The sequence below is a fragment of the Microbispora sp. H11081 genome, from assembly GCF_012999535.1.
GTDB lineage: Bacteria > Actinomycetota > Actinomycetes > Streptosporangiales > Streptosporangiaceae > Microbispora.
The window spans coordinates 397584-452976 of sequence record NZ_JABBWV010000005.1 but is presented as its reverse complement, the minus strand read 5'-3'; the positions used below and the strand labels follow the sequence as shown (position 1 = coordinate 452976).

At 71.5% G+C, this 55393-nt stretch carries 54 protein-coding genes, 1 tRNA gene, 1 pseudogene and 1 riboswitch (2 of these 57 only partly in view); of the genes and pseudogenes, 30 read left to right on the top strand and 26 right to left on the bottom strand.

Features of this window, described 5'->3' with window-relative positions; all coding sequences use genetic code 11:
* Both HHX31_RS17025 and HHX31_RS17020 read right to left on the bottom strand, forming a co-directional pair.
* Positions 1-995: the 5' portion of a cell wall metabolism sensor histidine kinase WalK gene (locus HHX31_RS17025; RefSeq protein ID WP_169949234.1), read on the bottom strand. The gene continues 151 nt to the left of window position 1, outside the view; 995 of the gene's 1146 nt are visible here — the first part of the coding sequence; the start codon lies at positions 993-995; its stop codon lies beyond the left edge, outside the window.
* Positions 992-1666, bottom strand: coding sequence for a response regulator transcription factor (locus tag HHX31_RS17020; RefSeq protein WP_169949299.1), 675 nt, complete (start codon positions 1664-1666; stop codon positions 992-994). The genes HHX31_RS17025 and HHX31_RS17020 overlap by 4 nt, the downstream gene beginning before the upstream one ends.
* A 229-nt stretch (positions 1667-1895) precedes the next feature.
* On the opposite strand from HHX31_RS17020, the gene HHX31_RS17015 reads away from it, so the two are divergent.
* The 3 genes from HHX31_RS17015 to HHX31_RS17005 all read left to right on the top strand — a co-directional run bounded on the left by HHX31_RS17015 (position 1896) and on the right by HHX31_RS17005 (position 3083).
* Entirely contained in the window at positions 1896-2063 is a 168-nt protein-coding gene (locus HHX31_RS17015; RefSeq protein ID WP_169949233.1) for a hypothetical protein, read from the top strand.
* Position 2064: 1 nt separating this feature from the next.
* Positions 2065-2346 carry a DUF6412 domain-containing protein gene (locus HHX31_RS17010; protein ID WP_169949232.1) on the top strand — a complete coding sequence of 94 codons (282 nt, stop codon included), beginning with the start codon at positions 2065-2067 and terminating at the stop codon, positions 2344-2346.
* A gap of 74 nt (positions 2347-2420) precedes the next feature.
* Complete coding sequence (locus HHX31_RS17005; protein WP_169949231.1) at positions 2421-3083, top strand: membrane protein insertase YidC; 663 nt, start codon at positions 2421-2423, stop codon at positions 3081-3083.
* A 179-nt stretch (positions 3084-3262) separates the two neighbouring features.
* On the opposite strand, the gene HHX31_RS17000 is transcribed toward HHX31_RS17005, so the two are convergent.
* Both HHX31_RS17000 and HHX31_RS16995 read right to left on the bottom strand, forming a co-directional pair.
* On the bottom strand, positions 3263-3715 hold the full coding sequence (locus HHX31_RS17000; RefSeq protein ID WP_311931853.1) for an ATP-binding protein: 453 nt from the start codon (positions 3713-3715) through the stop codon (positions 3263-3265).
* 119 nt (positions 3716-3834) lie between these two features.
* A complete protein-coding gene (locus HHX31_RS16995; protein WP_211589848.1) occupies positions 3835-5679 on the bottom strand; it encodes a PAS domain-containing sensor histidine kinase in 1845 nt (614 codons plus the stop codon).
* Between the two features lie 416 nt (positions 5680-6095).
* Here HHX31_RS16995 and HHX31_RS16990 point away from each other — a divergent pair, with 416 nt between their 5' ends.
* The 4 genes from HHX31_RS16990 (at position 6096) to HHX31_RS16975 (ending at position 9352) form a co-directional block, all read left to right on the top strand.
* Positions 6096-6656 carry a methylated-DNA--[protein]-cysteine S-methyltransferase gene (locus HHX31_RS16990; RefSeq protein WP_169949230.1) on the top strand — a complete coding sequence of 187 codons (561 nt, stop codon included), beginning with the start codon at positions 6096-6098 and terminating at the stop codon, positions 6654-6656.
* Positions 6657-6869: 213 nt separating this feature from the next.
* Complete coding sequence (locus HHX31_RS16985) at positions 6870-8012, top strand: FtsX-like permease family protein (protein ID WP_169949229.1); 1143 nt, start codon at positions 6870-6872, stop codon at positions 8010-8012.
* A complete protein-coding gene (locus HHX31_RS16980) occupies positions 8009-8737 on the top strand; it encodes an ABC transporter ATP-binding protein (RefSeq protein WP_249346037.1) in 729 nt (242 codons plus the stop codon). The genes HHX31_RS16985 and HHX31_RS16980 overlap by 4 nt, the downstream gene beginning before the upstream one ends.
* A 24-nt stretch (positions 8738-8761) precedes the next feature.
* Positions 8762-9352, top strand: coding sequence for a TetR/AcrR family transcriptional regulator (locus HHX31_RS16975; protein WP_169949228.1), 591 nt, complete (start codon positions 8762-8764; stop codon positions 9350-9352).
* Positions 9353-9363: 11 nt separating this feature from the next.
* Here the strand turns inward: HHX31_RS16975 and HHX31_RS16970 are convergent, their stop codons facing one another.
* The 4 genes from HHX31_RS16970 to HHX31_RS16955 form a co-directional block, all read right to left on the bottom strand.
* Positions 9364-10704, bottom strand: coding sequence for a cytosine permease (locus HHX31_RS16970; protein ID WP_169949227.1), 1341 nt, complete (start codon positions 10702-10704; stop codon positions 9364-9366).
* A riboswitch (TPP riboswitch) is annotated at positions 10695-10811 on the bottom strand. It overlaps the preceding gene by 10 nt.
* A 38-nt stretch (positions 10812-10849) precedes the next feature.
* Positions 10850-11173, bottom strand: coding sequence for a rhodanese-like domain-containing protein (locus HHX31_RS16965; protein ID WP_169949226.1), 324 nt, complete (start codon positions 11171-11173; stop codon positions 10850-10852).
* 74 nt (positions 11174-11247) lie between these two features.
* Positions 11248-12126 carry an Fpg/Nei family DNA glycosylase gene (locus HHX31_RS16960; RefSeq protein ID WP_169949225.1) on the bottom strand — a complete coding sequence of 293 codons (879 nt, stop codon included), beginning with the start codon at positions 12124-12126 and terminating at the stop codon, positions 11248-11250.
* Positions 12127-12148: 22 nt separating this feature from the next.
* Positions 12149-12754 carry a TenA family protein gene (locus tag HHX31_RS16955; RefSeq protein WP_169949224.1) on the bottom strand — a complete coding sequence of 202 codons (606 nt, stop codon included), beginning with the start codon at positions 12752-12754 and terminating at the stop codon, positions 12149-12151.
* Positions 12755-12806: 52 nt separating this feature from the next.
* Between HHX31_RS16955 and HHX31_RS16950 the strand changes: the two genes are divergently transcribed.
* Positions 12807-13448 (top strand): GPP34 family phosphoprotein, encoded by a 642-nt coding sequence (locus tag HHX31_RS16950; protein WP_249346097.1) that lies wholly within the window; start codon positions 12807-12809, stop codon positions 13446-13448.
* Positions 13449-13513: 65 nt separating this feature from the next.
* Here HHX31_RS16950 and HHX31_RS35705 read toward each other — a convergent pair whose 3' ends face one another.
* Complete coding sequence (locus tag HHX31_RS35705) at positions 13514-14749, bottom strand: LCP family protein (RefSeq protein ID WP_311931847.1); 1236 nt, start codon at positions 14747-14749, stop codon at positions 13514-13516.
* A gap of 255 nt (positions 14750-15004) precedes the next feature.
* Between HHX31_RS35705 and HHX31_RS16940 the strand changes: the two genes are divergently transcribed.
* Both HHX31_RS16940 and HHX31_RS16935 read left to right on the top strand, forming a co-directional pair.
* Positions 15005-16477, top strand: coding sequence for a hemolysin family protein (locus tag HHX31_RS16940; protein ID WP_169949222.1), 1473 nt, complete (start codon positions 15005-15007; stop codon positions 16475-16477).
* Positions 16474-17478 carry a hemolysin family protein gene (locus HHX31_RS16935; protein ID WP_169949221.1) on the top strand — a complete coding sequence of 335 codons (1005 nt, stop codon included), beginning with the start codon at positions 16474-16476 and terminating at the stop codon, positions 17476-17478. Before HHX31_RS16940 ends, HHX31_RS16935 begins: the two co-directional genes overlap by 4 nt.
* A gap of 319 nt (positions 17479-17797) precedes the next feature.
* On the opposite strand, the gene HHX31_RS35700 is transcribed toward HHX31_RS16935, so the two are convergent.
* Positions 17798-18475 (bottom strand): TetR family transcriptional regulator, encoded by a 678-nt coding sequence (locus HHX31_RS35700; protein WP_169949220.1) that lies wholly within the window; start codon positions 18473-18475, stop codon positions 17798-17800.
* An 80-nt stretch (positions 18476-18555) separates the two neighbouring features.
* Here HHX31_RS35700 and HHX31_RS16925 point away from each other — a divergent pair, with 80 nt between their 5' ends.
* On the top strand, positions 18556-19422 hold the full coding sequence (locus HHX31_RS16925) for an SDR family NAD(P)-dependent oxidoreductase (RefSeq protein ID WP_169949219.1): 867 nt from the start codon (positions 18556-18558) through the stop codon (positions 19420-19422).
* A gap of 40 nt (positions 19423-19462) precedes the next feature.
* Complete coding sequence (locus tag HHX31_RS16920; RefSeq protein ID WP_169949218.1) at positions 19463-20209, top strand: SDR family NAD(P)-dependent oxidoreductase; 747 nt, start codon at positions 19463-19465, stop codon at positions 20207-20209.
* 633 nt (positions 20210-20842) lie between these two features.
* Here HHX31_RS16920 and HHX31_RS16915 read toward each other — a convergent pair.
* Positions 20843-20928 (bottom strand) — tRNA-Leu (locus HHX31_RS16915).
* Positions 20929-21086: 158 nt separating this feature from the next.
* On the opposite strand from HHX31_RS16915, the gene HHX31_RS16910 reads away from it, so the two are divergent.
* From HHX31_RS16910 to pknB, 7 genes are all read left to right on the top strand, one after another.
* Positions 21087-21827, top strand: coding sequence for a DUF3662 and FHA domain-containing protein (locus HHX31_RS16910; RefSeq protein ID WP_169949217.1), 741 nt, complete (start codon positions 21087-21089; stop codon positions 21825-21827).
* Between the two features lie 17 nt (positions 21828-21844).
* Positions 21845-22309: an FHA domain-containing protein gene (locus tag HHX31_RS16905; protein WP_169949216.1), complete on the top strand. Its 465-nt coding sequence runs from the start codon at positions 21845-21847 to the stop codon at positions 22307-22309.
* Positions 22306-23580, top strand: a complete 1275-nt coding sequence (locus HHX31_RS16900; protein ID WP_169949215.1) for a Stp1/IreP family PP2C-type Ser/Thr phosphatase — start codon at positions 22306-22308, stop codon at positions 23578-23580. The genes HHX31_RS16905 and HHX31_RS16900 overlap by 4 nt, the downstream gene beginning before the upstream one ends.
* A 26-nt stretch (positions 23581-23606) precedes the next feature.
* On the top strand, positions 23607-24953 hold the full coding sequence (locus HHX31_RS16895; RefSeq protein WP_169949294.1) for an FtsW/RodA/SpoVE family cell cycle protein: 1347 nt from the start codon (positions 23607-23609) through the stop codon (positions 24951-24953).
* Complete coding sequence (locus HHX31_RS16890; protein ID WP_169949214.1) at positions 24950-26404, top strand: penicillin-binding protein 2; 1455 nt, start codon at positions 24950-24952, stop codon at positions 26402-26404. The genes HHX31_RS16895 and HHX31_RS16890 overlap by 4 nt, the downstream gene beginning before the upstream one ends.
* 7 nt (positions 26405-26411) lie before the next feature.
* Complete coding sequence (locus HHX31_RS16885; RefSeq protein ID WP_169949213.1) at positions 26412-27899, top strand: serine/threonine-protein kinase; 1488 nt, start codon at positions 26412-26414, stop codon at positions 27897-27899.
* A 67-nt stretch (positions 27900-27966) separates the two neighbouring features.
* Complete coding sequence (gene pknB, locus HHX31_RS16880) at positions 27967-29865, top strand: Stk1 family PASTA domain-containing Ser/Thr kinase (protein WP_169949212.1); 1899 nt, start codon at positions 27967-27969, stop codon at positions 29863-29865.
* Positions 29866-30029: 164 nt separating this feature from the next.
* Here the strand turns inward: pknB and HHX31_RS16875 are convergent, their stop codons facing one another.
* Positions 30030-30608 carry an aminodeoxychorismate/anthranilate synthase component II gene (locus HHX31_RS16875; protein ID WP_169949211.1) on the bottom strand — a complete coding sequence of 193 codons (579 nt, stop codon included), beginning with the start codon at positions 30606-30608 and terminating at the stop codon, positions 30030-30032.
* A gap of 194 nt (positions 30609-30802) precedes the next feature.
* On the opposite strand from HHX31_RS16875, the gene HHX31_RS16870 reads away from it, so the two are divergent.
* A complete protein-coding gene (locus HHX31_RS16870) occupies positions 30803-31048 on the top strand; it encodes a cell division protein CrgA (protein ID WP_169949210.1) in 246 nt (81 codons plus the stop codon).
* 171 nt (positions 31049-31219) lie between these two features.
* Entirely contained in the window at positions 31220-31387 is a 168-nt protein-coding gene (locus tag HHX31_RS16860; RefSeq protein ID WP_169948886.1) for a hypothetical protein, read from the top strand.
* Here the strand turns inward: HHX31_RS16860 and HHX31_RS16855 are convergent.
* Together HHX31_RS16855 and HHX31_RS16850 are read right to left on the bottom strand one after the other, a co-directional pair.
* Positions 31380-32246: a rhomboid family intramembrane serine protease gene (locus tag HHX31_RS16855; RefSeq protein ID WP_169949209.1), complete on the bottom strand. Its 867-nt coding sequence runs from the start codon at positions 32244-32246 to the stop codon at positions 31380-31382. The genes HHX31_RS16860 and HHX31_RS16855 overlap by 8 nt on opposite strands.
* A gap of 123 nt (positions 32247-32369) precedes the next feature.
* A complete protein-coding gene (locus HHX31_RS16850; RefSeq protein WP_311931838.1) occupies positions 32370-32903 on the bottom strand; it encodes a peptidylprolyl isomerase in 534 nt (177 codons plus the stop codon).
* A 239-nt stretch (positions 32904-33142) separates the two neighbouring features.
* Here HHX31_RS16850 and HHX31_RS16845 point away from each other — a divergent pair, with 239 nt between their 5' ends.
* Positions 33143-33544 carry a hypothetical protein gene (locus HHX31_RS16845; protein ID WP_169949207.1) on the top strand — a complete coding sequence of 134 codons (402 nt, stop codon included), beginning with the start codon at positions 33143-33145 and terminating at the stop codon, positions 33542-33544.
* Between the two features lie 336 nt (positions 33545-33880).
* Here the strand turns inward: HHX31_RS16845 and HHX31_RS16840 are convergent, their stop codons facing one another.
* The 5 genes from HHX31_RS16840 to HHX31_RS16820 form a co-directional block, all read right to left on the bottom strand.
* Complete coding sequence (locus HHX31_RS16840; RefSeq protein ID WP_169949206.1) at positions 33881-36142, bottom strand: ATP-binding domain-containing protein; 2262 nt, start codon at positions 36140-36142, stop codon at positions 33881-33883.
* Between the two features lie 438 nt (positions 36143-36580).
* Positions 36581-37732 (bottom strand): zinc-dependent alcohol dehydrogenase, encoded by a 1152-nt coding sequence (locus tag HHX31_RS16835; protein WP_396711135.1) that lies wholly within the window; start codon positions 37730-37732, stop codon positions 36581-36583.
* Between the two features lie 20 nt (positions 37733-37752).
* Positions 37753-38229: a hypothetical protein gene (locus tag HHX31_RS16830; RefSeq protein WP_169949204.1), complete on the bottom strand. Its 477-nt coding sequence runs from the start codon at positions 38227-38229 to the stop codon at positions 37753-37755.
* A 110-nt stretch (positions 38230-38339) separates the two neighbouring features.
* Positions 38340-38723 (bottom strand): STAS domain-containing protein, encoded by a 384-nt coding sequence (locus HHX31_RS16825; RefSeq protein WP_169949203.1) that lies wholly within the window; start codon positions 38721-38723, stop codon positions 38340-38342.
* Positions 38723-40267 (bottom strand): PP2C family protein-serine/threonine phosphatase, encoded by a 1545-nt coding sequence (locus tag HHX31_RS16820; RefSeq protein ID WP_169949202.1) that lies wholly within the window; start codon positions 40265-40267, stop codon positions 38723-38725. Before HHX31_RS16820 ends, HHX31_RS16825 begins: the two co-directional genes overlap by 1 nt.
* Before the next feature lie 315 nt (positions 40268-40582).
* Between HHX31_RS16820 and HHX31_RS16815 the strand changes: the two genes are divergently transcribed.
* The 3 genes from HHX31_RS16815 (at position 40583) to HHX31_RS16805 (ending at position 43374) form a co-directional block, all read left to right on the top strand.
* Positions 40583-41443: a glycerophosphodiester phosphodiesterase family protein gene (locus HHX31_RS16815; RefSeq protein WP_169949201.1), complete on the top strand. Its 861-nt coding sequence runs from the start codon at positions 40583-40585 to the stop codon at positions 41441-41443.
* Positions 41444-41521: 78 nt separating this feature from the next.
* Entirely contained in the window at positions 41522-42769 is a 1248-nt protein-coding gene (locus HHX31_RS16810) for an MFS transporter (RefSeq protein ID WP_169949200.1), read from the top strand.
* Between the two features lie 92 nt (positions 42770-42861).
* Positions 42862-43374, top strand: a complete 513-nt coding sequence (locus HHX31_RS16805; RefSeq protein WP_169949199.1) for an SRPBCC family protein — start codon at positions 42862-42864, stop codon at positions 43372-43374.
* Between the two features lie 79 nt (positions 43375-43453).
* Here HHX31_RS16805 and thrS read toward each other — a convergent pair.
* Positions 43454-44692, bottom strand: a pseudogene (gene thrS / locus HHX31_RS16800) (threonine--tRNA ligase); the annotation flags it as partial.
* Between the two features lie 220 nt (positions 44693-44912).
* Between thrS and HHX31_RS16795 the strand changes: the two are divergent.
* Positions 44913-46091 carry a methyltransferase gene (locus HHX31_RS16795; RefSeq protein ID WP_169949197.1) on the top strand — a complete coding sequence of 393 codons (1179 nt, stop codon included), beginning with the start codon at positions 44913-44915 and terminating at the stop codon, positions 46089-46091.
* Between the two features lie 17 nt (positions 46092-46108).
* On the opposite strand, the gene HHX31_RS16790 is transcribed toward HHX31_RS16795, so the two are convergent.
* The 6 genes from HHX31_RS16790 to HHX31_RS16765 are packed head-to-tail and all read right to left on the bottom strand — an operon-like array spanning position 46109 to position 52588.
* Positions 46109-46972, bottom strand: a complete 864-nt coding sequence (locus HHX31_RS16790; RefSeq protein ID WP_169949196.1) for a DUF72 domain-containing protein — start codon at positions 46970-46972, stop codon at positions 46109-46111.
* 24 nt (positions 46973-46996) lie between these two features.
* The gene (locus tag HHX31_RS16785; protein ID WP_169949195.1) at positions 46997-47950 is read right to left on the bottom strand and encodes a DUF4380 domain-containing protein; all 954 of its coding nucleotides are present in this window, start codon (positions 47948-47950) and stop codon (positions 46997-46999) included.
* A complete protein-coding gene (locus tag HHX31_RS16780) occupies positions 47947-49014 on the bottom strand; it encodes a zinc-binding dehydrogenase (protein ID WP_211589796.1) in 1068 nt (355 codons plus the stop codon). Before HHX31_RS16780 ends, HHX31_RS16785 begins: the two co-directional genes overlap by 4 nt.
* Positions 49011-50024, bottom strand: coding sequence for an ABC transporter permease (locus HHX31_RS16775; protein WP_169949194.1), 1014 nt, complete (start codon positions 50022-50024; stop codon positions 49011-49013). The genes HHX31_RS16780 and HHX31_RS16775 overlap by 4 nt, the downstream gene beginning before the upstream one ends.
* An 8-nt stretch (positions 50025-50032) precedes the next feature.
* A complete protein-coding gene (locus HHX31_RS16770; RefSeq protein ID WP_169949193.1) occupies positions 50033-51526 on the bottom strand; it encodes a sugar ABC transporter ATP-binding protein in 1494 nt (497 codons plus the stop codon).
* Positions 51527-51574: 48 nt separating this feature from the next.
* Complete coding sequence (locus HHX31_RS16765) at positions 51575-52588, bottom strand: substrate-binding domain-containing protein (RefSeq protein ID WP_211589795.1); 1014 nt, start codon at positions 52586-52588, stop codon at positions 51575-51577.
* A 139-nt stretch (positions 52589-52727) separates the two neighbouring features.
* On the opposite strand from HHX31_RS16765, the gene HHX31_RS16760 reads away from it, so the two are divergent.
* The 4 genes in view from HHX31_RS16760 to HHX31_RS16745 are tightly spaced (at most 18 nt apart) and all read left to right on the top strand, a layout consistent with a single transcriptional unit that may run on beyond the window.
* Positions 52728-53492: an SDR family NAD(P)-dependent oxidoreductase gene (locus HHX31_RS16760; RefSeq protein WP_169949192.1), complete on the top strand. Its 765-nt coding sequence runs from the start codon at positions 52728-52730 to the stop codon at positions 53490-53492.
* Positions 53493-53510: 18 nt separating this feature from the next.
* The gene (locus HHX31_RS16755) at positions 53511-54215 is read left to right on the top strand and encodes a FadR/GntR family transcriptional regulator (RefSeq protein WP_169949191.1); all 705 of its coding nucleotides are present in this window, start codon (positions 53511-53513) and stop codon (positions 54213-54215) included.
* The gene (dgoD, locus tag HHX31_RS16750; protein ID WP_169949190.1) at positions 54212-55357 is read left to right on the top strand and encodes a galactonate dehydratase; all 1146 of its coding nucleotides are present in this window, start codon (positions 54212-54214) and stop codon (positions 55355-55357) included. Before HHX31_RS16755 ends, dgoD begins: the two co-directional genes overlap by 4 nt.
* Positions 55358-55362: 5 nt before the next feature.
* Positions 55363-55393 carry the beginning of a bifunctional 4-hydroxy-2-oxoglutarate aldolase/2-dehydro-3-deoxy-phosphogluconate aldolase gene (locus tag HHX31_RS16745; protein WP_211589794.1) on the top strand. It continues 602 nt past the right edge of the window, so the window shows 31 of its 633 coding nt (coding positions 1-31); its start codon is at positions 55363-55365; its stop codon lies beyond the right edge, outside the window.

The window sequence follows — 55393 nt, the reverse complement described above, 5'->3', positions numbered from 1 at the left end:
CGGAACGCGACGTCGAAGACCCGGGGAAGGTCCTCCTCCGGGATGCCGCCGCAGCCGTCGAGCACGGACAGGCGGGCGGTCGCGCCCTCCGTGACCGCCCGCCCGACGACCGCCCGCCCGACGACCGCCCGTACGACGACCGTCCCGCCGGCGGGCGTGTGCCGGATGGCGTTCACCACCAGGTTGCGTACGGCCCGGCCGAGCTGTCCCGCGTCGGCGTGCACCGGGACGCGCGGGTCCGCCTCGCCGGTCAGGCGCACGCCCTGGGCGCGGGCCAGCGGTTCGACGGCGGCGAGGGTGTCCGCGAGGAGGTCGCCGAGCCCCGTACGGGTGAGCGTGAGCCGCAGCGCGCCCGCGTGGATCCGCGACAGCTCGAACAGGTCCTCGACCATCCCGGCGAGCCGGTCGACCTCCACCCTGATCTGGCCGTGATAGCGCTTGACGGTCTCGGGGTCGTCGGCCACCCCGTCCTCCAGGGCCTCCACCATCGCCCGCACCCCGGCCAGGGGAGTGCGCAGGTCGTGGCTGACCCACGCGACCAGTTCGCGCCGCGCGCTCTCCAGCGTCCGCTCGCGCTCGCGGCCCAGCCGCACCCGCTCGTACGCCTGCTCCAGGGCGGCGCCGATGGTCCGCAGTTCGGCCGGGAGCGGCGTGGGCGGCGGGACGAACCGGCCGGAGGGCGGCACGCTCTCCAGCGCGGCGACGAGGCTCCTGCTGGCGCGCACCACCGTCCTGGCGTTCACCAGGGCGACGCCGAGCCCTACCAGGCCGCCGATGCCGACGACGGTGAGCACGATGTTCTTCGGCCGCCCGTCGATGACCATGGCGAGCGTGATGGCGACCACCCCGGCCAGCGTCGCGGAGACCGTCACCGCCGCGACGACCGCGAGCATCACGCCGATCGACCGGTGCCGCAGCACCCGCAGCAGCGCCAGGCCGAGGGCCGCGATGACGAGACCAAGCCCGGCGGCGACGGCGACGATCTGGACGATCATGGCAGCGGCTCGTAGCGGTAGCCGACGCCCCAGACCGTCACGATGCGGCGCGGGTCGGTCGGATCGTCCTCGATCTTCTCCCGCAGCCTGCGCACGTGGACCGTCACGGTGGAGGAGTCGCCGAACGACCAGCCCCAGACCTGGTCGAGCAGGGCCGCGCGGCTGAACGCCTGACGGGGGTTGCGCAGCAGGTAGACGAGCAGGTCGAACTCGCGGACGGTCAGGGTGATCTCCTTTCCGCCGAGGCGCACCTCGTGCGCGCCGACGTCGACCACCAGGTCGCCGTCGCGCAGGACGCCGGTGCCGGTGGGCACCAGCGCGCCCCTGGCCCGCCGCAGCACTGACCGTACGCGCAGGGCCAGCTCGCGCGGGCTGAACGGCTTGGTCACGTAGTCGTCCGCGCCGGTCTCCAGGCCGACCACCCGGTCCATCTCCTCACCGAGGGCGGTCAGCATGATCACCGGGACGGGACGGCGCTCCCGCAGCTTCCGGCAGACCTGCAGGCCGTCGAGCTTGGGCAGCATCAGGTCGAGCACCATCAGGTCGGGCGGATCGGCCAGGGCCCGGCGCAGCGCCTCGGCGCCGTCGCCCACACACTCGACCTCGTGCCCGTCGCGTTCCAGGTAGCGGGCCACCACTTCGGCGACGGTCGGGTCGTCGTCCACCACCATGACGCGGGTGGCCTTCTGGGGAGTTCTCGAGGAGGGCACGCCCTCACGGTAAGTCCGCCGGGCCGGGCATCGTCACCGTCCCAGGAGAACCGGCCCAAGATCGGTGACCGTCCGTTGATCGATTGTTTGCCGAACGCGTTGATTCACGTGAAACCTCATACATCGCGGGTATGGGGACCGATTCTCGATCAAGCTCGCGGTTGTCGGGGCCGCCGCGTACCTTTGGGCTATGGCCCGTACCGTGCTGACCGTGGTGGGAATCCTCCTGGCCCTCTGGCTGGTGTTCGGATTCGTGATTCCCGCTCTGTTCGCGACGCTCAAGTTCCTGCTGATCATCGGCGTCATCGCCCTCGTGGCCGTGGTCGCGATCACCGTCGTCGGGAAGCTGTCCCGCTGACGTGAACGCTCTCCAGGCCGCCGTCGGATCGCTCCTCTGGCTGCTGGCCGAGGTCACCGCCGGGTCTTCGGGCCCAGGCGTGCTGACCGCGGCCGGCCTGGCCGGCGTGGCCGTCCTCGTGTTCGCCTGGATGCTCTGCCGGCTGGCCGGCCTCCCCGTCCTGCGTCAGGGGCCGGGCAGGCCGTCGTACAACGGTGAGACGGCGATGGTCAGGCTGCGCGATCCCGGCGCGCCAGGCCGTCCACGTCCCCGCGCTCCATCAGGAAGTCCCGCGCTCGTCTGACCAGCCCATCCGGTCACGAGCGCTTTCGTCATGCCCTCATCCATCGGCAGAAGGCCACAGACGAAAGGCTTCCCATGTTCGACTTCGTGCTCGACCCCGCCTATCGGCTCATCGAGGCGCTAAGCCAGATCACCGGCGGCGGACTCGCGATCGTCCTCGTCACCCTCGCCGTACGGCTGTCGCTGCTGCCGCTGAGCATCCGCGTCGCCCGTGCCCAGCGGATCAGGACGCGGCTCGCTCCGCAGGTGGACAGGCTCCGCACGCGGTGGAAGAACGACCCGCAGCGACTCCTGCGCGAGGTGAACGCGGTGTACGCCAAGGAGGGCGTCGGCCAGTTCACCGGTTACCTTCCGGCGTTCGCGCAGTCACCGTTCTTCATGGTGACCTATCGGCTGTTCACGGCCGCCGTGATCGCGGGGCACCCGAACCTGCTGCTGGCGCAGAGCGTGCTCGGCGTGCCGCTGGGGGAGCACCTCGCGGCCGCGGTCGCCGGGGCGGGCCTGGTCAGCCCGCCGGTCGCGGTGTTCGCGGGGCTGCTCGCGTTGCTCGTCGCCGTGGCCGTGATCGCCGCCCGCAGGGTCGAGCCCACGGCTCCGATGCGGCGCCTCCAGGTCCTGATGCCGTTCTGGACCGTGATCGCCGCGGCCTTCCTCCCGCTCGCCGCGGGCGTCTACCTGCTGGTGAGCAGCGCCTGGACGACGGCCGAGCGTGCCGTGCTCTATCCGCGCCCGGCATGATCCCCCGGGATGCGCCGGTCACGCGCGCAGCGTGAGCGCCAAGGGCGGGCGCGACAAGAGCGGGCGTGAGCGTGCCAAGCGTGAGCGTGCCAAGCGTGAGCGCGCCAAGCGTGAGCGCGCCAAGCGTGAGCGCGCCAAGCGTGAGCGCGCGAAGAGTGAGCGGGAGGCGGGAGCGCGGGTCAGCCGACCTCGCGCAGCACCGGGATTTCGGACAGCTCGGTGTCCTCGTTTCGGTCGGGCGATGAGGCGGGGATGACGGCCCAGACGGTCGTCGCCTCCTCCTCGTGCCTGACCCCCCAGCGCTCGGCCAGGTATTCCACGATGCCGAGCCCGCGACCACCGAGCGACGACAGCGTCGGGCGGCCCGCACGGGGTTCCGTGCACGCGCCGCCGTCGCTGACGGCCACCTCCACCTGCTCATCGGAGCAGTTCCAGGTCACCTTGAGCCGGCCGCACGGGAGAGGATGGGCGTGACGCAGCGCGTTGCTCAGCAGTTCGCTCATGATCAGGACGACGTCGTCGACGGCGGACGCGAGCAGGCCCGCGGTCGAGAGTTCGGCACTGAGACGCTGACGTGCGACGGCGACGCTCGACGGTGCGTAGGGCAGCATCACGACGCTCGACGCACTCACCTCCCCCGTACCCCCCGTTTCCCGCTGCACGAGCAACTACGACCGAAATGCCCCGCTTGCTCGGCCGGGAAACCGTGCCCCACATCACAGCTTGTGCACATTGGACAATAGTTCAGTGCTTAAGTGGTGACGCCACGCTCCGATTCCTCGCACCGGGATGAAGATTCCGCCGAGTTCAGCACCAGTCTCATCCTGGTGCCCCCGCCGGATCGGGGCAAAGCGGCGACGTCACCGCCCTGGGCCCGCGCGAGGTTGCGCACGATGTAGAGCCCGAGCCCGACCCCGCCGAACCTGCGCCGGTTGCCGCTGTCGGCCTGGACGAACCGCTCGAAGATCCGCTCCCGGTCGCCCGGCGCGATACCCACTCCCTCGTCGTCCACCACCAGCACGACCTGGTCGCCCTCCGGCCACGCCTCGACCCGGATCAGTCCGCCGTCGGGGGAGTACTTGAAGGCGTTCTCCAGCAACTGGGCCAGGAGGATGTCCGTGGCCAGCGCGTCCCCGTACACGAGGGGGAGATCGGGCGGGATGTCCACCTCGAACCGGTGCCGGTCCGACAGGACCGGCAGTCCGAGCGTCGCGATCTCCACCTGGCTGGCCAGGTCGAAAGGCTCGACCCGGACCTTCAGCTCCTCCGCGCCCGCCCGCGCGCCGAGCAGGAGGTGGTCCATGAGCTGCCCGAGCGAGCGGGCGCGTTCGGCGATCGTGTGGACCGCCGATCTCCGCTCCGCGTCCGCCAGGTCGTCCCAGCGGGAGTCGAGCGTGCTGGCGAAGCCGTGCACGATCGTGATCGGCGTACGCAGCTCGTGGCTGGTGGTGGCGAGGAACAGGTCCTTGGCCTCCTCCAGTTCCTTGGCCCTGGTCACGTCGCGGAAGTCGACGACGGTCTCCCCCGTCTCCCGGATCTCCGCGCACAGCACGTCGAGCCACCGCCCGGACGGGAGCTGGAAGGTGAGCTTCTCCCCCGGCGCCGGCAGCGGGAAGGGCGGCGGCCCCCCGATCACCTGGTCCGCCGGATGGCCGGTCAGCTCGGCCGCGGCGGGATTCCATCGCACGACCGCCCCGGCGCCGTCCAGCACCGCGATGCCGTCGGCGCTGGCGTCGAAGACCGCCCGCTCGTGGGCGCGCTGCCGCACCGCGTCCTGGTACGCCATCGCGTTGGCGACCGCGATGCCGGCGTGCCCGGCGAGCAGTTCGAGCAGTTCGAGCTCCAGATGGCTCGCCTTGCGCCGGGCGAACAACGCGTAGAGCGCTCCATAGGGACGCCCGCCGACGACGGCGATGCCGACGGCGATCGTGTGCAGGCCGGGCACGCGCGCCCAGATCAGGTCGGGGAAGCCCTCTGGGCCGGTCTCCAGCAGCACGGTCTTGCCGGTGCGCAGCAGCTTGGCGACCAGGCTCGTGTGCAGGTCGGCGGTCGCCCCGCGGAGCGTCTCTGGCAGGTGGTGGACGCCGACCAGGCGCAGCCGCTCCCCCTCGATGGACACGAAACCGCCGGCGTCGGCCCCGGTCAGCTCGGTCAGGCTCTCGGCGATCCGGTCGAGCACCACGGGCAGGTCGAGCTCGGCGTTGATGTCGCCGACCACGTCGGTCAGCCGCCGCACCAGCCGGGCGCGGCGCACCATCCTGCCGTGCGCGGCGTCGTCGTCCTCGGCGGCGTGGTAGACGTTCACGTACCCGAGCAGGGCGCCGCCCGGCGAGCACAGCGCGCTCGTGTCCACCCGCAGGTCCAGCAGCCGCCCGTCGCGGTGGAGGCGCTTGGTGGTCAGCGACACCCGGCCGCCCGCGCGTACGCGTTCGAGCACGGCGTTGTGCTCGGCCATCAGCTCGTCGGGCACGATCGGCGCCCGCATGCCGAGCAGGTCGGCGGCGGGCCAGCCGAAGAGCCGCTCGGCCGCCGGGTTCCAGCTCAGCACGGCGAGGTCGCGGTCGAGCGCGACGATCGCGTCGGGGGAGCCGGCCAGGACCGCTCGCGCGAGGCCCTCCTCGACACCGCCGAAGACGGCGCCGCCCGAGACCGCGCCACCCGAGACGGCGCCACCCGAGGCCGCACCAACCGAGCCCGTGCCAACCGAGCCCGCCTCGTCGGAGACCACACCGAAGGCCGCGTCGCCGAAGGGTCCGGCAGGAGTCCCGTTCACCGGCACGGCGGCGTTCCCGTGCAACCCTGCGGCTCCACCGGGTTCGACGCCGAACCTGCCCACGAGCGGGTCCACCGCCTTTGCGACCGCGGGCGCGATGTCCGCCGTCCGGCCGTCCACGCTGCTGTCACCCACGTCCCCATCGTGCCTTCTTTCACCTTTTGATCTTGGGCTTTTCCAGCACCTCGCGACCGCTCCGATACGCTGCCTGCACGCAGTGAAGAGAAAGTGGGGCGCCCATGTCCACCGAGGACCTCGAAGCCCTGCTCCGCGTGACCTCGCCGGGCTACGTCGGCGTGGCCCCGCCCGAGGTCGCCTTCGGCACCACCGACACGCCGGTGGGCCGCCTCGTCCTCGCGGTGACCGCGCGCGGCGTGCTGGCCTGCACCTACGACGACGAGCACAAGGTCTTCGCCCGGATCTCCCAGGCCGTCGGCTCGTTCATCGGGCCCGACCCGCGCCGTACCGATCCCCTGCGCAGGGAGTTGGACGCCTACTTCACGGGCAGGCTGCGCACCTTCTCCCTCTCCGTGGACCCGCGTCTGGTCACCGGCTTCAGCCGTACGGTGATCCACCTCATGCCGGCCGTGCCGTACGGCGGCGTCACCACCTACCAGGAGATCGCCGAGCGGATCGGACGGCCGCAGGCGCCCCGCGCGGTGGCCAACGCGCTGAGCGGCAACCCGGTCTGTCTGCTCCTGCCGTGCCACCGGGCCGTGGAGGGGCCGGGCTCGCTCGGCGGGTACGCGGGAGGCCAGGCGGCCAAGGAGCACCTGCTCCGCCTGGAAGGCGCCCTCTAGTCGTCCCCGCGAGATTCCATCCGGGGAGTGGCCTGCGACCTCGGGCTCCGGCGCTGCTCCGCGGCGGCGTCCGGGCGTCGGCCCTGGCCATGACCATCCCAGCACTCTCCACGAAGTACGGCGAAGACAAGTTCCCAACGCAGTGTTGGTATGTTACCAACGGTGCGTCGGCAAGGCGCTCCTCGTCTCCCGAACCCTTCCGCAAGGAGTGCCATGTTCCTGGCCTGGCGCGAGCTGGTCTTCGCCCGCGCACGCTTCGGCCTGATGGGTGGAGTCGTCGCCCTCATCGCGATCCTCGTCGTGCTGCTGTCGGGCCTGTCCACCGGGCTTGTCAACGACGGCGTCTCGGGGCTGCAGCGGTTGCCCGTCACCGCGTTCGCCTTCGCCGAGGGCACCAAGACCGACTCCGCCTTCTCCCGCAGCACCGTCAACGTCGATCAGGCCGAGGCGTGGAAGGAACGGCAGGACGTCGGCGACGCCGCGCCGTTCGGCAACATGCTGATCAACGCCAAGGCCACGACCTCCGCCGGCACCCAGGTGCCGATCGACCTGGCCCTGTTCGGCGTCGAGCCCGGCTCCTTCCTCGCCCCCGCCGTCTCCGACGGCGCGAGACTCGGCGACCCCGACGGGCTCGTGGTCAGCCAGACCGTCCTCGACGGGGGCGTGAGCATCGGTGACACCATCGTCGTCGACCGCCTGGGCACCCGGTTCAAGGTCGTCGGCACCACGGGCGACCAGCGCACCTTCGGCCACGTCGACGTCGCGTACCTGCCGTTGCGCACCTGGCAGCAGGTGCACGCGGGCGCCGGGCCGGGGGACGAGGTGCGTGACGGCGCGTACGAGGAGGCCACGGCCATCGCCCTGCGCGCCAAGGACGGCGACCGGATCGACCTGTCCGGCGGCGACGCCGCGGCGGGCACCACGAGCATGACGCTGGAGGACTCCTTCAGCGCCTCTCCCGGCTACTCCGCCGAGACCTCCACGCTCATGCTGATCCAGGTCTTCCTGTACGCCATCTCCGCGCTCGTCGTCGGGACGTTCTTCACGGTGTGGACGATCCAGCGCAAGCACGAACTCGCCGTCATCCGGGCCATGGGCGCCTCCACCGGCTATCTCATGCGGGACACGATGATCCAGGCGACCGTCATCCTGACCGTCTCCACGGCCGTGGGCTTCCTGCTGGGGCTGGGGGGCGGCACGCTGCTCACCACGACCCCCATGCCGTTCGCGCTGGAGGTGGCCCCGCTCGTCTTCGCCGCCCTGCTTCTCGTCGGCCTCGGCCTCGCCGGCGCCGCCGCGGCCGTGGGCCGCATCGTACGCGTCGACCCGCTCGCAGCCCTGGGAGGGCAACGATGACCACCGGCAGCTCCACCTCCCCCCGTCCTGTCGCCCGCCGGGCCGACGCCAAGGAACGCGGCGGCCTGCTGGTGGAGGGCGTCACGCTGACCCTCGGCGACGGCGACGCCACGGTCACCGCGCTAGACGACGTGCACCTCGACGTGGCGCCGGGCGAGTTCGTGGCCATCGTCGGGCCCTCCGGCTCGGGCAAGTCGAGCCTGCTCGCCGTCGCGGGCGCGCTCACCACGCCCGACTCCGGGCGGGTCCTGCTCGACGGCGTCGACATCTCCGCGGCGAGCCCTCGTGAGAAGGCGCGCCACCGCCGCGAACGGATCGGGTTCGTCTTCCAGTCCGGCAACCTCATCCCCGCCCTCACCTCGCTCGACCAGCTCCGCTTCGCGCTCGACGTGGCGGGCAAGCGCCCTGGTGACGGCCACGACCCGCGGAAGCTGCTCGAACGGGTGGGCATGGGGCACCGCGCGGGGCACCGCCCCCACCAGCTGTCCGGCGGCGAGCGACAGCGCGTCGGCATCGCCCGCGCCCTCGTCACCCGTCCGGCCGTGCTGCTGGTGGACGAGCCGACCGCCGCCCTCGACCGCGCCCGCAGCGACGACATCGTCACGTTGCTCGCGCACGAGACGCACGAGTCCGCCGTCGCGACGGTCATGGTCACCCACGACCACGACGTTCTCGGCCACTGTGATCGCGTGCTGTCGATGGTGGATGGGAGACTGACCGAGTAATCGGACCATGGTGGAGGAGGTCACTTGCCACGCATTCGGGAGTCGACCGTCGCCGAGCATCGGGCCGCCCAGCACCGGGCTCTGCTCGACGCCGCGAGGGAGATCCTCGCGGAGACCGGCAAGCCGCCGACGCTGACCCTGGTCGCGGCGCGCGCCGGGCTGGCCCGGCCCAGCCTCTACCAGTACTTCCGGTCCTCGGAGGACCTGCTCAACGCGCTGGTCAAGGACGTCTTCCCCCGCTGGTCCGCCGGGGTCGCCGCCGCCATGGACGCCGCCGCGACCCCGGCCGACCGCGTGCTCGCCTACGTGCTCACCAACTTCGAGCTGATCGCCGAGGGTGAGCACGCGCTGGCCACCGTCCTCGCCGAGGTCGCGCCGGACGAGACGGTCGCCGAGCAGAGCCGCGCCATGCACCGGCAGCTTCTGGAGCCGCTCGTGCAGGCGCTCGACCACCTCGGCGTCACCGCGGTGGCCGAGACCGCCGAGATGATCAACGCCATCGTGTTCGCCGGGTCCCGGCTGATCGAGTCCGGCACGGACCTGCAGACCACCTGGGAGTCCGCGCGGGCCCTCCTGGAGCCGTTCGTACGCACCGCGGGCACGACGGCCTCCTAAAAGAGCCCCTTTCAGCGGCGGGACCGCAGGCGGCGGGCCGGGACGGACAGCACCACGGTCGCCAGCACGGCGACGAGGAACGCGGCGAGCGCGGCGTTCATCCAGGGCTGGTGGACGAACCCGATCGCGAGGCGGACGTCGGTCCAGAGCCCGTCCCACCAGCCGACCGTCGGGGTCGAGGTCACGATCCAGTACGCCGCGAAGCCGAGGACCCACGGCACGACCATGAGCCACCGGGAGGGCGCGTCCTCGGCGGTGTTCCACCCGGCGGCGCCGCCGAGCAGGAAGTAGTCGACCACCAGGACGGCGAACATCGGCACGAAGACCGCCCCGATCACGCTCAGGAACGCGCCGTACGAGTTCACGTCGGCGAACAGCGCGATCAGGATCGTGAGCACGCCGATCACGACCGAGATCGCCCGGCGGTCCCAGCGCGGCGCGAGGTTCTGGATCGACACGGTCGTCGAGTAGACGTTCGCGAACGACTGGTCGGCCTCGCGCAGCACCAGGATGCCGAAGAACAGCGCACCGAGAGGCGCGGCCACGAACGGGTCCCACACCTTGTCGGGGTCGTTGCCGACGAGGGCGAGCGCGGCGATACCGAGCGCCAGGCAGGCCACCTGGGCGATCGTGTATCCCCCCACCACGCCGGTGAACGCCGCGCCGCTCGACCGCGAGTGCCTGGCGTAGTCGGCGGCCAGCGGCACCCACGACACCGAGAGCGCGATCACGTAGTCGACGGCGGGGGCGAAGGCGTCCCAGGAGCCGCCCCCCACCGACGGGCCCTGCCGGAACAGGGCCACCGACAGCCAGAGCATCGCGACCACCACGCCCACGGTGACGTAGCGGCGCAGCAGCCGCAGCGCGCCGAGCGGCCGGATCGTCAGCCCGATGGTCAGCGCCCCCGCCGCGAGCACCCACACCGCGTACGGCACCGCCGTGCCGAACAGCGCCTGCGCGCCGCTGGCGATGACCCACAGCTCGAAGGCGCCCCAGCCGAGCATCTGCACGATGTTCAGCACGGTCGGGATGTACGAGAGCCTGGCCCCGAACAGGCCGCGCAGCAGCACCATCGCGGGCCGGCCTGTGCGTACGCCGGGGATCGCGGCCAGGCCGACCATGGCCGTCCCCAGCAGGCTGCCGACGATGGCGGCGAGCACCGCCGCCGTGAACGTGAGCGGCTTGCCGCCCAGCGGGTCGAGCAGGAACAGCGCCCCGGAGAAGCCGAGGAGGCTGACCCCGAGGTTGGCCCAGAACGCCCCCTGGTCGAGCAGCCCCAGGGTCTTGGGGACCTCCTCGTCGAGGGTGAGCGGAACCTCCGCTTTCGCGTCGTCGACGACGGCAGAAGTCATCACACGCTCCCTACGCCGGCATTATCCGGACAGGTTCATGCGGTCGGCGGCACGACTTCGATCCGCCCTCTCAGCCCGGTCACGCCCGAGCTCCCGCGGGTATTGATGATGTCTTGGGGATTATGACACTTCTTTTCCCATTTTCCTACGCGACGTAGGGCGTCTCGCCGGTCTCGCTGACCATCGGACGTCCGGTGACGGCCCACGACTGCATGCCGCCGTCCACGTTGACGGCGTCCCTGCCGATGTGGTTGAGCCACATCGCGGCGTGCGCGGAACGGCCGCCGACGCGGCAGACCACGAACACCTGCCGGTCGTGCGGCACCTCTTCCACCCGCGCCTGCAACTCGCCGAGCGGGATATGAACGGCGCCGGGCGCGTGGCCCGCCACCCACTCCTCGTTCTCACGGACGTCGAGCAGGTAGGCGTCGTCGGGCAGGGCGTCGGGGGTGATTTCCGGCAATGTCATGCGCCCATTGTGGCGGCCCCGCGCCGATGCCCGTGCCCGCCCCGGAAGCTGTGACCCACGGTGATCCGCGGGCGCTACTTCAGGAGACGGGACAGCCTGCGGTCGGCCAGCGGCTTGCCGCCGGTCTGGCAGGTCGGGCAGTACTGCAGCGACGAGTCGGCGAACGACACCTCCCTGATCGTGTCGCCGCACACCTCGCACGCCTCGCCCGTACGGCCGTGCACGCGCAGGCCCGACTTCTTCTCCGACTTGAGGTCCTTGGCGGCCAGCCCTCTGGCCCGGCCGACCGCGTCGCGCAGCGTGCTCACGATCGCGTCGTGCAGGTCGGCGATCTGGGTGTCCGTCAACGTCCCGGCGATCTTGTAGGGCGACATCCTCGCGACGTGCAGCACCTCGTCCGAGTAGGCGTTGCCGATGCCCGCGATCACCTTCTGGTCCCGCAGCAGGCCCTTGATCTGCGTCCGGCTGCCGCCCACGATCGTCTTGAGCGCGTCCGGCGTGAAGTCGGCCGCCAGCGGGTCGGGCCCGAGGCCGGCGATGCCGGGGACGTCCTGCGGATCGCGCACCACGTACACCGCCAGGCGCTTCTGCGTGCCCGCCTCGGTCAGCTCGAAGCCGGGGGCGCGGCCGTCCTCGCCGGGCGACAGCCGTACGCGGACCGCGAGCGGGCCCTTGCCGGGCCGCACCGGCCGCGCACCCGTGAGGTCGTCGCGCCAGCGCAGCCAGCCGCCTCGGGCCAGATGGGTGACGAAGTGCAGGCCGTCGCAGTCGACATCGAGGAACTTGCCGTGCCGCGCCACGCCGGTGACGAGCAGCCCGGCGAGCGCGGTGACGGGCGGGTCGACGGTCTTCAGCGCCTGGAAGGCGGTCACGTCGACGCCGACGACGGCATGGCCGACGGCGTGCTCGCGGAGGAACTCGGCGAGCGCCTCCACCTCGGGCAGCTCCGGCATGCCTTCACAGTAACCCGGCGGGTCAGGGCACGTCCCAGAACGCGAGCTCGTGTTCCATTCCCCGGACGAACAGCTCCTTGGCACGCGTGGGATCGGGAGCCGCCTCGTCGATCATGACGGCGATCCGCTCGGCGAGGGCGGCGAACGCGGGGTCGGCGTACGTGTCCACCCACGCCTTGTACCGGGGCTCGGCGGGCGGGTTCTCGGCCAGGATCCGGCCGAGCGTCGAGTAACCCCACATGCAGGGGTACAACGCGGCCAGGCCCTCCGCGTAGTCGCCCGCCGCCTCCAGCAGGAACGAGGTGTACGCCACGCAGGCCGGGCCCTTCACCGCGCCGTCGAGGTCGGCGCCGAACCCGGCCGACAGCGACCGGTGCAGGTCCAGCTCGTCGTGCCAGGTCGCGTACGCGAGGTCGACCAGGTCGCCGAGGTGGCCGTCCGGAGCCTGCCACGCCAGCCGGCTGAATACCCGGACGTAGTCGAGCAGGTACAGGTAGTCCTGCTCAAGCCATGATCGGAAGACCGGATCCGGCAGGTCGCCCGCCGCGATGCCGCGTACGGTCGGGTGCGCGAGCTGGGCATCCAGCATCGGCCGCCCGATGGCGTGCAGCTCATCAGATATTCCCATAAAGGCACATTCTGGCCTGGATGACCGGGTTATGCTCGACGACGTGACACTGATGATCGCCGAGGAAGTGCTGCTGCTGGCCTACCGCGAGGACACCGGCAAGCCCGTCATCGGATCGGTGGAGCTCGACTGCGCCGTGGCTGGCGCCCTCCTCGCGGAGCTCGCCGTACGCGGCCGCGTCGGCTTCGACGGCAAGAAGCTGCGGGTCGAGGACGACGCCCGGCTGGGCGACGAGATCCTGGACGGTGCGCTCCAGCGGGTCGCCGAGGAGACCCGGCCGCGCGACGCGAGCTGGTGGGTGGGCAAGCTGCGCGCCGGCGGGCTGCGCAAGCGGCTGCTGACCCGCCTGGCCGCGCGCGGGGTGCTGAGCGAGCAGGCCGACCGGATCCTGGGCGTCTTCCCCACCACGCGCTATCCGGAGCTCGACCCGCGCCACGAGCGGGACGTGCGCGAACGCGTCCACAACGTGCTGGCGGGAGCCGAGCCCGACGAGCGCACCGCGGTGCTGTTCGCGGTCATGCACGCGGCCAAGCTCGACCGCAAGGCCTTCCCCGAGGCGCCGAAGGACCGGGTCAAGGAGATCGCCCAGGGCCAGTGGACCGGCGAGGCGGTCCGCAAGACGATCGCGTCCGTGCACGCCGCCGTCCTCGCGGCCACGTCCGCCGCGGCGGTCGCCGCCGCCGCGGGAAGCTGAGCCCCGGCCGCTGAACCCGGCCGCCTCGGGGAGCCGAGCCCCGGCCGGGAGCGCCGCCCGCACGGCTACTTGGTGATCACGTCCTTGGGGACCGGCTTGTCGGCGGCGAGCGCGTCGAACAGGCGCAGCGCCTTCTGGGTGTCCCACTTGACCACCGCCTGGCCGCCGATCGTCGGCAGCGAGCCGACCGGCACGGCGGTGGCGACGGGCCCCTCGCGCATCGCGAGACCGACGGACAGCAGGTCGAACAGGCCCGTGCCGGGGTCGACGGCGACCGAGTCCGCCGCGCTCAGTGCCAGCGGGATCGAGGTGAACGGGTTGATCAGCGTGCCGGGGCTCGCGGCCTTCTGCACGACCGCGGAGAAGAACTGACGCTGCCGCTGGGTGCGCTCGAAGTCCGGGATGGCGCCGGTGGCCCTGGTGCGGACGTAGCCGAGCGCGGTGCCGCCGTCCATGTCCTGGCAGCCCTTCTTCAGGTTGATCCCGGCCTTCGGGTCCTTGATGTCCTGCTTGACGCAGATGTTGACCCCGCCGACCGCGTCCACGATGCCGACGAACCCGCCGAAACCGATCTCCATGTAGTGGTCGATCCGGATGCCGGTCACCCGCTCGACCGTCTTGGTCAGGAGCTTCGGCCCGCCGAAGGCGTACGCCGCGTTCAGCTTGCCGCTGCCGTGCCCCTCGATCGGCACGTACGAGTCCCTGGGGAGGCTGACCAGGGTCGGCCGGCCGCTCTCGGGGATGTGCAGCAGCATCATCGTGTCGGTGCGCTTGCCGACGGCCTTGCCGGTGGCGAGCTTCCTGCGCTGCGCCGCGGTCAGCCCCGCCCGGCTGTCGGACCCGACCAGCAGCCAGTCCTGACCCGGCGTCTCGGCGGGCCGCCCGTCGTAGTCGGTGAGCGACTCGACCGGCTTCAGCCGGGACCCGATCCAGAAATATCCGGCGACGGCGGCCACCAGCAGGAGCACGACCAGCACCACGACGACCCGCAGAACGGTCCTGCCGGTCCGCCGCGGCCCGCGGCCACCGCCGCGCACGGCCCTGTCGCGACCCCTCGGCCCGCCGCCGCCACCGTCCGGCGCGGCGTCCGTGACCCCGGCCGCGCGCCCGCCCCCGCCCAGCGGGCGGATCGGCGCGCTGCCGGAACGCGGCTTGCCGTACACCTTGGAACGGGCCCGGGGGACCGTGTCCTCCCTGCCCGACGCCGCCGGAGCGGCCGGAGCCGCCACCCGTGGCTGCGCCTCCGGACCGGGCCGGGCCGTACGGCGGTACGCGCGGGTCGCCTCGTCGTCGTCGGCCACCTGAACCCCCAGCCTTAAGCGTCTTTGCGCCTGCTTTGACCGCAGCGGCCGAAGTCTTTGCCGGTGCGCCCCCTTCTTCACGGTACCCAGACGCCTTCTAAGCAGCTAGTAAAGGCGGTTGGGAAACACAGGAGAGATTCCAGCCGTTACGGTGGTATACCACCACGCAGAAAGGATCGTCGTGTCCGTTTCGGACCCCTGGAGTACCCGCCCGTGCCAAGGCACGGGATCTCATGATCGCATGGCGGGCGCACTATGAGCGTCGCCCTCGGCCTTCTGGCCGTTCTTGTTCTGACCCTGGCCACCGGATTCTTCGTGGCCCAGGAGTTCGCCTACGTCGCCGCCGACCGGGGCACCCTGCGTGAGCAGGCCGCCGCCGGGGACAGCGCGGCACGCCGGGCCCTCGACATCACCGCGCGCCTGTCGTTCATGCTCTCCGGCGCGCAACTCGGAATCACCGTCACCACCCTGCTGGTGGGCTTCATCGCCGAGCCCGCGATCGCCGACGTGCTGCGCGATCCCCTCGTGGCCGCCGGGCTGCCCGCCTCCGCCGTCCCCGGTGTCGCCGTGGCCCTCGGCGTGGCGATCGCCACGGTCGTGCAGATGATCCTCGGCGAGCTCGCCCCCAAGAACCTCGGCATCGCGCGGCCCGAGGAGGTCGCGAAGTTCCTCTCCCGCCCGACTGCCGTCTACCTCGCGGTCGCCGGGCCCGTCATCCGCATGTTCGACGCCTCGGCGATCAAGCTCGTGCGCCTGTTCGGCATCGAGCCCGTCGAGGAGCTCGAACACGGCGCCACCCCCGAGGAGCTGTCGCGCATCGTGACGGAGTCGGCCGCCGCGGGCGAGCTGCCGCCCCGGCTGGCCGACACGCTGGAGCGTGCGCTGGAGTTCGGCGACCGCACCGCAGAGGACGTCATGGTGCCCCGCCCCCGCGTGGTCTCGCTGCGCGCCGAGTGGCCGGTCGCCGAGTTCCTCGACGCCCTCCGCGCGCACGGCCACTCCCGCTACCCGGTGCTCGGCACCGACGCGGACGACGTCGTAGGCGTGGCCGGGCTGCCCGAGTATCTGAGGGCAGGCACGCCGTCCGACGGGCTCGTCGGCGGCATCACCCGCGCGCCGCTGCTCGTTCCCGCGACGCTGCCGCTGCCCGAGCTGCTGCGGCGGATGACCGCCGCGGGCGAGACGTTCGCCTGCGTCATCGACGAGTACGGCGGGCTGGCCGGCGTGGTGACGCTGGAGGACCTGGCCGAGGAGCTGGTCGGCGAGCTGGTGGACGAGAACGACCCAGAGCCGCTCGGCGTGAAGCCGCAGGGCGACGACGTGTGGGACGTGCCCGGCACCCTCCGCCTCGACGAGGTCGAGCGCGCGACCCGCGTACGGCTGCCCGAGAGCGAGGACTACGAGACCGTGGCCGGGCTCGTCCTCGCGCTCCTCGGCCGGATGGCCGAGCCGGGCGACCGGGTCGTCACCCGCCTCATGCCCGAGCCCCATCTCTTCGACGACGAGGGCGAGAGCGCCGAGCGGGCCGTGCTCACGGTCCTGACCGTGCGCCGCCGCGTGCCCGAATGGGTGCGGGTGTCGACGGAGAGGGCCGCCGTGGAGTCGGCGCGGGCGCCGGAGGAGGAACGGCCCGAGCGGGAGAAAGCCCGCACGGCCGCCCGTGACCATGGCGGCGCCGACTACGCGACCGAGCTGTTCTCCGCGCTGTTCCAGGGCAGGCCGGCATGAGTGCTCTCACCGGTGTCCTGCTCGGCATCGTGCTGCTGGTCCTCAACGGGTTCTTCGTGGCGGCCGAGTTCGCCTTCGTCTCGGCCCGCAGGCACCGGCTGGAGGAGATCGCCTCCGGTGGCGGGCGGCTGGCCAAGATCGCGGCCCGCTCCGCGGTCAGGGGCGGGCGCGAGCTGTCGCTCATGCTCGCCGGGGCGCAGCTCGGCATCACCCTGGCCTCCCTGGGCCTCGGCATGGTCGCCGAGCCCTCCATCGAGCACCTGATGGAGCCCGTGCTCACGCTGCTGCCCGAGTCGCTGCGCACGCCCGTGGCGTTCGTCGTGGCGCTCGCCCTGGTGACGTTCCTGCACATGGTCGTGGGCGAGATGGCCCCCAAGTCGCTCGCGCTCACGCATCCCGAGCGGGCGGCCATGGGCCTGGCGCTGCCGTTCCGCGGCTTCGCCTGGATCGTCCGCCCGGTCCTGGCCGTGCTCAACGGGATGACCAACGCCGCGCTGCGGCTGGCCGGCGTACGGCCACGCGACGAGCTGGCCACCACGCGCACGCCCCGTCAGCTCGCCATGCTGGTCGCCGAGTCCGGCCGGATGGGCATGCTCGACCGCGACGAGCACGACCTGCTCACCCGCGCGCTACGGGTGCACTCCCAGCCGGTCGAACGGCTGATGGTGCCCGTGGGCGAGGCGACCTCGGTGCCCGCGAACGCCGACGCGCCGCTCGTGCGCCGTACGGCGGCGCGCGACGGCAGCCTGCGCATGCTGGTCGTCACCCCCGACGACGTGGCCGGGGTGCTCCACGTGCGCGACGCGGTGCTCCAGCCGGACCGCCTGGCCGGCGAGCTGGCGACCCCGGTCCCCCGTGTGGCGAAGAGCACCACGATCTCCGACGCCGTCTCCCTGATGCAGGAGGCGCGCGCCCAGCTCGGGCTCGTCACCGACGGCGACGGCACACCGGTCGGTGTGATCGATCTCACGACGCTGGTCGGCGAGCTGCTCGCCGCCTGACGGAGGGTGGTGTCTTCTCTACCGTGTCGGTAGAGAAGGCGGTGCCGGATGGTCGGCGCAGCCACGGGATCAAGCGCCTCGCGGTCCGCGAGTCGATCCGTGGCTCGTTCGCACAGGCCGTCGAGACGATTGGTGGCCGGTGCGGGCCCTGGGGCCCGCACCGGCACGGCGCTCGGCACAGTGGTTCAGGTGCAGAAGGTGACGGCCGACGTGAACCCGCTCCGTGTTCGGCGACCGGCCCTTGCTCCGCAACCCGGCCAGAAACGGGCACGCCTCCGCATGCAACTCGTACGTGCACGCGTCAGCCACCGCCCACTGATCACGAGGTGGCGAGGTATCCGGTGATCAGGGCGGTGAGGATGTCGGTGAGGCGGGGCTCGACGTCCACCAGGGCGTGAGTGAGGTCGGGGTCGGACGCGTAGAGGTGCCGAAGGGCGGGAGTGTGAGGGGCGGCGATCTGGTGGAGTGCGCCGGCCATGGTTGTGGCGGCGGTGATGACGTTGCGGGCCTGTGCTTCCTCCAGGCCGAGGCAGGTGGCGAGGGCCCGTGAGGCCGCCGCGGACTGGGCGAGTGCGCTGAGTTTGAAGGTGCGGACGGTCTCCAGGGAGACGTTGCGTTCGAGGTTGAGGGGGGCGTGCGCGAGGAGGTCGCAGAACAGAGGCCGACTGACGAGGGAGCGAGTCAGGGCCTGGGCCGCGGCGGGGACGCGTTCCCGGGGGGCGCCCGCCGTCCGCCGGCCGACATCGTCGAGCTGCGCCCGCAGGGCGGCGACCCACTCGGTCCAACCTCGTGCGGTGAGGCGGAGGTAGATCTCTTCACGGGTTTCGAAGTAGCGGAGCATCGCGGACTTGTGCATGCCGACGGCGTCGGCGATGTCCGTGAGGGTGACCTCGCGGACGCCGCGCTCTCCCGCGAGTTGCGTCGCGGCGTCGAGGATCGCCTCTTCCCGCTCACGTTTGGCTTCGGGGCTGCGTGCTCGCTGGAACCGGCTGGTCACAGCTCCAGCCTAACGCACTCGCGTTGCCTTAATAGCGCAACAGGGTTGCCTTAATAGCGCAACCGTGTTTCACTAAAACCATGACAGTCCAGACATGGTTCATCACCGGTTCTTCGCGCGGCTTCGGCCGCGCCCTCACCATCGCGGCGCTCGAAGCAGGCGACCAGGTCGTCGCCACGGCCCGGAAGCCCGAGCAACTCGACGACCTCGCCACCGCATACGGCGACCGGCTTCTTCCCGTGGCCCTCGACGTGACGGACGCCGCCGCCGCGTCCGCCGCCCTCGACGCCGGCCGCGAGCGCTTCGGACGTATCGACGTGGTCGTCAACAACGCCGGCTACGCCAACATCGCCCCGGTCGAGACCGCCCCGGAGGAGGACTTCCGGCGCCAGTTCGAGACGAACTTCTTCGGCGTGTACAACGTCTCCAAGGCGGCGCTGCCGCTCCTACGGGCCCAAGGCGGCGGCATCGTCATCCAGTTCTCCTCGGTGGGCGGCCGAGTCGGCGGCACCCCGGGCCTGGGGTCCTACCAGGCCGCGAAGTTCGCCGTCGACGGCCTGACCCGCACGCTGGCCACGGAGAGTGCCCCCTTCAACATCCGCTACCTGGTGGTCGAGCCCGCGGGCTTCGCCACCGACTGGGCCGGCGCGTCAATGGAGGTCCACTCCATCCCCGAGTACTACCGGGGCACCGTCGGCGCCTTCGCCGAGCGGCTCCGCGGCAACGACGCCGCGGGCGACCCAGAGAGGGCGGCCACGATCCTGGTGCGCGTCGCCAAGCGCGAGCACCTGCCCAGCCACCTGCTCCTCGGCGCCGTCGGCGCACGCATGGCACTGGACTACTCCCGCACGCAAATCGCGGAGGCCCACGCCTGGCAGGCCGTCTCCGCCTCGGCGGACTTCGGCGCCCCCTACCCTGTCGACCTCCCCGCGGACACGGAGAAGTAGGCACGGCGCTGCGGAAAGAAACACCAGAAGGACAAAAGACATGATCCCCTTCCACGACAAGGTCGCCCTCGTAACCGGTGCCGGCACCGGTATGGGCGCGGCCACTGCCATCCTGCTGGCCGAGCGCGGTGCCAGGGTGACCCTGGTGGGCCGCCGTGAGGAGCCGCTGCGCGAAGTCGCGGCCCAGATCACCAAGGCGGGGGGCGAAGCCCTCGTCCTACCCGCCGACGTCTCCGATACCAGGGCTGTGCAGCGCGTGGTCACCACCATGGTGGAGCGTTTCGGCTCCCTGCACTACGCCGTCAACAACGCCGGCGTCAGCAGCGAGAACCATGATCTGCCCGACCTGCCCGAAGAGACGTGGGAGCGGACGCTCGCCATCAACCTGTCGTCGATCTACTACGGCATGAAGGCCCAACTGCCCGTCATCCACGCCTCCGGGGGCGGGGCCATCGTGAACGTCTCCAGCGTGTTCGCCGATCGTGGCCTGCCGCTTCGGGCAGCCTACTCGGCGTCCAAACACGGCATCCGCGGCATCACCCGCTCGGCCGCCCAGGACTGGGCCGCCCGCGGAGTACGTATCAACGAGTTGCAGCCCGGGGTCATCGCCACCCCGATGCTCGACTCCGCGAACGAGGGGGAAGCGGAGGGCATCGCGGCCGCCATCGCAGCCCGGCGCGTGGGTGAGCCCAGGGAGATCGCCACCGCGGTCGCCTTCCTCCTGTCCGATGACGCCTCATACATCACTGGCGCCCACCTCGCCGTCGATGGAGGCTTCCTCACCTGATTCACCTGCGCACCAACAGCCGACGATCTCCCGACCGCTGCGGTGTGTCATCCGCCCAGAGCCCTCCATGCCGTTCCCGCCCGGCACGACGGGCTCTGGCCCTCCAGCCCCGCCCGCACACGATGTGAGCCTGCACCGTCGCACGGCCCATACGGCGACGGGTGTGGATCCATCCGCACGTACCAGCGCCCGCCCTTCCGCTCGTCGCCGATCTGGGCCCCCCGGCGGGAGCTGAGCGGCCGCCTCGATCAGGCGAGCGCGGGACCTGAGGGACCTCGTGCGATGCGGGATGTCTCATCAGGCGAGACACCTGTGCCCACCAAGTGGGACAGCGCATGAAAGGGCCGTCACCTGCAACCATGCGGAAAGTGGTTTGAAAGGCGGCCTGCGGAGAATGTGCAGTGCGAACGGAGGGGCCCCGATTCTTCGGGGCCCCTGCCGTGACACGCACACGAGGCCCGAGCCGTACGGGCCGGGAGGGAAGGCCGGACGTGGAAGCTTCGCTCGCTCCCAGGCGAGGCGCGCCGTCCGGCCGGGGAGCCCTCGTGGCCGCCCTCCTGGGCCGTGAAAGCTGTGAAAAGAGAAAGCCCTGTGGGAAGGAGACCTCGTCTCCGACCCCACAGGGCTACCATCTGGTGGGCAAGGGGGGAGTTGAACCCCCACGTCCTTTCGGACACACGGACCTGAACCGTGCGCGTCTGCCATTCCGCCACTTGCCCCTGCGGTTGGCCCCCATCTCTGGGTGCCTGGAAAGGTTAGCACGTATCCGCCGGTGCTTACGAACCCGGATACGATCCTTCTAAACGACGATGCGAAGGAGCTCAGCGCAGCACCGGAGCGGTCGCGACCGTAGTGGCAATGGGAAGGGAGGGATCTGGTGGGAGTCCTTCAGCGCTTCGAGCGCAGGCTCGAAGGGATGGTTGAAGGGGCCTTCGCGCGGGCGTTCAAGTCCGAACTCCAGCCGGTCGAGGTTGCCAGCGCCGTGCAGAGGGAGATGGACGAGCGCGCCGCGATAGTCGCTCAGGGTCGCACGCTCGTGCCGAACGACTTCGTGGTGGAGCTGTCGACGACCGACAGCGAGCGGTTGGAGGTGTACGCCGACAGCATCAGCCATGAGCTCGCCACGCTCGCGAGGGAGTACGCCAAGGAGCAGGGCTACTCGTTCGTCGGGCCGGTGCGGGTGCGGTTCGAGACGGCCGACGATCTCGCGGTCGGGCTTTTCCGCATCCGTTCGGGAGTGATCCGCGGCGCGACGGTGGAGCAGGACGAGATCCGCCAGCCTCCGACCGACGTGCCCGCCGGCCGCCCCAGCGCGTTCAACGGCCGTCCCCGGCTGCTCGTCTCGACCCAGGACGACCCCCAGGGTCAGCGGTCGTACGAGCTGACCACGCCGGTGACGCTGCTGGGCCGCGGAACCGATTGTGATCTTCGGCTGGTGGATCCCGGCGTATCACGGCATCATGCCGAGCTAAGAGTGGAAGGGCCGCAGGTCGTGCTCGTTGACCTGGGGTCGACCAACGGCACATTCGTCAACGGCCAGCCCGTCCGCAGGGTAGAGATGCAGGACGGGACCCGGGTGACGCTGGGCCGAACGACACTGGTGTTCAGGCGCGACTAGAGGTAGACACACGGTCCATGTCCGAGCTAACGCTGCTGCTGATCCGGCTCGCCTTCCTGGCGGTGCTGTGGTTCTTCGTGATCGCCGCGGTCGGCGTCATCCGGACGGACCTGTTCGGTCCGCGTACGGCACCCGCGCCCGCACGCAAGCCGGTCAAGCAGCCCCGACCGGTTTCCAAGCCCAAAAAGGGCGAACCCCGCCAGCTGATCGTCACCGGTGGTCCCCTGCAAGGGACCATCATCAACCTCACGGAGACGCCAATCACCATCGGCCGGGCGAACGACGCCACGCTGGTTCTCAGCGACGACTACGCTTCGAGCCGGCACGCCCGGCTCTTTCCTCAGGACGGCCAGTGGATCGTGGAGGATCTCGGCTCCACGAACGGCACGTTCCTCGAACGCTCGAAAGTGACCCGCCCGACCCCGGTGCCTCTCGGAGTTCCGATCCGCATCGGCAAGACCGTCATCGAATTGCGCAAATGACCATCGCACTCCGCTACGCCGCTCGCTCCGACGTCGGGCTCCTCCGTGAAGGCAACGAGGACTCGGCGTACGCCAGCGGCCGCCTGCTTGCCGTCGCCGACGGCATGGGCGGGCATGCTCACGGCGAGGTGGCCAGCTCGGTCGCCATCGCCGCACTGTCGTCCCTCGACAGGGACGCCTTCGGCGGTGACCTGCTCAGCGCCATCGAGGCGGCCGTACGGGACGCCAACCACCAGTTGCACGCGATGGTGGCCCGCGACCCGAGCCTCAAGGGCATGGGCACCACACTCACCGCGATGCTCTGGAGCGGTTCACGCTTCGCGCTGGTCCACGTGGGCGACTCCCGCGCGTACCTGCTCAGGAACGGCGAGCTGTACCAGATCACCCATGACCACACGCTGGTGCAGTCCCTCGTGGACGACGGGCGGATCACGCAGGAGGAGGCCGCCAACCACCCCCAGCGCTCGATCCTGCTCCGCGCGCTGGACGGGAGCGGCGAGGTCGACCCCGACCTGCAGGACCGGGAGGCCCAGGTGGGCGACCGTTACCTGCTGTGCTCGGACGGCCTGTCCACGGTGGTCAGCGCCGAGACCCTGCACCACACCCTGAGCACGATCGACGACCCAGAGGACGTCGTCCGGCAGCTCATCGACCTGGCGAACCGGGGCGGCGGGCCGGACAACATCACCTGTGTGGTCGCCGACGTGATCGAGGTGGACGACGTCCAGCCGCCGCTGGGCGCGGCGGCGGTCGTGGGCGCGGCCGGCACGGGCCGGGTGCGCTCCGCGCCGCCGGACACCCCCGCGGGCCGGGCCACCACCGTGACCGCGCCGCAACCGGTGATCACGGACGACGACCTGGACGACGAACCCGCGCGCGAGGCCCAGGCCTCCGCGCGGCGTTCGCGCAAACGCCGGTCGGGCCCGAAAGTGGCCGCCGGGGTGCTGGTCGTCGCCGCCGCACTCGGGGCCGGCGGCTATTTCGGCTACGAGTGGACCCAGAGCCAGTTCTACGTGGGCGCCAAGGGGGACGAACTCGTCGTCTTCCAGGGCGTCGACGCGGAGGTCGGGCCGGTGTCCTTCAAGAAGGTCGCCTACACCGACGAGTTGCGCGTCTCGTCGCTGCCGGCCGTGCAGCAGGACCAGGTCCGCACCGGCATCCCGGTCGACGACCTGCAGGCCGGCATCACCAGGATCAAGAGTTTCGGCGCCTCGGCGACCCCCACACCGGACGCCGAGGCGACACCGACCCCCACGAGGTCCACTAAGTGACTGCTGTCGAAGCCACGCCCGTACCGATGACCGCGAAGAGGCGGGGAGCCCAGCTGGGCATGCTCGCCTTCGCCGTGCTGATCGTGATGGGCGCGTACGCCAGCGTAGGGCTCGGGATCAACGGCAAGGTCCCGTCCGGCATGCTCGGCTACGGCCTCGGCCTCGGCGGCCTGATGCTCGCGGCCTATCTGGTTTTGGCCAGGTGGGCGCCATGGGCCGACCCTCTGCTGCTTCCCCTCGTGACGCTGGTCAACGGCATCGGCCTGGTGATGATCTACCGGATCGAGCTGGCCGGTGAGCGACTCGCGTCCGCGGCCAGCCAGCTCATGTGGACGGCGCTCGGCGTGGTGATGTTCTCCGCGACCCTGATCGCGTTGAGGGACCACCGCGTCTTGCAGCGCCTCACCTACACCGCCGGCTTCGCCGGGCTGGGCCTGCTCGTGCTGCCGATGCTGCCCTTCATCGGCAGAGAGATCAACGGCGCGCGCATCTGGGTCGGCGTCGGCCCCTTCAGCATCCAGCCCGCCGAGTTCGCCAAGCTGGCCCTGGTCGTCTTCTTCGCGGGCTACCTGGTCGCCAAACGCGACGTGCTGGCCCTCGCGGGCCGCCGCCTGCTGTTCATCGACCTGCCCAGGGCACGCGACCTCGGTCCCATCGTCATCACCTGGGTGATCAGCCTCGGCGTCCTCGTCCTGCAGAAGGACCTCGGCAGCTCGCTGCTGCTGTTCGGCGCGTTCATCGTGATGCTGTACATCGCCACCCAGCGCACCTCCTGGGTGCTCATCGGCATCCTGCTGTTCATCGGCGGCGCCTTCGTCGCCGGGCAGATCTTCAGCCACGTCGAGGCCCGCTTCGACGTCTGGCTGCACGCGGAGGACCAGAGGCTCTACACCGCCGTGGGCGGCAGCGAACAGCTCATGCAGGGCCAGTTCGCGATGGGCTCCGGCGGCATCCTCGGCACCGGGCTCGGGCAGGGCTACCCGTACCGGATCCCGCTGTCGTTCTCCGACTTCATCTTCCCCGCCGTGGGCGAGGAGCTGGGCCTGACCGGCCTGATGGCCATCCTCATGGTCTACGCGCTGATCGTCGAGCGGGGACTGCGCACCGCGCTGGCGGCCCGCGACCCGTTCACCAAGCTGCTCGCGGGCGGCCTGTCGTTCATCCTGGCCTGGCAGGTGTTCATCATCGTGGGCGGCGTGACCCGGCTGATCCCGCTGACCGGTCTCGTGACGCCGTTCATGTCCGCGGGAGGCTCGGCGCTGCTGGCCAACTGGATGCTCATCGCCCTGCTCGTACGGATGTCCGACGCGGCCCGCCGGCCGCCGCCGCAGGCGATCCAGGACGAGGGGATGACCCAGGTGATGCAGCGATGAACAGCCCGCTGAAGCGGGTCGCCGTGGCCTGCCTGCTCATGTTCGGCCTGCTCATGGCCAACGTGACGTACCTCGGCGCGGTGCGCGCCGAAGGGCTGCGCGAGGACTCCCGCAACGTGCGCATGCTGTACGCCCGCTACAACATCGACCGCGGCTGGATCACGGCCGACAACGGCAAGACCACCCTCGCCAAGACGGTGGACACCGGGGACAAGCAGTTCAGGTTCGAGCGCGAGTATCCGCTCGGCAAGCCGTTCACGCACGTGGTCGGCTGGTTCGCGCCGGAGAGCGCCGCGGGCATCGAGGCCGCGATGAGCCGCTACCTCGACGGCACCCACCCCGACCTGGTCGTCCGCCGGGCCATCGACATGGTCAGCGGCAAGCCCGCCAAGGGCGCGAGCGTCGACCTCACGCTGAACACCAAGGCCCAGGAGATCGCGTACAAGGACCTGGCCGAAACCGGCAAGCGCGGCGCGGTCGTCGCGCTCGAACCGAAGACCGGCAAGATCCTGGCGATGGTCTCGGTGCCGTCGTACGACCCGAACCCGCTGGCCAAGGCGAATAAGGCGACGGTCAACAAGGCGTACAACAAGCTCGACAAGGACGGCGACAAGCCGCTCCTCAACCGGGCCATCAACCTGACGTTCGCCCCGGGGTCCACGTTCAAGACCGTGACCGCCGCGGCCTATCTCAGCGACGACGGGTCGCGTGACGAGAACACCCAGGTCGACGCGCCCGACTCGCTGCCGCTGCCGGGCACGAACATCTCGCTGCCCAACTACCACGGCGAGTCGTGCGGCGGCCGGGCGACGCTGCTCGAGGCCCTGACGATCTCCTGCAACACGCCGTTCGCCATCATGGGCATGGACGTCGGCTACGACAAGCTGAAGGAGCAGGCCGAGAAGTTCGGCGTCGGCCAGCCGCTGAAGATCCCCCTGGAGGTCTCGCCCAGCGACATCGGCCCGGACGAGAGCAAGGCCGCCCTCGCCAAGACCGCGATCGGCCAGCAGAGCAACCAGATGACCCCGCTGCAGATGGCGATGGTCGCCGCCGGGATCGCCAACCAGGGCACGGTCATGAAGCCGTACCTGGTCAACAAGATCATGGCGGACGGCTCGGAGATCGACGGGACCGACCCCGACGAGCTGGACGCGGCCGTCAGCCCCGAGGTGGCGAGCGAGCTGACCAAGATGATGGTCAACGTGGTCGAGCGCGGCACCGGCGGCGCGGCCAGGCTTCCCGGGATCACGGTGGCCGGCAAGACGGGCACGGCGGAGACGCTGCCGGGCAAGCCGTCGCACGCGTGGTTCATCTCCTTCGCCCCCGTCGACGACCCGAAGGTCGCCGTGGCGGTCTTCGTGGAGTCGGGCAGCGCGGGCAACGACGCCACCGGCGGCGCGGTCGCCGCGCCGATCGCGCACGACGTCATGCAGGCGGTGCTCGGGCGGTGACCGACACATGACCGACACCGTGCTAGGCGGGCGGTACCGGCTGACCTCTCCCATCGCCGCGGGCGGCATGGGCGAGGTCTGGCGGGCCGACGACGAGCTGCTCGGCAGGGAAGTGGCGATCAAGCTGCTCGGCCGCCACGTCGCGGGCGACGCCACCTTCCGCGACCGGTTCCGCTCGGAGGCCAGGATCACCGCCGGCCTCACCGACCCCGGCATCGCCCAGGTCTTCGACTACGGCGAGAGCGACGGCCACGCCTACCTCGTGATGGAACTGGTGCGGGGAGAGCCGCTGTCGGCCATCCTCGCCCGCAACGGCGCGCTCGGGCCGGACGTCACGCTCGACATCGTCCAGCAGACCGCCAGGGGCCTGTACGCCGCCCACCGGGCCGGGGTGATCCACCGCGACATCAAGCCGGGCAACCTGCTCGTCACCGCGACCGGCCAGGTGAAGATCACCGACTTCGGCATCGCCCGCGCGCTGGAGGCCGCGCCGCTGACCGCGACCGGCCTGATCCTCGGCACCGCCCAGTACGTGAGCCCGGAACAGGCGTCCGGCAGCACCCTGACCCCGGCGAGCGACATCTACTCGCTCGGAGTGGTGGCCTACGAGTGCCTCGCCGGCCGTCCGCCGTTCACGGCGGAGGCTCCGGTGGCGCTCGCCCTGCGGCACCTCAACGACACGCCCCCGCCGCTGCCGGGGAACGTCCCCGCGCCGGTGGCGGCTCTCGTCATGTCCATGCTGGCCAAGGACCCCGCCGTGCGGCCGGAGACCGGCCCCGACCTCCTCGAAAGGGTGCGGGTGCTGTGGGAGGCGCTCACGGGCACGGGCGCCGCGACGGCGGTGCTCGGCTCGCTGACCGACCCCCAGGGCTTCCCCGCGACCGGTGGCGCCGGCCGCGCCACCGCCGCACCCGGGCCGGTCCCGCCGCCGGTCCCGCCGCCGGTTCTGTCTCCCGGGCACGCCACCTCGCGTCCCGGCGCCACCGCGCCGCTGGACCCCGTCCCCGCCGCCCCGCCCACGCACGCGGTCGCCCGTACACGGGTGCAGGACGGTCCCGAGGGCCCCACCGGCGGGCGGCGCCGCCCGCCGGCCCTGCTCCTCGCGACGGCCGGCTGCGTCGCCGCGGTCTGCATCGGGGTCCTCGCCTTCACGGCCGCCAGGAACGGCGAAGCGCCGCTGGACCCGCGTGAGACCGCCGTCCCCGTCACCCCGTCATCCTCGCCGTCGCCATCGCCGTCGCCGGCACGTACGCCCAGGTCAGAGATTCCGCGGACACGTCAGCCTTCCCCGGTCACGACGTCGGCCGAGCCGAACGCCGTTCCGTCGGCTACCGTAAGCACGTCGGCACCACCCACAACCCAGTCGCCCGAACCGGCTTCGTCCCCGAACTCGACCCCTACTCCGACGTCCACCTCGGCCCCGGATACCGATGAGACTCCACTCCCCACGGAACCCCCACCCGACGACACGAACCCTCCGGATGAGGGGGAGTGATGAGCAGAGGGGTTGATGATGGAGACCGGCGGCACCCCAAGATGAACGGCAAGGGACAGTGCAGGAAATGACTCAGCCACGACTTCTCGGCGGACGCTACGAGCTGGATGGCGTCGTGGGGCGTGGCGGCATGGCCGAGGTGTATCGCGCCCGGGACATCCGCCTGGACCGTGTCGTCGCCATCAAGACGCTCCGCTCCGACCTCGCCAGGGACCACACCTTCCAGGCGCGTTTCCGGCGTGAGGCGCAGTCCGCCGCCTCGCTCAACCACCCGTCGATCATCGCCGTGTACGACACCGGCGAGGACATGATGGACGGCACCCCCGTGCCGTACATCGTGATGGAGTTCGTCGACGGGCGGACGCTGCGCGACCTGCTGCGCGCCGACCGGCGACTGCTGCCTGAGCGGGCCGTGGAACTGGTGGACGGCATCCTGCGGGCGCTGGACTACAGCCACCGGGGCGGCATCGTCCACCGGGACATCAAGCCGGCCAACATCATGTTGACGGTCAACGGCGAGGTCAAGGTCATGGACTTCGGCATCGCCAGGGCGATGGCCGACTCCGCCGCCACGATGACCCAGACGGCCCAGGTGATCGGCACCGCGCAATACCTGTCGCCCGAGCAGGCCCGCGGCGAGCGCGTGGACGCGCGCAGCGACATCTACTCGACCGGCTGCGTGCTGTACGAACTGCTCACCGGCCAGCCGCCCTTCACCGGCGACTCCCCCGTGGCGATCGCCTACCAGCACGTGCGGGAGGACCCCATCCCGCCGTCGCGGATCGACCCCGAGATCCCGCAGTGGGCCGACGCGATCGTGCTCAAGGCGATGGCCAAGGACCCGGTCCACCGCTACCAGAGCGCCGCCGAGATGCGCGGAGACCTCCAGCGGGCGCTGTCCGGCATGCCGGTCGACCCGCAGACGATGGCGATGGCCACCCAGCAGTACAACGGGTACGGCGCGCCGGACCGCACGCGGACGATGACCTCGGCCGGCGGCGCCCCCATGACCCAGAACACCCGCGCCATCCCCGACTACGAGTACGCCCAGGAGGAGCGCGGCGGCAGGTACGACGGGCGGCGGCGCAGCGGCGGCGGCAACAACGCGCTGAAGACGGCCCTGTGGATCCTCATCCCGCTGCTGGTGATCGGCGCGATGATCGGCGTCGGCGCCGCGTTCCTCGGGTCCGACGGCTCCTCGTCGTCCGACACCGTTCAGGTGCCGACGGTGACGAACCAGACCAAGGCCGCGGCCGAGCAGGCGCTGAAGGCAGCCGGATTCAAGGTCGCCTTCGGGCCGGAGGAGTTCAACGGCGACGTGCCCAAGGGCGCCGTCGTGAGCACCGATCCCGCCGGCGGCGAGGACGCCGAACCTGGGGCCACGGTCACGGTCATCGTCTCCAAGGGCCAGGAGAAGGTCGTCATCCCCGACAGCGTGGTCGGCAAGGCGCCGGAGGAGGCGAGGGCCGAACTGGAGGCGATGGGACTCAAGGTCAGCATCGTGCCGAAGGCCTCCACCAAGCCGCAGGGCCAGGTGTTCGACACCAAGCCCAAGCCGGGTGAGAAGGTCGAGAAGGGCGCCCTGGTCACGTTGTACGTGCCCAAGGAGATGACCGAGCTGCCGAGCGTGCTCGGGCTCACGGTCGACGACGCCAAGCAGACGCTGGAAGGCGCCGGGTTCAAGGTCAAGACCACGCCGCAGCCGAGCGACACGGTGCCGGAGGGCAACGTGATCGACCAGGCGCCGCAGCCCGGAGCCAAGCTCAACCCCGGCACCACGATCACGCTGACGGTGTCCAGCGGCCCGTCCCAGGAGCAGACGCCGACCCAGCCGCCGACCCAGGACTATCCGACGGACGACCCGACCGACGGCACGGGTGACGGCGGAGACACGGGCGACGGCGGGGGCGACAGCGTCCAGGTCGGCCCCCCTGGCGACGAGGGGGACAACCCGTTCGGCAACTGACGACGTGAGTGGACGGCGGTCACCGCGAGGCGGTGGCCGCCGTCGGCGTTTCCGCCCGCCTGCGGCGACGCGCCTGCCGTACGAGGGCATAAGGAAGGGCCTCCGCCACTCGGGGGCAATGGCGGAAGCCCTCACTCAGGTATTCGTAACGAGAGCGGAAAGCGTTACACGATTTGCGCGAGCCAGTTTCCGAGCAGCCGGTGGCCGTGCTCCGACACGACGGACTCGGGGTGGAACTGCACGCCCTCGACGGGAGCCGCGCGGTGGCGCAGGCCCATGATGACGCCGTCGGGGGTCGTGGCCGTCACCTCCAGCGGTTCCGGCACGGTGCCAGGGACCACGGCCAGCGAGTGGTAGCGCGTCATCGTGACCGGTGAGGGCAGCTCACGGAACACGCCCCGCCCATCGTGGGAGATCAGGCTGGTGCGGCCGTGCATGAGTTCGGGCGCGCGGTCCACCGCCGCCCCGTACGCCACGGCGATCGCCTGGTGGCCGAGACAGACGCCGAGCAGCGGCAGGCCGCGGTCGGCGCAGTGCCGTACGAGAGGCACGGACACCCCGGCGGCCTCCGGCGTGCCAGGCCCGGGGGAGACGAGCACGGCGTCGAAGCCGTCGGCGTCGTCCACGACGACATGGTCACGCGGCCGTACGTCGCAGTCGGCGCCCAGACCGCGCAGATACTGCACGATCGTGTGCACGAAGCTGTCGTGATTGTCGACCACGAGCACCCGGATCGGGCTCATAGGTGTCTCCCGCGTCACCGGCGTGGCTGGGCGTTCGTAGGGAAAATCGGACTTTCAGCGTACGGCAATCCCTCGTGGGGGATCGCCCGGCGCGTCCGCGCCGACTATCCTTGCTCGGGACCTCACCGCCACAGCGATTACGCTATTGACACCAGCCCGCACGACCGCGCGGGTACCCATCAGGAGACGCTCCCGTGCCCAAGTCGAAGACTCGTAAGAAGGCCGTCTACACGCCGCCGCAGAAGGCGCAGACGGTGAAGGTCAGCCCGCGCTGGCTCGCCCCTGTCATGGTTGCCACCTGGATCATCGGCATCGCCTGGATCGCGGTCTACTACATCGCGCCGAACGTGCCCGGTATCGCCAGCCTGCAGAACTGGAACCTGTTGATCGGTTTCGGGCTCATCATCATCGGTGTCGTGCTCTCGACGAAGTGGCGCTAGCCCGCTTCCGAAATCTTTCCACAGTCTTTATCCACAGCCTGTGGGCAACTCGTGACCGACGGGCGCCGGCCGTCTTCCGGACGCCTGTGACTCTGTGCTGCCCTGGCCCCGCGCTCGCCGCGGGCGTCAGACGATGCCGCCGTTGGCACGTGCGACCTGCCCGTTGACCCAGTGCCCCGCAGGGCTCGCCAGGAAGGCGACGGCCTCCGCGAGGCCGCGCTGCGCCTGCGCGCGCAGCTCGACCTCGCAGGCGCCGACGCCCTTGAGCCGGTCGAGACCGCCCTGCTCCGGCGCCGGCTCGACCGCATCACGCAGCCCGGCGAGGGGAGCGTCAGGTGAAGGCGCCCACCAGGCGCAGTCCGTACGGCGGGAGCATGGTCACGAGCAGGACCAGCGCCACCAGCACGGCGACGGCGACGCCGAACTGCACAGCGGCGCGGTTGCCGCGCGGCGCGTAGGCGAAGCCGCCCGCGACGATCGCGCCGACCACGAGGCCGCCCAGGTGCCCCTGCCAGCTGATGCCCGGCACGACGAACGTGAGCACCACGTTGATGCCGATCAGCCACAGCACGCCGCGCGCGTCGTAGCCGAGCCTGCGGGCCACCACGAACAACGCGCCGAACAGGCCGTAGATGGCGCCGGACGCGCCGACGGCCGACGTGCCGAACAGGTAGATGGCGACCGAGCCGCCCAGCGCCGACAACAGGTAGAGCACCGCGAACCGGCCCGAGCCGAGCCTGCGCTCCAGTTCGGGGCCGAGCGCGTAGAGCGCCCACATGTTGAACAGGATGTGCCAGAAGGACGGCGGCGGGGCGTGCAGGAAGGCGCTGGTGATCAACCGCCACCACTCGCCCAGGTGGACGCCGAGCGACCACATCGCGAACCGCTGGACGACCTCGTCGGGGCGCAGCACCTCCGCCGCGTACGCGAGCACGTTGAGGACCAGCAGCGTCCACGTGACGCGCGGCGTGACGACCGCTGCGCCGCCGAACGTGGTGCGGGCCTGCCGGATATCCCGGTTGCCCTCGCGGACGCACTCGGGGCACTGGTGGCCCACCGCCGCGTCCTTCATGCAGTCGGGGCAGATCGGGCGCTCACAGCGCTGGCAGCGGACGTACGTCTCGCGGTCGGGGTGCCGGTAGCAGGTGGGCACGGCCTGCGCCCCCGGCGGCGGGGGCGGCGGAGGCTGGGAGGTCATGGGGTCCTTTCCTGGGCCAGTCCCTGTCAGGGGAGCGCATCCACAAGCCAGCCTATAAGCCGGAAACGCCCCGGCCGCGTGTTCGCGCGGCAGAGGCGTCTCAGCAGGCCGGCATGGACGGCGTCAGGACCGCTCGATGGTGACCTCTTCGAGGACCACGTCGTTCACCGGCCGGTCGTTGCGGCCGGTGGGGGTCTTGGCGATCGCGTCGACCACCTCGGTGCCCTCGATCACCTCACCGAAGATCGTGTGCCCCTGGTTGAGGTGCGGCGTCGGCCCGACGGTGATGAAGAACTGGGAGCCGTTCGTGCCCTTGCCGAACCGCTTGCCCGCGTTCGCCATGGCGAGCAGGTAGGGCCGGTTGAACTGGTTCTCCGGGTGGATCTCGTCGTCGAAGCTGTAGCCGGGGCCGCCGACGCCCTGGCCGAGCGGGTCGCCGCCCTGGATCATGAAGCCGTTGATGACCCGGTGGAAGATCGTGCCGTCGTACAGCTTGACATTCGTCTGCTTCTCGCCGGTCTCCGGGTGGGTCCACTCCCGGGTGCCCTCGGCGAGTTCCACGAAGTTGCGCACGGTCTTCGGCGCCTTGTTCGGGAACAGCTGGATGCGGATCGTGCCGTGGTTCGTACGCAGGTTCGCGATGAGGTTGTCAGCCACGAGGGCCGCCCCCTTTGTCTGATCGTGTTTGTTGTCGGTGAACAGGGTATCGAGCGCTCCCGCAAGCACCGCTCGTGATTGAGCCGCGACCATGCGGGAAGGGGTCGTTCCGGGGCCCCGTCCGATTGGGGAGGTTGATCGTGTCCCTGACAATGAACAGAAGGCGCCGCGCCGAAGTGGTCATCCCGCAGACGTGGCTGAGCAGAATGAGGGACCAGGCTCGGAGAGCCGGTGGCCGCGTGAGCCCGGTGGCGGAGACCGCACGGGATCTCGCGACGCACCGGATCGAAGACGCCAGAGTCTGGGCGGCGCCGAAGCTCGACCAGGCGGCTCAGTCGGTCGAAGAACAGATCGCGCCGATCGTGAGCGCGTTCCTGACCGAGATGGCCCGCCGGATCGACGTGTCCAGCACCAGGAAGCCGCGCCGCCGCTGGCCGGTCCTCGCGTTGCTGAGCGGCGTCGCGATCGGCGCGGTCGGTGTGGCGATGTACCGGAACAACGCCCAGCGTTGGACCGAGACGATGCGGGAAAGCATGCGGCACACCGGATCCGACGCCAGCAAGTGGGTCGGAGACAAGGCCGAGGACGTCGGCGACAAGGCCGACAAGGCCGCCGACGAGATCTCGGGAAAAATGTCCTAGCTCATCCCTCAACAGCCACACAGTACGGCCGGCGTCCCCCCGCCGGCCGTACTGTGTTTCCCGCTTCGCTCGGCGGGGCGCTCACTTCCGCCGTCTTCCCTCGTCACGTGCTCGCTCGTTCCTCGCTCCGCGCGCTCCTCAGTCCAGACACCGGCGCGCCCCTCCGGCTCGCTCGGTGTTACCCGCTTCACCGTCGCGGCGCTCACTCCCGATGTCTTCCCTCGTCACGTGCTCGCTCGTTCCTCGCTCCGCGCGCTCCTCAGTCCAGACACCGGCGCGCCCCTCCGGCTCGCTCGGTGTTTCCCGCTTCGCCCCGGGGCGCTTGAGGGGGCCCTCCTAGGCCATGAGGCGGTGGAGCATGCGGGGCAGGCGGTCCTCGTAGAGGACGGTGAGCCGCCGGGTCGCCCGGGTGATGGCGACGTACAGGTCCTGGCCGCCCTTGGGCGACTGGTTCAGGATCCCCTCGGGATCCACGACCACCACCGCGTCGAACTCCAGGCCCTTCGAGCCGCGTACGGTGAGGACGGCGACCGGGCTGTCCAGGGGGTCGACGGCCTCGGGGAACAGCGCCGCGACCTCCGCGTGCCGGGCGTCCGGCGTGACGACGCCGACCCGTCCCTCTCCGACTTCCCGCAACTCCGACTCCACGAGCAGCCGCAGGTCGGTCCCGGCGACGGGCACGGCTCGGGGGCGGGCGCCGCCGAACCTGACCGACTCGGGCGGCTCCTCCCCGGGAGCCACGGCACGCAGCACGTCGGCGGCGACCTCCATGATCTCGGCCGGTGTCCGGTAGTTGACCAGCAGGCGCTCCTCCCGCCAGCGGCCCTTCACGTACGGATCGAGCATCTCGCCCCACGACCGCGCTCCCGCGGCCGAGCCGGTCTGCGCGATGTCGCCGACCACGGTGAGGGAGCGGGCCGGGACCCGCCGCATCACCGTCCGCCAGGCCATCGCCGACAGTTCCTGCGCCTCGTCCACGATCACGTGCCCGTACGCCCAGGTGCGGTCGCGACCGGCCCGGTCGGCCGTCGTCACGTACGGCCGGTCCTCGCGGTTGCGGCCCGCCAGCAGGGCCGCGTCGAGCACGGGATCGACGTCGGTGATGGTCAGGACCTCCCGCGCGTACAGTTCCTCCTCGCGGCGCTCGTCCTCCGCACGGCGCCGCCTGGCCCCGGCCCCGTAGTCGTACTCGCCGAGCAGTTCCGCGGCCTCGTCCAGCAGGGGCACGTCGCCGACCGTCCACGGCGCCTCCCGGGGCCGCAGCAAGACCCCGAGCTCCTCCTCCGACAGGTACGGCCCGGCCGCCGCGCGCAGCCGCTCCTCGTCCGACAGGAGTTCGCGGACGAGCCGCTCCGGGGTGATCTCCGGCCACAGGGCGTCGAGCGCGTCGCGCACCGTCCGGTGCTCCCACAAGGTCTTGGCGGCGTACTCCAGGTCGCCGTCCTCCAGCGGCCGGTCGAGTTGTGCCGCCTCGTCGAGCGCGAGCGCCCGCAGCACCGGGTCCACGAACGCCCAGCGGGCGATGTTGTGCTGCCGCCGCAGGCCGCGGGCGCGGTCGCGGGCCCGCAGGCAGGTGGCGTGGTCCACCCGCAGCGTCATCTCCTCGACCACGACCTCCACGCCGCCGCGCACCGACGTGCGGACGGGGATCCTCACCCCCAGGTCGCCCTCGGGCACTCGCTCGCGGTCGCGGACCGCCTCCTCGACCACCCGGGCCATGCGCAGGTCGCCCTTGACGACGGCGACGGCCGGCTCGTCCTCGGCCGTGGCCCGCACCCCCGGGTGGAGCCCGCCCATGCTCGTCAGCACCACCTGCGTCTCGCCCAGCGCGGGCAGCACCTGGCTGATGTAGCGGGAGAACGTCGCGTTGGGTCCGACGACGAGCACGCCACGCCGCTCCAGCGTGTCGCGGTGGGTGTAGAGCAGGTACGCCGCCCGGTGCAGGGCGGCGACGGTCTTGCCCGTGCCCGGTCCGCCCTGCACGACGAGCGCCCCCGCCAGGCCGGAGCGGATCACCCTGTCCTGCTCGCGCTGGATGGTGGCGACGACCTCGCCCATGCGTCCGGTGCGCCCGCGGCGCAGCGCCGCGAGCAGCGCGGCCTCGCCGACGAGCGTACGGCGGTCTCCGTCGGCCATCCGGTCGAGGTCGAAGACCTCGTCGTCGATGCCCACGACCTCACGGTGCCGCGTGTGCAGGTGACGGCGGCGTACGAGTGAGCCGGGATCGCTGGGGGTGGCCACGTAGAAGGGGCGGGCGGCGGGGGCGCGCCAGTCGACGAGCACGGACGTGTGGTCGTCGTCGCGCAGCCCGACGCGGCCGATGTAGAGGCTCTCGCCGTCGGCGTCGTCGATTCGGCCGAAGCAGAGGCCGCGTTCGACGGCCGACAGCCGCGCGAGGCGGCGGGCGTGCTCGGCCGCCGTCACCTCCCGCTCCACGACGGCCTGCCGGGTACCCGTGCCGCCGCGGCGGAGGACCTCCCGCATGCCGCGCTCGGCCCGCTCACGGGCGATGTCGAGGCGGTCGTACACCATGGAGACGTAGGACTGTTCGACCCGCAGCGCTTCGGCCCGGGCGGAGTCCGATTGACGGTCACCCATTCTCGTGTTAAACTCCTATTGAGAGGGCGTCTGATTTTCAGGTGCTTGGCAACCTCTCACTATAGGGCATCTCCGAGGCGCGAGCCTCGATCTCCACCCCGTTCCGGGGTGGATTTTTTGTTTCTGGGACCTATGTGACGGTTGTGAGTGATGTCGCGTTCGTTCTGGGTAGCCGACATCCGGCGCGGCCGGCGGGAGAGATCGTCACATTCCATCTGGATTCACCTCGCACCATGGTCAACCGCCACGGGCCGCGGGACGTCTTTCGAGACAAGGAGGCCCGGATGGACGTCCTCGAGAGCCTCGTGGACGGCGAGCTCCGCCTGGAGCTCGTCCTGATCGAGGCACTGCACCATGAGGCGGAACGGCTGGCCGCCCCAGCCGTACGCTGATCGACCGCCCGCCGCCCCGGCATGGGGCGGCGGGCGACCTCCCACGTCACGCCCAGGGACGGAAGACCGCGCGGACGCACCCGTCCTTCTTGTGCTTGAACAGGTCGTAGCCCTTAGGCCCCTCGTCCAGCGTCATCGTGTGCGTCGCGAGATAGGCGGTGCTCAGGTCGCCCTTCGCGATCCGGTCGAGGATCTTCGGGATGTAGCGCTGGCCGTGCTGCTGCGCGCCCCGCAGCGTGAGGCCCTTGTTCATCAGCGCGCCGAGCGGGAACTTGTCCACGAGCCCGGCGAAGACCCCCAGCACGAACACCGAGCCGCCCTTGCGGCAGGCGTGGATCGCCTCGCGTACCGCGATCGGGCGGTCCTGCTCCAGGCGGAGCCGCTGCTTGAGCGCGTCGTACACGCGCTCGATCCCGGTGCCGTCGGCTTCCATGCCGACGGCCTCGACGCACACGTCCGGGCCCCGGCCGCCGGTGCGCTCGCGCAACTCGGCGGTAACGTCGGTGCTCGTGTAGTCGACCACCTCGCAGCCGACGCGGCGGGCCGTCATGGCCAGGCGCTCCGGGTAGCGGTCGATCGCGATGACCCGCTCTGCGCCGAGGAGCATTGCGGCCCTGGCGGCCATCTGGCCCACGCCGCCGCACCCCCACACCGCGACCACGTCCCCCGGTTTCACGCCGCCGAGTTCGGCGCCCATCCAGCCGGTCGGGGCCGCGTCGGAGGCGAACAACGCGTCGAGGTCGGAGATGCCCTCGGGCACGGGGAACGCGTTGTAGTCGACGAAGGGCACGCGGACGTACTCGGCGTGGCTGCCCCGGAAGCCTCCCATGGCGTGCGAGTAGCCGAAGATGCCGGCGGTCGTGCCACCCCACATCAGATCCGTAACGCCGGGGTTGGGGTTGCTGTTCTCGCACAGCGACCACTCGTCGTGCGAGCAGGCCCAGCAGCGGCCGCATCCGATGACGGAGCAGACCACGACGCGCTCGCCCACGCGGCGCCGGTTCGCCTCCGGGCCGACGTCGACGATCTCACCGATGAACTCGTGCCCGATGACGTCGCCCGCCCGCATCGCGGGGATGTAGCCGCCGAGCAGGTGGAGGTCGGAACCGCAGGTGGTGCTCGCCGTCACCTTCACGATCGCGTCCTGGGAGTTGAGGATCGCGGGGTCGGGCACCTGCTCGACGGACAGCTCGTTCACGCCCTGCCAGCACAGCGCCTTCACAGTCGTCCCCCCTCCGCCGCGCGGCCCAGCGCCATGTCGAGCACCCTGCCCGTGACCGTCGGCCTGGTCGTGCCGATCTCCTCGTCCGACCGCAGCACGTCGCCGGTCTCCAGCAGGCACTTCGTCTCACGCAACGCCGTACGGACCGCCGTGCGCGCGTCGTCGCCTCGCGGCCGGGCGAGCAGGCCGCCGATGCCGGCGCGGTGCTCCCTGGGCCGTGCGTAGATCTCCGTGCCCCGGTCGCCGGGCGCCCGATTCATCCGCACCTCGGCGTCCGCCCTGGCCAGGGGATCCGGCAGGTGCCCGCCCGGGGCGACCTCGTCTGGCGACCTGTTGATCGTGATGCCCAGCCAGCGGCTCGACTCCAGGGGGTCCTTCGCCACGGCCGGCCTGCGGCCACGCGACGCAGCCCAGCGCGCCGTTCCCAGGCCCGCGGCCACGAGGACCGCCGCTCCGGCGATGAGACGTTTCATGATCTCGCCCCTCCACGGCCGACTTCCTCGGGTGCTACCCCGGCTCCACGGCTCTACCCGCCCATGGCGGTGCCCGGAGAGGACGCGGTCGCGGACGGGGGACCGCGGGGCTACTCCGGCTCGCGGGAGGGCGCGGCGGCGACGGCCTCCGCCACGGTGGGGAAGACCGGCACGTGGGAGGCCAGCCCGGTTATCCACAACGCGCGGGCCGCGCCCCGCTCGACCGCGACCAGGGCCAGCCAGCCCCCCGTGTCGACGGCGCGCTTCCAGCAGTTGACCAGAAGGCCGGTAGCCCTGGAGTCGAGGAAGTCCAGTTCGAGCAGGCTCACCACGAGGTGCGGCCCGAACTGGGCGAAGGCCTTGTCGAAGAATTCCGTGGCCACCTCGTGGGTGGTGAAGTCGAGCGTCCCCCGCATCGTCAGCACTCCGATGCTTCCGTTGCTCTCGGCGGTGAACGTGGTCTCGGCTGTCGAGATGTTGTGCAGATCAGACATCAGGACACTTCCGTGGAGTCCGGCAGGATGCGCGCGACCAGAATGCAGGTGTCGTCACCGGTGTTACTCGGGGCCAGAGCGTCCATCACCGCCGCCACCCGGTCCCGAGGCGGCACCTTGGGCACCGTCTCGGCGATCGCCGCGCTGAGGATGTCAAGGCCCTCGAACAGGTCCCGGCCCGGCCGCTCGATGAGACCGTCGGTGAACATGAGGAGCAGATCGTCAGGCTCCAGTTGGATCTCGGCACAGCTGTAGGTCACGTCTTCGAAGACGCCGAGCAGCACACCGGGGTGCAGCAACCGGTGCACCCTCGTCCCCCTGACCAGCAGCATCGGCGGATGCCCCGCGTGGGTCCACCGCAGCACGCGGTCCTTCGTGCGGTAACGGGCCACCACCGACGTCGCCAGCACGTCGGGCCGCATCCGCCGCAGCAGCCGGTTGAGCGCCACGAGGATCTGCGCCGGGTCGTGGTCGGCGAAGGCGAGCCCGGTGATCGCATGCCGCAGCTTGGCCATCGCGGACGCCGCGGCCAGGCCGTGCCCGGCGACGTCGCCCACGGCCAGCAGCGTCTCCCCGTGGTCGAGGTGGATCGCCTGGTACCAGTCGCCGCCCAGCGGCGCGGTCTCCGCGGGGAAGTAGCGCACGGCGATCTGCAGCCCAGGCACCGCGTCCTGCACGGGCAGGATGATGCTCTGCAGTCGCGCGGTGAGCTGCGACTCCTCTTCCAGCCGCTGGGTGACCTCGGCGAGCTCGCTGGCGGTCCTGCGCCAGTCGGTCACGTCCTGCACGACGCCGTGGATCTCGAGGGGCCGCCCGCTCGCGTCCCTGCTGACCTCGGCCGTCGCCCTGATGTGCCGGTATTCGTCTCCGACGCGGATGCGGACCTCGAACTCGTGCGGCCCGCCGCTGCTGGTCAGCGTCGTCAGCGCGTGCTCGACGATCGGCACGTCGTCGGGGTGGGCGATCTCGCGGTAGTACTCCAGCGCGAAGGGCCCCTCGGCCGGGTCGCGCCCGTGGATGGCGTAGAGCTGGTCGGACCACTCGGCCTCGTCGGTGACCAGGCTCCAGTGTCCCCACCCGAGGTGACCCAGGCGCTCGGTGTGGAGCAGCCGGGCCGAGAGGCGTTCCTCCTGGTCGTGGCGCACCCAGGAGACGAACAGGCCGCCCTGCAGCCGGGCGAGGCGGACGCCGTACGTGGCCAGGCTTGGGAAGCCTTCCTCGTGTCGCCGCTGGACGTGCGGATCGATCTCCTCGGGCTCCCCCGTCTCCAGGACACGGATGAAGGCGTCCCACAGAGGGGAACCGCCGACGCCCGGGTACGCATCGAGCGTGCGCAGACCGACGAGCTCCTTGCCTGCCCTCTCGTGGATGTCCCTCGCGCCGGGACTGGCCGCGAGCACCTCGAAGTCGACGACCTTGCCCGTCTCGTCGCGGACCGGCGTCAGCCAGGCGCTCTGGATGGGGACCGCGTCGAGCATGGTCTGCACCAGCCCGGCCATCACCTCGGCAGACGGCTCGCCCATGTTGGCAGACGGGCCGCTCACTGGAGTGAGCCGCAGGATGCGATCACCTCCGCTCATCGATCCGCCGGCCACCCTTCGTGCGTCCGCAAGAGCAAACCGTCAGGAGAACCGCTCTTGCCTTCTCGATGAGGTTACCCGTCACGCGTCAGGATAGGTGCCGCAGACCCTTTGGTCTCCCGGCGGTGTTCCGTCACCCTGCGATCCCTCCGTCCTGGCACGCCCCCGCGGGCTCATGAGAAGGCCCAGGGATTTTTACCGTTCCCTGTCCCGCACCGGTCTCTCCCCTGCCCCGGCGTCTGCGCAGAATGCCTGCTGGCCGGCAGACGGGAGGAAACGATGACCGGGGCATGTGCGGCCGTCGCGCTGACCCTCGCGGTGACGGTGTTCGCCGCGCCCACACCCGCGCCCACACCGGCACCCGCGCCCGCGCCCGCAGGGGAGCTGCCGCCGTGCCCGCTGATCTTCGGGCACGGCGGCTACCCCAAGAGCGCCGGGGCGAAGGCGAAGGACGCGATCCGGCAGCCCAACCTGCTGCGGGCGGTCGACGACCAGTGGTCGTGGGGAGCCGACGGGGTCGAGGCCGACGTCCAGCTCACGAAGCACGGGGCGAAGGCGGTCATGTGGCACAACAGGACGACCGAGGGGCTGACCGGCCCCAGGCAGGAGATCCGCGAGACCTGGTGGGCCGACGGGCCCGGCAACCTGCGGGACCGGCGCGTCGCCCGCGGCCCGTACGCGGGTGAGCGCGTGCCGACGCTGCCGGAGTGGCTCGACCACGTACGCACGCGGGGGCTGGTCGCGCTGCTGGAGATCAAGAAGTCCGCCGCCCCCGTCCTGGCCGACCCGGCGTACGGACCCTCGGCGTGGCGGGAGATCGTCGATCCCGTCATGGAACGGCGGGACGCCCAGCCGATCCTGGTCTACTCGCGGGACCAGTGGATCAAGGCGCAGCTCGCCGACCGGCTGCCCGCGCACCTGCGCGGCGCCGCGGCGAAGTGGACCGACGGCGTCACCTGGGACGAGCCACCGCCTTCGTGGCAGCTCAACGAGCCGCGGTGGCAGGCCGTGCTCGCCCAGGCCCCCACCAGCGTGATGACCAGCCACACCCCCGACTACCGCGCCTGGCTCGCCGGCCGATGCCGCCGCCAGTCCGCCTCACCCGCCGGTCCCCCCGCCCTCGACGCGCGCGCGGCATAAATGAGGTGACGGGCGTGACCGGCGGCGGCACGATGGAATGTCCTCATCCTCGTGTCCCGTGTCATCCGGAGCTCTCCCATGCCTGGCTTCAACCGCGATCTCGGCCTGCTCAGGGACCGGCGGTTCGCCCTGCTGCTGGTGGCCCGGACGATCTCCGTACTCGGCGCCGCCTTCGCGCCCGTGGCCCTCGCGTTCGGCGTGCTCGGCCTTCCCGGCGCGGACGGCAGGACGCTGTCGGCCGTGCTCACCGCCGAGGCCCTGCCGATGGTGCTGTTCATGCTGGTGGGCGGCGTGATCGCCGACCGGCTGCCGCGCCAGCGGGTCATGACGGCGGGGGAGTCGATCAACGCGTTGGCGTACTTCTGCCTGGCCGCGATGATGCTGACGGGATGGACGCCGCTGCCCGCGCTGGTGATCGCGGCGGCGGTGAGCGGCGTCGCGACCGCGATTCTGTTCCCCGCCCTGACCGGCATCATCCCCGACGTCGTGCCCACCGCTCGGTTGCAGACCGCCAACGCCCTGCTGGGACTGGGACAGAACATCTCCCGGGTCGCCGGCCTGGTGCTGAGCGGCGCCGCCGTCGTCCTGCTGGGCGGAGGCTGGGCGCTGGCCGTCAGCGGGGTGATGTTCGCCACGGCCGGCGTGCTGATCGCGCTGCTGCGCCTCACCCCCGCGGAGCGGGCCCCCGGCGGCGGCCACTCCGTGCTGGCCGACCTGCGGGCCGGCTGGCGCGAGTTCGCCTCCCGGCAGTGGCTCTGGGTGGTGGTCGCCCAGTTCTCGATCCTGGTGATGGCGTTGCAGGCCGCCCACGGCGTGCTCGGGCCGCTTGTCGCCAAGGAGTCGCTGGGCGGAGCGCCCGCCTGGTCGGCCGTCCTGGCGGGCGAGGCCGTCGGAATGCTCGTGGGCGTGGTCGTCACGCTTCGGCTGCGGCCACGGCGGCCGATCCTGCTCGGCACGCTCGTCACCCTGCCGACGGCCCTGCCGTACCTGCTGCTCGGCATGAGCGCGCCGCTCTGGACGGTCGTCGGCGGCGCGTTCGTGATGGGGGTGTGCTTCGACATCTTCGGGGTGCTGTGGCAGACCACCATGCAGCGCGAAATCCCGCCGGAGTCGCTGTCGCGGGTCAGCTCCTACGACGCGCTCGGGTCCCTGATGTTCGGGCCGATCGGCCTGCTGCTGGCCGGGCCCGCCGCCATCGCGTTCGGGCCGCGGCCCGCGCTGGCCGTATGCGGTGCGATCATCGTCCTGGTCACGCTGGTCGCGCTGCTCTCCCCCGGCGTACGCGGGCTGCGGGCCGCCGAAGAGGAGCCCGCGACCGTGTCCTGAGACTCCACGCGTTCCGCCCGAAAGCGGTCTGTTCACCGGCACGCTCTTGGTCCATGGTGAGAGATGACGGATCATCGCGCAGGGAGGTCGGCATGGAGGACTACGGCGTGACCGGCGTTCGGGTGGACATCGACGTGGTCGTCGACATGCCGCCGGAACGGCTGTGGGACCTCATCACCGCCGTGCACCGGGTGAGCGAGTGGAGCCCCGAGTGCGAGCACACCGCCCTGCTCGACGACGGCGAGGGACCGGTCACCACCGGGACCCGCTTCGAGGGACGCAACCGCCGCGAGGAGCGGGTGTGGACGGTCAACTGCGTCGTGACCGAGGTCGAGCGCCCGCGCTCGTTCGCCTGGATCGTGCTCGACGCGGCCGGCGACCCCGAGCGCCCCTCGTCGTTCTGGCGCTACGACCTCGAACCGGGCGACCTCCCCGGCCGGACCCGGGTGCGGCACAGCTTCGTGCACGGCCCGGGCGACAGCGGCCTGCGCGAGAGGATCCGCACCCACCCGGAGCTGGCGCAGCTCATCCTCGACGTACGCACGGGCGAACTGCGCAAGCACATGATCGAGACGCTCAACGCGATGACGGCCGCGTACGTCTGACCAGGACGCCCCGGGGCGGCCGGCTCGCCACCCCGGGGCTCGGCGGGATCACCGTCCCATCGAGTAACGCCGCTTGTGGTCAGGCCGGCTGGACGGCCGGTTCCCACAGCTCGGCGGCGCGCGCATCGGCGAGAGCGCCGATGCGGGCCAGCGCCTCGGCGGCGGGCATCGGCTCCAGCGCGCGCCCGTCGCGCAGGCGCAGCGCGACCTGGTCGCTCCCGGCCTCCCTCGCGCCGATCACCGCCTGGTACGGCACCAGGCGGGCGGACCGGACACGGGCGCCCAGGCTGCCGTGCTCGGGGCCGGAGACCTCCGCCCGCAGGCCCAGCTCGGCGCAGCGCCGTACGAGCGCCTCGGCCGGGGCCGCCTCGGCCTCGGTCACGGGCAGCACCACGACCTGGGTGGGGGCGAGCCAGGCCGGGAAGGCGCCGCCGTACACCTCGATGAGGTGCGCGACCGCGCGTTCCACGCTGCCGATGATGCTGCGGTGGACCATGACCGGACGGTGCCTGCCGCCGTCCGGTCCGATGTAGTGCAGGTCGAACCGCTCGGGCTGGTGGAAGTCGACCTGCACGGTGGACAGAGTGGCCTCGCGCCCGGCGCCGTCGGCGATCTGCACGTCGATCTTCGGGCCGTAGAACGCCGCCTCGCCCTCCACGGCCTCGTACGCCAGCCCGGAGCGGTCGAGGACGCCGGTCAGCATGGCGGTCGCCCGCCGCCACATCTCCGGGGCGGCGACGTACTTCCCCCCGGCCCCCGGCAGCGACAGCCGGTAGCGGACCGGGCGGATGCCGAGCACGGCGTACGCCCGCCGGATCATCTCCAGAGCCCCGGACGCCTCGGCGGCGACCTGGTCGAGGGTGCAGAAGATGTGCGCGTCGTTGAGCTGGATCGCCCGCACGCGGGTGAGCCCGCCGAGCACGCCCGACAGCTCGGAGCGGTACATGCCGCCCAGCTCGGCGACGCGCAGCGGCAGCTCGCGGTAGCTGTGCGAGCGGGAGCGGTAGATCAGCGCGTGGTGGGGGCACAGGCTCGGCCGCAGCACGACCTGCTCTCCCCCGAGGTCCATGGGCGGGAACATGTCGTCGCTGTAGTGCGACCAGTGCCCGGAGATCTCGTACAGCTCCCGTTTGCCGAGCACGGGGGAGTACACGTGCCGGTAGCCCGCGCGCCGTTCGGCGTCGCGGATGTACTCCTCCAGGGTGTGCCGGATCACGGCGCCGTCGGGCAGCCAGTAGGGCAGCCCCGCACCGATCAGCGGGTCGGTGTCGAACAGGCCGAGCTCGCGGCCCAGCTTGCGGTGGTCGTGCATCGTGGTCTCCTCGCGTTGGTCGGCGGCGAGGCGAGTGACCGGACGACGAAGCCCCGGGGCGCTCGCCCCGGGGCTTCGGTGAGAGTACGTGTCAGCGCGCCGGGACGGTTTCCGGCGTCGTCGTCAGGCTGGCGCGCATCATGCCGCGAACGCTAGCACAGCCGTAGATCATCTCCGAGCCGGTTGTTTCGGCTGTCAGTGGAGCGGGGCACTAGCCTGAGCGGCGATGGACCGTATGACGACGGCGCGGGGCGACTTCGACCTCGCCCGCTTCCCCGAGGATCCCCGCGACCCGCTCCGCGCGTGGGACGCGGCCGACGAATACCTGCTGCGCCACCTCGACGAGCGCGAGGGCGGGCCGGTGGACCTGTCGGGGACCGTGGTCGTGCTGGGCGACCGGTGGGGCGCATTGTCAACCGCACTGGCCACCGCACTCGCCGCCCAGCGCCCCGTCCTCAGTCCCGTGCAGATCAGCGACTCCTTCCTCGGGCAGCAGGCCACCCGCGCCAACCTGGAGCGCAACGGCCTCGACGCGGACGCCGTACGGCTGCGCACGACGAGGGACGCGCCGCCGGACCGGATCGACGTGCTGCTGGTGCGGGTGCCCAAGAGCCTGGCCCTCCTGGAGGACCAGTTGCACCGCCTGGCCCCCCACGTGCACGAGAGCACGGTGGTCGTCGGCGCGGGGATGGTCACCGAGATCCACACCTCGACGCTGAAGCTGTTCGAGCGCGTCCTCGGGCCGACCAGGACCTCGCTGGCGGTGCGGAAGGCGCGGCTGATCTTCTGCTCGCCCGACCCCGGCCTGCCTCGGAGCCCGAGCCCGTGGCCGCGGAGCTACACGTTGCCCGCCGGCGCCGGGGTGGTCTCCGGCCTGACCGTCGTCGGCCACGCCGGCGTCTTCTCCGCCGAGCGTCTCGACGCCGGCACCCGGCTCCTGCTGAGCGGCCTGCCCGCGCGCAAGGGACCCGAGCACGTGGTCGACCTCGGCTGCGGCAACGGCGTGCTCGGGCTCGCCGCGGCGCTGTCCGGCGACGAGGCCGAGGTGACCTTCATCGACGAGTCCCATCAGGCGCTGGCCTCGGCGGAGGCGACGTTCCTGGCGAACGCCCCGGCGGGCGCCACCGCCCGGTTCGTGGCGGCCGACGGCCTTTCCGGCTTCCCGCCGGGCACGGCCGACCTGGTCTTGAACAACCCGCCGTTCCACACCCATCGGGGCAGGACCGACGCGACCGCCTGGCGGATGTTCAACGGCGCGCGTGCCGCGCTGCGGCGGGGCGGCGAACTGTGGGTGGTCGGCAACCGCCACCTCGGCTACCACGTGAAGCTGCGCAGGCTCTTCGGCAACTGCGAGGTCGTCGCGAGCGACCCCAAGTTCGTCGTGCTGCGCGCCGTCAAACGCTGACCTGTTTCCGAACCGGCTCAGAACAGGGTCAGCGGCTCGTCCGGCGCCTCCGCGGACACGGGCTCCGGCAGCGGTTCGACCCCCGGCACCTCGGCGCGTACGTCGTCGTGGAACCGGCGGGCGAGCGTCAGCGCGTCGGCGTTGTCCGGGGTGTGGACGAAAATCGTGGGCGAGCGGCCCTCGCGCAGCCACCCGGCGGCCGCCTCCACCCAGTGCCGCCAGCCCTCGGCCGTACGCTCCGGGTCGTCGCGGCCGATGTAGCGGACGATCGGGCGGTCGGTGAGCGCGGCGGTCCGCAGCGGCAGGCGCGGCTTCTTCGACCAGGCGTCCCGTTCGGCGTCACTGGTCGGCGGGCTGCGGAACAGGACGGTCGTGTCGAAAGGAACCCATTCCGCGCCTGCTCCGGACAGCACCCGCTCCAGGAGCCGTACGGCCCGGGGGTCCTCGAAGAAGGCGCGGTGCCGGACCTCCACGGCGTAGCGGTGGTCGCGGGGAAGGCGGCCAAGGAAGGCCGCCAGCGCGCCGGTGTCCGCCGGGCCGAACGAGCCGGGAAGCTGGATCCACAGCGCATGGGCGCGCGGGCCCAGCGGTTCGATCGCGTCGAGGAACGCGCGCAGGTCCTCGTCCGCGCCGGTGAGACGGCGCTCGTGGGTGATCGGCCTGGGCAGCTTGACCACGAGGCGGAAGCCGGGATCGGTCTGCTCCGCCCAGGACTCGACCGTGGCCCGCGAGGGCGTCGCGTAGAACGTCGTGTTGCCCTCGACCGCGTTGCACCAGGTCGCGTAGGCCCGCAGCCGCTCCCCCTGAGGAAGCGGATGCGGCAGGAGACGTCCCCGCCACGGCGCGTGCGTCCACATCGCGCATCCCACATGAAGCCGCATGGCCCCGACGCTATCCGGTGCGGGTCACTCCCCGGCGCCGGGCGGCGGCACGTCCGTCACCGACCAGGTCACGCGGTGGCGCAGCACCTCGCCCGGCGCGAGCAGGGTCAGGGGCGACATGGTCTCGGCCTCGACCAATCGGGCCGTGGGGCGCAGGCCCTCCAGCCCAGCCAGTTCCTCCTCCTTGGGGTACTGCATCCAGATCGCGATCTCGGAGCCCTCGTCCGGGTACGGCGCGCCAGGCCGCACGTCGAACCGCTGCGTCAGCGTCGCCCCGCCGGGGACCACCACAGCCAGCCATCCGGCCGTGCCGCCGACGCCGATCTTGCCGACCACGTCGCGCACCGGCACTCGGCCCACGGAAGGGGTGACCCGTTCCAGGACCGGCGCGCCGTCGGGCGCGAACAACGTCACCGGCGCCCGGTGCCGGTCGGTCAGCCCGACCCACACCCCGCACCGGTCGTCCTCGTGCCCGTGGAACGACTCCGTCTCGAACTGGGTCACCGTCCAGGCCGCCCACCGCACGGGGTGGCCGGTGACGTTCTCCAGTTCGCTGTCCACCACCAGGACGGGCTCGCCGGCCGTCATCGTGACCGTGCGGGTGACGGCCAGCCCGGTTCGCGGGTCGTCGCCGCTGCGCATCCGCACCCGCAGGCCGTCCCGCTCCAGCACGGTGTAGGCGCCGGCGTCGAGCACCGGGTCGGGCGGCCCCGCCCACTCCTCGCCCGACGACCATCCCTGCGGAGCCGGCCAGGTCTTGTCGCCGCCCCAGTTGGCCCAGCTCGCGAAGCCGGTGGGGGCGGGCAGCCGGCGCGCGGCGGGGGTGAGCGCGAGCGACGCGTCGAGCAGGTCCGGATTGCGCCACAGCCATTCGCGGCCCGCGGCGCGCAGCGAGATGATCCGCCCGCCGCGCCCCGGCAGCACGACCGCCTCCCCCCAGGGCGCGGCGAGCCGGACCAGCGGCTCCGAACTCGTCATCGGTTCGGCGAGGGGACCAGGCAGACCTTGCCGGTCTGCCCGGAGTCGGCCAGGCGGTACGCCTCGTCGGCCTTCTCCAGCGGCAGCAGATCGGTCACCAGCCGCTCGGGGCTCGCGCCCCACCGCACCAGGCGGAAGGCCAGTTCCTCCATCGACTGCAGCGAGGTGACCCAGGAGGCGTACAGGGTGAGCTGGCGGTGCAGCAGCAGATCGGAGACCTCGGTCTCCAGCCTGCCGCCCTCACCCACCAGGGAGACCCTGCCCCACTCCGCCGCGCCCCTGATCGCCACGCTCCGGCCCGCCGCCGAGCCCGAGCAGTCCATCGTCACCGAGCAGCCGCGGCCCTCGGTCGCCTCGTCCACCGCCTCCGCCACCCCGTCGTCGGCGATCAGGACCTCGTCGAACAGGCCGAGGGACCTGGCGTGCGCGGCGCGCTCGGGCGAGCGCTCCACGCCGAGCACCCGGGTCGCGCCGAGACCGCGCGCGATCATGCCGGCGGCCAGCCCGACGGGCCCGAGGCCGACCACCAGCAGGTCGTCACGCCCGCCAACCCCGGTGCGCAGCAGTCCCTCGTACGCCGTGCCGAACCCGCACGCGATCAGGGCGCCGTCCACATAGGACAGCTCGTCCGGCAGGGGCACGGCCGTGCTCTCCTCTACCAGGATGTACTCGGCGTGCCCGCCGTCGCGCTGCCAGCCGTACGCCGACCTGCGGTCGGGGTCGGAGCAACTGATCATGTGACCGCGCCGGCAGTTGGCGCAGCGCCCGCAGCCGGAGATGTGGTAGACGATCACGCGGTCGCCCACCCCGAAACGGCGGCAGCCGGGACCGGTCTCCACGACCTGGCCGCTCGGCTCGTGCCCGGCGACGACCCCCTTGTAGGCCGCGCCCTCCTGGCCGACATGGCTCTTGTGCCCGCGGTAGATGTAGGACAGGTCGCTGCCGCAGATGCCGGACGCGCCCACCCGTACGAGCAGCTGACCGGGACCGGGCGTGGGCACCTCGACGTCGCGGAGGACGGCGGTGCGGTCGCCGGGCAGGAAGACGCCTTGCATGGTGGTCATGAGCTGCGGGCTCCGTTCCGGTTGGAGAGCAACACGTTGATCAGCACGGCGCCGACGATGATGACGCCGCGGACCACGTCCTGGAAGAAGGCGTTGACCCCGAGCAGCACAAGGCCGTTGCCGATGACGGTGATGAAGGCGACCCCCAGCAGGGTGCCGAGCAGCGATCCCTTGCCGCCGGCGAGGGACGTGCCGCCGATCACGACCGCGGCGATCACGTCGAACTCCAGGCCGACCGACGCGCCGCCGTTGCCGGAGCCGAGGCGCGCGGCCAGCAGCAGGCCGCTGACCGCCGCGAGCAGGCCGGTCGTCGCGAACAGGATCACCCGGATCCTGGAGACGCCGATCCCCGCGAGGCGGGCGGCCTCGGCGTTCCCGCCGACCGCGAAGACCGAACGGCCGTACGCCGTGCGGTTGGCGACGAACAGGAACACGGCGAACAGGACCGCCATGACGATGGCCGGGGTCGGGATGCCGAGGATGCTCCCGGCGAGGAGGTCGAGGAACCCGTTGGCCTCCAGCGGGACCGGCAGGCCGTCCGTCATGTACTGCGCGAGCCCGCGCAGGGCGCTCCACAGGCCCAGCGTGGCCACGAACGACGGGATGCCCCATCGGGCGCGCAGGAAGCCCGCCCCCGCCCCGAGCAGCAGGCCCACCACGAGGCAGAGCAGCACGGAGAGGGCGAACGGGACGTGCCACTCCCCGGTGGCCTTGGCCAGCAGCACCGAGGAGAACGCCACGGCAGGGCCGATGCTGATGTCGATCTCACCGGCCACGATGACGAGGGTCATCGCCCACGCGACGACGCCGATCGTCGCCGCGTCGCGCAGGATGGCGAGCTGGTTCGTCACGGACAGGAACCCCGGCGCCGTCGCGGAGAGCACCACGAACAGCACCACGATGGCCCCGACGAGCCCGATCTCGTTCAGCCGTTGCGTGTCGCGTCCTGGCCGCCCGCGCCGGGTGTCCGCCGTGGCCGCGGGCGTTCCCGTCGGCGTGGTCGTGCTCATGTTCTCCCTCAATCCTCGGCAATCGCCAGGGCCATGACCCTGGTGAGCTCGATCTCGTCGCCGCTCAGCTCCGCCACGGCACGCCCGCCGCGCAGCACGACGATCCGGTCGCAGACGTCGGCCAGCTCCTCCATCTCGCTGGACACGAAGACCACGGCGCGCCCGTCGTCGGCCAGCCGGCGCATCTGGCCGTAGATCTGGCGTTTGGCCTCCACGTCGACGCCGCGGGTGGGCTCGTCGAGCAGCAGCACCTCGCTCCCCGCGTGCAGCCACCGGGCGATCACGGCCTTCTGCTGGTTGCCGCCGCTGAGCGTGCCGATCGGCGTCCCCGGGCGGGCCGTCTTGATGGCCAGGCGGTCGATGAGCGCCCGTGCGGCCTGCCGTATCGCCCCGCGGTCCAGCACGCCGGACCTGCTCACCCTGCCCAGGTCGCTGATGACGATGTTCTCGTCGACGCCCATCAGCGGCACGATCCCCTCGCGCCGCCGGTTCTCCGGCGTCATGCCGAGGCCGGCGCGGAGCATCGCCGCGAACGCGCCCGGCCGTACGGCCTCGCCGCGCAGGCGGATCTCGCCGGCGGCCGGGCGGTCGAGCCCCACCAGGGCGCGGAGCGTCTCGGTGCGGCCGGAGCCGAGCACCCCGGCGATGCCGAGGATCTCACCGGGGCGCACGTCGATGTCGAGGCCGTCCAGCCGGTCGCTGACCAGGCCGCGGGCCGACAGCACCGGCGGCTCGGCGCTCGGGCGCCTGGTCCTCGCCGCCACGGCCTCGGGCGCCGCGCCGAGCATCATCGCGACGATCTCGTGGGTGGAGGCCGCGCGGACCGGCAGCGTCTCCACGATCCTGCCGTCGCGGACGACCGTGGCGGTGTCGGCCACCTGCCGGATCTCGTCCATCCGGTGGCTGACGTAGATGACGGCCACCCCCTGCTCCGCGACGGTCCGTACGACGTCGATGACCTGCCGCACCTCGGCGGCGGCCAGGGAGCTGGTCGGCTCGTCGAGGATGAGGAGGGTGGGCCGCTGCGCGACGGCGCGGGCGATCTCCACGAGCTGCTGCCCGGCGGCGCCCAGCGAGCCGACGGTGCGGTCGACCTCGATGTCCACACCGATGCGCGCCATCGCCTCCTTGGCGTCGGCGCGCATCCTGCGCCGGTCGAGCCCGGCCCGGGAGCGCGGCCATGCCCCGAGGAACAGGTTCTCCGCCACCGTCATCTCCGGCACCAGGCTCAGCTCCTGGTAGACGGTCGCCACCCCGAGGGCGGCGACGTCCCGCGTGCCGAGGCCCGCCAGCGACTTCCCGCGTACGAGCGCCTCACCGGAGTCGAGGTGCTCGGCGCCGGACAGCACCTTGATCAGAGTGGACTTGCCCGCGCCGTTCTTGCCCAGCAGCGCGCGGACCTCGCCGCGCCGCACCGCGAAGTCGACGTCGCTGAGAGCGGTGACGCCGGGGTAGCGCTTGGTGCCCGCACGCACCTCCGCGACGACGTCGGTGTTCGACATGGGAGCCTTCCTGGGAGCCTTCGGTGGGGACGAGTGACCTGAAGCGGTTTACGGGATCCCGTCGCTGTGCTCGGTCAGCCACTTCTCGTTCGTCGCCTTGTCGTCGGCGGTGTAGAGGATCGGGTCCACCGGGATGACGAACGAGTCATTCTTGGCGCCGCCCGACGCCTTGCGGGCGGCCTCGTACGCCAGCTTGCCCACGGTCTGCGCCGGGACGTCGATCTCCGCCTTGAGGATGCTGCCGTCCACCAGCGCCTTGGCGATGTCGACGGTCATGTCGCTGCCGAAGACGACGGTCTTGCCCACGCGGGAGCGCGTGGTGACGGCCTTGACGCCGGCCAGGGTGCCGCCGCCCGCCACGGCGTAGAACGCGTCGAGCTCCGGGTTGGCGGTGATGATGTTCTCGGCGACCGGGGTGGCTTTGTCGACGACCGCGCCCTCCTGGTCCGCGACGTACTGGGCGCCCGGCACCGACTCGGCCAGGCCTTCCTTGAAGCCGCGCTTGCGCTCCTTGCAGACCTCGACGAAGTCGCAGTTCAGGATCGCGATCTTCGGCTGGTCGATCTTCTGGGAGGTGAAGTACTTCCCGGCCTGCTCACCCAGCTTCTTGCCGAAGACGTACGGGTCCGACAGGACGTAGCCCCAGACGTACTTCTTGGCGTCTGCATCGTTGATGCAGGTGTTGTAGCAGACGACAGGGATGCCGGCCTTGCTCGCCGCCGCGATCGCGGGGGTGGACGCCGTGGCTGAGACGGCCGAGGTGATGATCGCGTCCACGCCGGAGGCGACCAGGGTGGACATGTACGAGGACTCCTTGGCCGCGTCGCCCTGCGCGTTGTTGCCCAGCAGCTTGAGCTGCGAGTCCTGCGCTGCGGCGGTCTCGATGCCCTTCTTCACGCCGGCGTAGAAGCCCTGCGAGTCCAGGTAGATCACCCCGACGCGCAACTGCTCCTTCGCGCCCGATGCGCCGCCTGACCCGGCGGACTGGCCGCAGGCGGCGAGCACGGCGCCGACGGCCAGCAGGGCGATGCACCGCATCACCGTGAGTCGAACTGATGCCACGAATGGCCTCCCATGAGTCTGTCTTCGGTTGGCGACGCCACCGGGTAGGGCGCGCTGCGCCACGTTCCAGATGATGCGGCGCACGTAACGCGCCTGTCAATTAATTGTCATAAAAAAACACTTATCGTAGAGTGGCGGCGTGAACCTCCCCGGACCTTCCACGGAGGCCGGATGCTGCGCGGTCGTGACCGGCGCCGCCTCCGGCATCGGCGCCGCCACCGCCAGGCGTATCGGCGCGACGGGCATGCCCGTCCTGCTGTGCGACATCTCCCCGGCAGGGGAGGACGTCGCCGCGTCTGTCGCGGCGGCGGGCGGCACGGCAAGATTCGTGCGCATGGACGTCGGCGACGAGAACGCGTGGGGGGAGCTCCGCCGCGTCGCCCACCGGGAGTACGGCCCGGTGCGGCACCTCGTCAGCAACGCCTACGTCGTGGACGTGAGACCCGTGCACGACCTGGGCGCGGCATCGTGGAACCGGCAGCTGGAAGTGAACCTCACTGCCTCCTACCTGGCCTTTCGCACGCTACACGAGGACCTTGCGGCGACCTCGGGGGCGGTCGTCCTCGTCTCGTCCGTGCACGCCCTCGTCGGCCTGCCCGGCCATCCCGCGTACGCCGCGACGAAGGCGGCGCTCGTGGGCCTGGGCCGCCAGCTCGCCGTGGACTACGGTCCGGAGGTGCGCGTCAACACCGTGCTGCCCGGACCGATCATGTCCCCCGCGTGGGACCGTGTGGCGGACGAGGACCGGCGCCTCAGCGTCGAGGCCACGATCGCCAAGCGGTTCGGCGACCCCGCCGAGGTCGCCGCGGCGATCGCGTTCCTGCTGTCGGACGAGGCGTCCTACATCACCGCCACCACCCTCGTCGTCGACGGCGGCTGGAGCGCGACGAAGAACTCCTCCTGAGAGGGATGACCGCAGAGCATGAGCACCTACAAAGGGCGTGGCATCCACGGCCAGGTCGTCGAGATCATCGGCCGGCGCCTCGTCACCGGGCAGTTCGCCGAGAACGGGCGCATCGACCTCGTCGAGCTGGAGGCCGAGCTGCAGGTGTCCCGCACCGTAGTGCGCGAAGCGCTGAAAGTGCTCGCGGGCAAGGGCCTGGTCGACTCGCGGCAGAAGCGCGGCACGGTGGTGCGCCCCCGCGGCGAGTGGAACCTGCTCGACCCCGACGTCATCAGCTGGGAGTTCGAGAACCGGGGCAGCGAGATGCTCGGGCAGCTCGCCGAGGTGCGGCAGATGTTCGAACCGGCCGCCGCCGCGCTGGCCGCCGGCCGGCGCACCGACACCGACCTCGCCGAGCTGGAGGCGGCCCTGGAGGACATGACCGCCGCCACGACCCCGGCCGAGGCGGCCTCCGCCGACCTGCGGTTCCACCGCGCCGTCCTGGCCGCGACGGGCAACGAGCTGCTCGTCCGCATGGAGGTCGTCATCGAGTCCGTGCTGGCGGAGCGGGACCGCATCGTCCACGACGTCGTCACCGCGGACGACCCGGTGCCGAGCCACCTCGCCCTGCTCGACGCCATCAGGGCCGGGGACGGCGAGGCCGCCAGAACCCGCGCGCTCGCGCTGCTCGACAAGTCCATGGCCGACGCCGACCGCGCGGCCCGCCTCCAGGGAGACCGGTGAAGATCACGCGCATCGAGACGTTCCTGGTCCCGCCCCGGTGGCTGTTCTGCCGGGTGGAGACCGACGAGGGACACGTCGGCTGGGGCGAGCCGGTCGTCGAGGGGCGTGCCCACTCGGTCAGGGCGGCGGTAGGCGAGATCGCCGAACTGCTCCTCGGGGCGGACCCGCTGCGCATCGAGGACCACTGGCAGGTCATGACCAAGGGCGGCTTCTACCGCGGCGGGCCGGTGCTCGCCAGCGCCGTCGCCGGCCTCGACCAGGCCCTGTGGGACATCGCGGGCAAGGCCCGCGGCGTCCCCGTCCACGAACTGCTCGGCGGTCCCGTACGCGAGCACGTCAGGGCGTACGCCTGGATCGGCGGCGACGAGCCCGGCGAGATACAGGAGGAGGCCCGGCGCCAGGTGGAGGCCGGATTCTCCGCGGTGAAGATGAACGCCAGCGGACGCATGTCGCCCATCGCGGGCCCGGCGGAGATCGACGAAGTCATCGGTCGCGTCTCGGCGGTCCGCGAGGTGCTCGGCCCCGGCCGGGACGTCGCGGTCGACTTCCACGGCCGGGTGTCCTATCCCAACGCCCGGCGGCTGCTGCCGCTGCTCGAACCGCTCACGCCGCTGTTCGTCGAGGAACCCGTCGTGCCGGAGTCGCTGTCGCAGGTGCGCAGCCTCGTGGAGGCGTCCAACATCCCCATCGCCCTGGGCGAGCGGCTCTACTCCCGCTGGGACTTCCTGCCGGCGTTCCAGGCGGGCGTCGCCGTGGCGCAGCCGGACCTGTCCCACGCCGGCGGCATCTCGGAGGTCCGCCGCATCGCCGCGCAGGCCGAGGTGTTCGGCGCACTGCTCGCCCCCCACTGCCCGCTGGGACCGATCTCCCTGGCCTCCAGTCTGCAGGTGGCGTTCGCGACCCCCAACTTCCTCATCCAGGAACAGAGCATCGGCATCCACTACAACGACGGCAACGAACTGCTGGACTACCTCGTCGATCCGTCCGTCTTCGCCTTCGGCGACGGCCTGCTCCCCAGGCCGACGGGCCCCGGGCTCGGCATCGTGGTCGACGAGGCCGCCGTACGTGAGGCCGACAAGCGAGGGCACGCCTGGCGCTCTCCTGTCTGGCGTTATCCCGACCGCTCCTTCGCAGAATGGTGACCCGCGTGCACGCACACGACCTGCTCGACCTGCTCG

Excerpts from the sequence above, each read along its gene's own strand:
- HHX31_RS17020 (WP_169949299.1), bottom strand. The coding sequence starts at position 1,666 with ATGGTGGTGGACGACGACCCGACCGTCGCCGAAGTGGTGGCCCGCTAC.
- HHX31_RS17015 (WP_169949233.1), top strand. The coding sequence starts at position 1,896 with ATGGCCCGTACCGTGCTGACCGTGGTGGGAATCCTCCTGGCCCTCTGG.
- HHX31_RS17005 (WP_169949231.1), top strand. The coding sequence starts at position 2,421 with ATGTTCGACTTCGTGCTCGACCCCGCCTATCGGCTCATCGAGGCGCTA.
- HHX31_RS16990 (WP_169949230.1), top strand. The coding sequence starts at position 6,096 with ATGTCCACCGAGGACCTCGAAGCCCTGCTCCGCGTGACCTCGCCGGGC.
- HHX31_RS16985 (WP_169949229.1), top strand. The coding sequence starts at position 6,870 with ATGTTCCTGGCCTGGCGCGAGCTGGTCTTCGCCCGCGCACGCTTCGGC.
- HHX31_RS16980 (WP_249346037.1), top strand. The coding sequence starts at position 8,009 with ATGACCACCGGCAGCTCCACCTCCCCCCGTCCTGTCGCCCGCCGGGCC.
- HHX31_RS16970 (WP_169949227.1), bottom strand. The coding sequence starts at position 10,704 with ATGACTTCTGCCGTCGTCGACGACGCGAAAGCGGAGGTTCCGCTCACC.
- HHX31_RS16965 (WP_169949226.1), bottom strand. The coding sequence starts at position 11,173 with ATGACATTGCCGGAAATCACCCCCGACGCCCTGCCCGACGACGCCTAC.
- HHX31_RS16960 (WP_169949225.1), bottom strand. The coding sequence starts at position 12,126 with ATGCCGGAGCTGCCCGAGGTGGAGGCGCTCGCCGAGTTCCTCCGCGAG.
- HHX31_RS16955 (WP_169949224.1), bottom strand. The coding sequence starts at position 12,754 with ATGGGAATATCTGATGAGCTGCACGCCATCGGGCGGCCGATGCTGGAT.
- HHX31_RS16950 (WP_249346097.1), top strand. The coding sequence starts at position 12,807 with ATGATCGCCGAGGAAGTGCTGCTGCTGGCCTACCGCGAGGACACCGGC.
- HHX31_RS16940 (WP_169949222.1), top strand. The coding sequence starts at position 15,005 with ATGAGCGTCGCCCTCGGCCTTCTGGCCGTTCTTGTTCTGACCCTGGCC.
- HHX31_RS16935 (WP_169949221.1), top strand. The coding sequence starts at position 16,474 with ATGAGTGCTCTCACCGGTGTCCTGCTCGGCATCGTGCTGCTGGTCCTC.
- HHX31_RS16925 (WP_169949219.1), top strand. The coding sequence starts at position 18,556 with ATGACAGTCCAGACATGGTTCATCACCGGTTCTTCGCGCGGCTTCGGC.
- HHX31_RS16920 (WP_169949218.1), top strand. The coding sequence starts at position 19,463 with ATGATCCCCTTCCACGACAAGGTCGCCCTCGTAACCGGTGCCGGCACC.
- HHX31_RS16905 (WP_169949216.1), top strand. The coding sequence starts at position 21,845 with ATGTCCGAGCTAACGCTGCTGCTGATCCGGCTCGCCTTCCTGGCGGTG.
- HHX31_RS16900 (WP_169949215.1), top strand. The coding sequence starts at position 22,306 with ATGACCATCGCACTCCGCTACGCCGCTCGCTCCGACGTCGGGCTCCTC.
- HHX31_RS16895 (WP_169949294.1), top strand. The coding sequence starts at position 23,607 with ATGACCGCGAAGAGGCGGGGAGCCCAGCTGGGCATGCTCGCCTTCGCC.
- HHX31_RS16890 (WP_169949214.1), top strand. The coding sequence starts at position 24,950 with ATGAACAGCCCGCTGAAGCGGGTCGCCGTGGCCTGCCTGCTCATGTTC.
- HHX31_RS16885 (WP_169949213.1), top strand. The coding sequence starts at position 26,412 with ATGACCGACACCGTGCTAGGCGGGCGGTACCGGCTGACCTCTCCCATC.
- pknB (WP_169949212.1), top strand. The coding sequence starts at position 27,967 with ATGACTCAGCCACGACTTCTCGGCGGACGCTACGAGCTGGATGGCGTC.
- HHX31_RS16875 (WP_169949211.1), bottom strand. The coding sequence starts at position 30,608 with ATGAGCCCGATCCGGGTGCTCGTGGTCGACAATCACGACAGCTTCGTG.
- HHX31_RS16855 (WP_169949209.1), bottom strand. The coding sequence starts at position 32,246 with ATGACCTCCCAGCCTCCGCCGCCCCCGCCGCCGGGGGCGCAGGCCGTG.
- HHX31_RS16840 (WP_169949206.1), bottom strand. The coding sequence starts at position 36,142 with ATGGGTGACCGTCAATCGGACTCCGCCCGGGCCGAAGCGCTGCGGGTC.
- HHX31_RS16830 (WP_169949204.1), bottom strand. The coding sequence starts at position 38,229 with ATGAAACGTCTCATCGCCGGAGCGGCGGTCCTCGTGGCCGCGGGCCTG.
- HHX31_RS16825 (WP_169949203.1), bottom strand. The coding sequence starts at position 38,723 with ATGTCTGATCTGCACAACATCTCGACAGCCGAGACCACGTTCACCGCC.
- HHX31_RS16815 (WP_169949201.1), top strand. The coding sequence starts at position 40,583 with ATGACCGGGGCATGTGCGGCCGTCGCGCTGACCCTCGCGGTGACGGTG.
- HHX31_RS16810 (WP_169949200.1), top strand. The coding sequence starts at position 41,522 with ATGCCTGGCTTCAACCGCGATCTCGGCCTGCTCAGGGACCGGCGGTTC.
- HHX31_RS16805 (WP_169949199.1), top strand. The coding sequence starts at position 42,862 with ATGGAGGACTACGGCGTGACCGGCGTTCGGGTGGACATCGACGTGGTC.
- HHX31_RS16795 (WP_169949197.1), top strand. The coding sequence starts at position 44,913 with ATGGACCGTATGACGACGGCGCGGGGCGACTTCGACCTCGCCCGCTTC.
- HHX31_RS16790 (WP_169949196.1), bottom strand. The coding sequence starts at position 46,972 with ATGCGGCTTCATGTGGGATGCGCGATGTGGACGCACGCGCCGTGGCGG.
- HHX31_RS16785 (WP_169949195.1), bottom strand. The coding sequence starts at position 47,950 with ATGACGAGTTCGGAGCCGCTGGTCCGGCTCGCCGCGCCCTGGGGGGAG.
- HHX31_RS16780 (WP_211589796.1), bottom strand. The coding sequence starts at position 49,014 with ATGACCACCATGCAAGGCGTCTTCCTGCCCGGCGACCGCACCGCCGTC.
- HHX31_RS16775 (WP_169949194.1), bottom strand. The coding sequence starts at position 50,024 with ATGAGCACGACCACGCCGACGGGAACGCCCGCGGCCACGGCGGACACC.
- HHX31_RS16770 (WP_169949193.1), bottom strand. The coding sequence starts at position 51,526 with ATGTCGAACACCGACGTCGTCGCGGAGGTGCGTGCGGGCACCAAGCGC.
- HHX31_RS16755 (WP_169949191.1), top strand. The coding sequence starts at position 53,511 with ATGAGCACCTACAAAGGGCGTGGCATCCACGGCCAGGTCGTCGAGATC.